The sequence below is a fragment of the Cellulosimicrobium sp. BMG9.22 genome, from assembly GCF_059159975.1.
Genome location: NZ_JBZGBY010000013.1, coordinates 55,657 through 105,587, shown reverse-complemented (window position 1 = coordinate 105,587; position 49,931 = coordinate 55,657). Strand labels below are relative to the sequence as shown.

At 73.2% G+C, this 49,931-nt stretch carries 46 protein-coding genes, 1 tRNA gene and 1 other RNA gene (1 of these 48 running past the window's edge); 19 read left to right on the top strand and 29 right to left on the bottom strand.

The genetic code is table 11. The annotated features are described in order from the left end of the window. Positions 1-75 precede the first annotated feature (75 nt). The 3 genes from AC4H2H_RS11010 to AC4H2H_RS11000 form a co-directional block, all read right to left on the bottom strand. Positions 76-918, bottom strand: coding sequence for a DUF4097 family beta strand repeat-containing protein (locus AC4H2H_RS11010; RefSeq protein WP_494370847.1), 843 nt, complete (start codon positions 916-918; stop codon positions 76-78). Positions 919-1,004: 86 nt separating this feature from the next. Continuing rightward, on the bottom strand, positions 1,005-1,535 hold the full coding sequence (locus AC4H2H_RS11005) for a histidine kinase (protein ID WP_494370846.1): 531 nt from the start codon (positions 1,533-1,535) through the stop codon (positions 1,005-1,007). Between the two features lie 80 nt (positions 1,536-1,615). Then, positions 1,616-2,431, bottom strand: coding sequence for a TSUP family transporter (locus AC4H2H_RS11000; RefSeq protein WP_494370845.1), 816 nt, complete (start codon positions 2,429-2,431; stop codon positions 1,616-1,618). Between the two features lie 108 nt (positions 2,432-2,539). On the opposite strand from AC4H2H_RS11000, the gene AC4H2H_RS10995 reads away from it, so the two are divergent. Then, positions 2,540-2,905 carry an ArsR/SmtB family transcription factor gene (locus AC4H2H_RS10995; RefSeq protein WP_494370844.1) on the top strand — a complete coding sequence of 122 codons (366 nt, stop codon included), beginning with the start codon at positions 2,540-2,542 and terminating at the stop codon, positions 2,903-2,905. Beyond that, positions 2,902-3,480, top strand: coding sequence for an SRPBCC domain-containing protein (locus AC4H2H_RS10990; protein ID WP_494370843.1), 579 nt, complete (start codon positions 2,902-2,904; stop codon positions 3,478-3,480). The genes AC4H2H_RS10995 and AC4H2H_RS10990 overlap by 4 nt, the downstream gene beginning before the upstream one ends. A 3-nt stretch (positions 3,481-3,483) precedes the next feature. On the opposite strand, the gene AC4H2H_RS10985 is transcribed toward AC4H2H_RS10990, so the two are convergent. Both AC4H2H_RS10985 and recR read right to left on the bottom strand, forming a co-directional pair. Beyond that, positions 3,484-4,053, bottom strand: coding sequence for a DUF5063 domain-containing protein (locus tag AC4H2H_RS10985; protein WP_494370842.1), 570 nt, complete (start codon positions 4,051-4,053; stop codon positions 3,484-3,486). Positions 4,054-4,069: 16 nt separating this feature from the next. Then, on the bottom strand, positions 4,070-4,669 hold the full coding sequence (gene recR, locus AC4H2H_RS10980) for a recombination mediator RecR (protein ID WP_494370841.1): 600 nt from the start codon (positions 4,667-4,669) through the stop codon (positions 4,070-4,072). Positions 4,670-4,813: 144 nt separating this feature from the next. Between recR and AC4H2H_RS10975 the strand changes: the two genes are divergently transcribed. Genes AC4H2H_RS10975 through AC4H2H_RS10965 form a run of 3 tightly spaced genes read left to right on the top strand, consistent with a single transcriptional unit; the run spans position 4,814 to position 8,291 of the window. After that, the gene (locus tag AC4H2H_RS10975) at positions 4,814-5,491 is read left to right on the top strand and encodes a hypothetical protein (RefSeq protein ID WP_494370840.1); all 678 of its coding nucleotides are present in this window, start codon (positions 4,814-4,816) and stop codon (positions 5,489-5,491) included. Next, positions 5,488-7,596, top strand: a complete 2,109-nt coding sequence (locus AC4H2H_RS10970; protein ID WP_494370839.1) for a sensor histidine kinase — start codon at positions 5,488-5,490, stop codon at positions 7,594-7,596. The genes AC4H2H_RS10975 and AC4H2H_RS10970 overlap by 4 nt, the downstream gene beginning before the upstream one ends. Continuing rightward, positions 7,593-8,291, top strand: coding sequence for a response regulator (locus AC4H2H_RS10965; RefSeq protein WP_494370838.1), 699 nt, complete (start codon positions 7,593-7,595; stop codon positions 8,289-8,291). The genes AC4H2H_RS10970 and AC4H2H_RS10965 overlap by 4 nt, the downstream gene beginning before the upstream one ends. Here the strand turns inward: AC4H2H_RS10965 and AC4H2H_RS10960 are convergent. The 5 genes from AC4H2H_RS10960 to ffs form a co-directional block, all read right to left on the bottom strand. After that, on the bottom strand, positions 8,260-11,064 hold the full coding sequence (locus AC4H2H_RS10960) for a DNA polymerase III subunit gamma and tau (protein ID WP_494370837.1): 2,805 nt from the start codon (positions 11,062-11,064) through the stop codon (positions 8,260-8,262). The two genes, AC4H2H_RS10965 and AC4H2H_RS10960, sit on opposite strands and share 32 nt — an antisense overlap. Positions 11,065-11,133: 69 nt before the next feature. Continuing rightward, positions 11,134-11,796 carry a methionine ABC transporter permease gene (locus tag AC4H2H_RS10955; RefSeq protein WP_494370836.1) on the bottom strand — a complete coding sequence of 221 codons (663 nt, stop codon included), beginning with the start codon at positions 11,794-11,796 and terminating at the stop codon, positions 11,134-11,136. Further along, complete coding sequence (locus tag AC4H2H_RS10950) at positions 11,796-13,004, bottom strand: methionine ABC transporter ATP-binding protein (protein WP_494370835.1); 1,209 nt, start codon at positions 13,002-13,004, stop codon at positions 11,796-11,798. The genes AC4H2H_RS10955 and AC4H2H_RS10950 overlap by 1 nt, the downstream gene beginning before the upstream one ends. A gap of 197 nt (positions 13,005-13,201) precedes the next feature. Then, a complete protein-coding gene (locus tag AC4H2H_RS10945; protein ID WP_494370834.1) occupies positions 13,202-14,101 on the bottom strand; it encodes a MetQ/NlpA family ABC transporter substrate-binding protein in 900 nt (299 codons plus the stop codon). A 492-nt stretch (positions 14,102-14,593) separates the two neighbouring features. After that, positions 14,594-14,690: signal recognition particle sRNA small type (gene ffs, locus AC4H2H_RS10940), an RNA gene on the bottom strand. A gap of 139 nt (positions 14,691-14,829) precedes the next feature. Here ffs and AC4H2H_RS10935 point away from each other — a divergent pair. Further along, positions 14,830-14,915 (top strand) — tRNA-Ser (locus tag AC4H2H_RS10935). Positions 14,916-15,695: 780 nt separating this feature from the next. Here the strand turns inward: AC4H2H_RS10935 and AC4H2H_RS10930 are convergent. The 4 genes from AC4H2H_RS10930 to AC4H2H_RS10915 all read right to left on the bottom strand — a co-directional run bounded on the left by AC4H2H_RS10930 (position 15,696) and on the right by AC4H2H_RS10915 (position 18,585). Then, positions 15,696-16,022, bottom strand: coding sequence for a DUF2283 domain-containing protein (locus tag AC4H2H_RS10930; protein WP_494370833.1), 327 nt, complete (start codon positions 16,020-16,022; stop codon positions 15,696-15,698). Positions 16,023-16,097: 75 nt separating this feature from the next. Next, positions 16,098-16,232 (bottom strand): hypothetical protein, encoded by a 135-nt coding sequence (locus AC4H2H_RS10925; protein ID WP_494370855.1) that lies wholly within the window; start codon positions 16,230-16,232, stop codon positions 16,098-16,100. A gap of 25 nt (positions 16,233-16,257) precedes the next feature. Next, a complete protein-coding gene (locus AC4H2H_RS10920; RefSeq protein ID WP_494370832.1) occupies positions 16,258-16,644 on the bottom strand; it encodes a DUF6941 family protein in 387 nt (128 codons plus the stop codon). Between the two features lie 345 nt (positions 16,645-16,989). Then, positions 16,990-18,585, bottom strand: coding sequence for a glycoside hydrolase family 6 protein (locus tag AC4H2H_RS10915; protein WP_494370831.1), 1,596 nt, complete (start codon positions 18,583-18,585; stop codon positions 16,990-16,992). 186 nt (positions 18,586-18,771) lie between these two features. On the opposite strand from AC4H2H_RS10915, the gene AC4H2H_RS10910 reads away from it, so the two are divergent. The 6 genes from AC4H2H_RS10910 to AC4H2H_RS10885 all read left to right on the top strand — a co-directional run bounded on the left by AC4H2H_RS10910 (position 18,772) and on the right by AC4H2H_RS10885 (position 24,427). Next, positions 18,772-19,479 (top strand): TetR/AcrR family transcriptional regulator, encoded by a 708-nt coding sequence (locus AC4H2H_RS10910; protein WP_494370830.1) that lies wholly within the window; start codon positions 18,772-18,774, stop codon positions 19,477-19,479. 47 nt (positions 19,480-19,526) lie between these two features. Continuing rightward, positions 19,527-20,477, top strand: coding sequence for an ABC transporter ATP-binding protein (locus AC4H2H_RS10905; RefSeq protein ID WP_494370829.1), 951 nt, complete (start codon positions 19,527-19,529; stop codon positions 20,475-20,477). After that, a complete protein-coding gene (locus tag AC4H2H_RS10900; protein ID WP_494370828.1) occupies positions 20,474-22,138 on the top strand; it encodes an ABC transporter permease in 1,665 nt (554 codons plus the stop codon). The genes AC4H2H_RS10905 and AC4H2H_RS10900 overlap by 4 nt, the downstream gene beginning before the upstream one ends. A 93-nt stretch (positions 22,139-22,231) precedes the next feature. Further along, on the top strand, positions 22,232-22,930 hold the full coding sequence (locus AC4H2H_RS10895) for a TetR/AcrR family transcriptional regulator (protein WP_494370827.1): 699 nt from the start codon (positions 22,232-22,234) through the stop codon (positions 22,928-22,930). Then, positions 22,923-23,669 (top strand): ABC transporter ATP-binding protein, encoded by a 747-nt coding sequence (locus AC4H2H_RS10890; RefSeq protein WP_494370826.1) that lies wholly within the window; start codon positions 22,923-22,925, stop codon positions 23,667-23,669. Before AC4H2H_RS10895 ends, AC4H2H_RS10890 begins: the two co-directional genes overlap by 8 nt. After that, on the top strand, positions 23,666-24,427 hold the full coding sequence (locus AC4H2H_RS10885) for an ABC transporter permease (RefSeq protein ID WP_494370825.1): 762 nt from the start codon (positions 23,666-23,668) through the stop codon (positions 24,425-24,427). The genes AC4H2H_RS10890 and AC4H2H_RS10885 overlap by 4 nt, the downstream gene beginning before the upstream one ends. Positions 24,428-24,436: 9 nt before the next feature. On the opposite strand, the gene AC4H2H_RS10880 is transcribed toward AC4H2H_RS10885, so the two are convergent. From AC4H2H_RS10880 to AC4H2H_RS10855, 6 genes are read right to left on the bottom strand one after another with little or no spacing between them, the layout of a single operon-like run. Further along, positions 24,437-25,141 (bottom strand): response regulator, encoded by a 705-nt coding sequence (locus AC4H2H_RS10880; protein ID WP_494370824.1) that lies wholly within the window; start codon positions 25,139-25,141, stop codon positions 24,437-24,439. Next, the gene (locus AC4H2H_RS10875; protein WP_494370823.1) at positions 25,138-27,708 is read right to left on the bottom strand and encodes a sensor histidine kinase; all 2,571 of its coding nucleotides are present in this window, start codon (positions 27,706-27,708) and stop codon (positions 25,138-25,140) included. The genes AC4H2H_RS10880 and AC4H2H_RS10875 overlap by 4 nt, the downstream gene beginning before the upstream one ends. 24 nt (positions 27,709-27,732) lie before the next feature. Next, entirely contained in the window at positions 27,733-28,440 is a 708-nt protein-coding gene (gene kdpC / locus AC4H2H_RS10870; RefSeq protein WP_494370822.1) for a potassium-transporting ATPase subunit KdpC, read from the bottom strand. Between the two features lie 23 nt (positions 28,441-28,463). Then, positions 28,464-30,893, bottom strand: a complete 2,430-nt coding sequence (gene kdpB, locus AC4H2H_RS10865) for a potassium-transporting ATPase subunit KdpB (protein WP_494370821.1) — start codon at positions 30,891-30,893, stop codon at positions 28,464-28,466. Further along, entirely contained in the window at positions 30,890-32,548 is a 1,659-nt protein-coding gene (gene kdpA, locus AC4H2H_RS10860) for a potassium-transporting ATPase subunit KdpA (protein ID WP_494370854.1), read from the bottom strand. The genes kdpB and kdpA overlap by 4 nt, the downstream gene beginning before the upstream one ends. Before the next feature lie 28 nt (positions 32,549-32,576). After that, positions 32,577-32,669 carry a potassium-transporting ATPase subunit F gene (locus AC4H2H_RS10855; protein ID WP_494370820.1) on the bottom strand — a complete coding sequence of 31 codons (93 nt, stop codon included), beginning with the start codon at positions 32,667-32,669 and terminating at the stop codon, positions 32,577-32,579. Positions 32,670-33,047: 378 nt separating this feature from the next. Here AC4H2H_RS10855 and AC4H2H_RS10850 point away from each other — a divergent pair, with 378 nt between their 5' ends. The 4 genes from AC4H2H_RS10850 (at position 33,048) to AC4H2H_RS10835 (ending at position 35,941) form a co-directional block, all read left to right on the top strand. Further along, positions 33,048-33,344, top strand: a complete 297-nt coding sequence (locus tag AC4H2H_RS10850; protein WP_494370819.1) for a type II toxin-antitoxin system VapB family antitoxin — start codon at positions 33,048-33,050, stop codon at positions 33,342-33,344. Positions 33,345-33,369: 25 nt separating this feature from the next. After that, positions 33,370-34,020 carry a LytR C-terminal domain-containing protein gene (locus AC4H2H_RS10845; RefSeq protein ID WP_494370818.1) on the top strand — a complete coding sequence of 217 codons (651 nt, stop codon included), beginning with the start codon at positions 33,370-33,372 and terminating at the stop codon, positions 34,018-34,020. Between the two features lie 52 nt (positions 34,021-34,072). Then, positions 34,073-34,699, top strand: coding sequence for a GNAT family N-acetyltransferase (locus AC4H2H_RS10840; protein ID WP_494370817.1), 627 nt, complete (start codon positions 34,073-34,075; stop codon positions 34,697-34,699). A 375-nt stretch (positions 34,700-35,074) separates the two neighbouring features. Beyond that, entirely contained in the window at positions 35,075-35,941 is an 867-nt protein-coding gene (locus tag AC4H2H_RS10835; RefSeq protein ID WP_494370816.1) for a type IV toxin-antitoxin system AbiEi family antitoxin domain-containing protein, read from the top strand. A gap of 88 nt (positions 35,942-36,029) precedes the next feature. Here AC4H2H_RS10835 and AC4H2H_RS10830 read toward each other — a convergent pair whose 3' ends face one another. From AC4H2H_RS10830 to AC4H2H_RS10805, 6 genes are all read right to left on the bottom strand, one after another. Continuing rightward, positions 36,030-37,403: a uracil-xanthine permease family protein gene (locus AC4H2H_RS10830; protein ID WP_494370815.1), complete on the bottom strand. Its 1,374-nt coding sequence runs from the start codon at positions 37,401-37,403 to the stop codon at positions 36,030-36,032. 121 nt (positions 37,404-37,524) lie between these two features. Then, the gene (locus AC4H2H_RS10825) at positions 37,525-39,669 is read right to left on the bottom strand and encodes a glycosyl hydrolase (protein ID WP_494370814.1); all 2,145 of its coding nucleotides are present in this window, start codon (positions 39,667-39,669) and stop codon (positions 37,525-37,527) included. 20 nt (positions 39,670-39,689) lie between these two features. Then, the gene (locus tag AC4H2H_RS10820; RefSeq protein ID WP_494370813.1) at positions 39,690-40,421 is read right to left on the bottom strand and encodes an efflux RND transporter periplasmic adaptor subunit; all 732 of its coding nucleotides are present in this window, start codon (positions 40,419-40,421) and stop codon (positions 39,690-39,692) included. Next, positions 40,418-42,427 carry a glycosyltransferase family 2 protein gene (locus AC4H2H_RS10815; RefSeq protein ID WP_494370812.1) on the bottom strand — a complete coding sequence of 670 codons (2,010 nt, stop codon included), beginning with the start codon at positions 42,425-42,427 and terminating at the stop codon, positions 40,418-40,420. Before AC4H2H_RS10815 ends, AC4H2H_RS10820 begins: the two co-directional genes overlap by 4 nt. A 590-nt stretch (positions 42,428-43,017) precedes the next feature. Next, positions 43,018-43,941 (bottom strand): LLM class F420-dependent oxidoreductase, encoded by a 924-nt coding sequence (locus AC4H2H_RS10810; protein WP_494370853.1) that lies wholly within the window; start codon positions 43,939-43,941, stop codon positions 43,018-43,020. A gap of 163 nt (positions 43,942-44,104) precedes the next feature. Beyond that, entirely contained in the window at positions 44,105-44,404 is a 300-nt protein-coding gene (locus tag AC4H2H_RS10805; protein WP_253054032.1) for a Dabb family protein, read from the bottom strand. Positions 44,405-44,467: 63 nt separating this feature from the next. On the opposite strand from AC4H2H_RS10805, the gene AC4H2H_RS10800 reads away from it, so the two are divergent. After that, complete coding sequence (locus tag AC4H2H_RS10800; protein ID WP_494370811.1) at positions 44,468-45,355, top strand: LLM class flavin-dependent oxidoreductase; 888 nt, start codon at positions 44,468-44,470, stop codon at positions 45,353-45,355. Positions 45,356-45,457: 102 nt separating this feature from the next. On the opposite strand, the gene AC4H2H_RS10795 is transcribed toward AC4H2H_RS10800, so the two are convergent. Together AC4H2H_RS10795 and AC4H2H_RS10790 are read right to left on the bottom strand one after the other, a co-directional pair. Further along, positions 45,458-46,177: a DUF1963 domain-containing protein gene (locus AC4H2H_RS10795; RefSeq protein WP_494370810.1), complete on the bottom strand. Its 720-nt coding sequence runs from the start codon at positions 46,175-46,177 to the stop codon at positions 45,458-45,460. A 158-nt stretch (positions 46,178-46,335) separates the two neighbouring features. Then, complete coding sequence (locus AC4H2H_RS10790; RefSeq protein WP_494370852.1) at positions 46,336-46,938, bottom strand: dihydrofolate reductase family protein; 603 nt, start codon at positions 46,936-46,938, stop codon at positions 46,336-46,338. A gap of 174 nt (positions 46,939-47,112) precedes the next feature. Between AC4H2H_RS10790 and AC4H2H_RS10785 the strand changes: the two genes are divergently transcribed. Continuing rightward, positions 47,113-47,730, top strand: coding sequence for a hypothetical protein (locus AC4H2H_RS10785; RefSeq protein WP_494370809.1), 618 nt, complete (start codon positions 47,113-47,115; stop codon positions 47,728-47,730). A 49-nt stretch (positions 47,731-47,779) separates the two neighbouring features. Here the strand turns inward: AC4H2H_RS10785 and AC4H2H_RS10780 are convergent, their stop codons facing one another. Beyond that, positions 47,780-49,633, bottom strand: coding sequence for an ABC transporter ATP-binding protein (locus AC4H2H_RS10780; protein ID WP_494370808.1), 1,854 nt, complete (start codon positions 49,631-49,633; stop codon positions 47,780-47,782). 154 nt (positions 49,634-49,787) lie between these two features. On the opposite strand from AC4H2H_RS10780, the gene AC4H2H_RS10775 reads away from it, so the two are divergent. After that, positions 49,788-49,931, top strand: partial view of a TetR/AcrR family transcriptional regulator gene (locus tag AC4H2H_RS10775; RefSeq protein ID WP_494370807.1) — the beginning only. The gene runs 507 nt beyond the window's last position; 144 of the gene's 651 nt are visible here — the first part of the coding sequence; its start codon is at positions 49,788-49,790; the stop codon falls past the right edge of the window.

Genomic DNA, 49,931 nt, shown 5'->3' with positions numbered 1-49,931 from the left:
CGACTGTTCCATGCTCATGTGCGTCTCCTTCTCGTGACTGGCCCGCCGTGACGACGGCGGACCGAAGCTGATCGGTCAGGGGCGACGGACGACGACGCTGCCGTAGCCCGTGCTGGCGTGGATCTCCGCCGTGGCCTCGTCGTCGACGGGTGCCTCGGTCGGGGTGAGCTGGTTGCGGACGCTGCCGTGCTGCGAGGCGACGTCGAGCCACGCGGCGGTGCCCTCGGGCACGCCGACCTCGATCGAGCCGTAGGAGGTGGTGAGCGTGACCGAGCCGGACTCGACCCGGTCCACCCGGATACCGCCCGATGCCGCCTTGGCGGTGAGGGTTCCGCGGACCTGGCCCACGACGATGTCGCCGTGCGCGCCGGCAACCTCCAGGGACCCGTTGACCGCGCCGACCGTCGTCGTGGCGTTGGTGCACCGCACGCTCGCGTCGCCGACGACCTCGCCGATGCGCACGGCCCCGGCCGTCGCCTTGATGTTCGTCGGGCCGGTGGCACGGTCGACGACGACGGATCCCGCCGAGACCTTGAGGTCGACGCGGGCGGCCTCGTCGAGCCGGGCCTCGCCGCCGTTGAGGGTGAGGTCGACGGTGCCGAGCCGGCCCTCCGCGTACAGCGACCCGGCCTTGCCGCTCAGCGACGATCCGGTGGGCAGCTCGATGGTGACCTTCGCGCCGCCGGCGGCGAAGGGGAGGACGTACTGCTTCCAGGACGCCGGGTAGATGATCCTGACCGCGTCGCCGTCTCGCTCGACGCGGGTCTCCTCGGCGGCGCGGACCGAGCCCGACTTGGACGGGTCGGCGGGAAGGACGGTGACGACGACGTCGTCCCGCTCCCCGGCGACGACGTGCAGGTCGCCGAAGGGCACGTCCACGACGACCGGGACGGGGGCAGGCGCGGGGAAGGTAGGCATGAGGGCTCCAGGTGAGGTCGGGTGGTGTCAGTGGTGTCAGCGGTGTCTGGGGTGTCTGGGGTGTCGCTGTGGGGACGGGTGTGCGCTCAGCGCACCCAGCCGGTGAGGCGCGTCTGGCCGCCGCGCTGCTGCGGGCGGGCCTGCGCGGCGGGCCGTCCCGTCGTCTGCTCGAGCGCTGCGGCCACCGCACGCACGAGCCACGTGTTGACCGAGACACCGTCGCGCGCGGCCCCGACCTCGACCTGCGACTTGAGGTGGTCGGGCAGGCGCAGGGTGGTGCGGGTGGTGGTGCCCTCCTCCGCGTCGACGCTCGGCAGGGGCGCAGGTCCGGCGGCCTGCGCGGGGACGGCGCCGGACGCCGCCTCGGCGACGGGACCGGGTGCTGCGACCACGAACTCCGGGTCCCCGCCGCGCAGGCGGACGTCGACGGAGCCGGGTGCGAGCTCGGCGGAGATCTCTCCGGCCGCCGCGGAGAGCGCGTCCAGCAGGACGAGTCGCACGGCGGCGTCGAGCGGGGCGGTCAGGCGCTCGGCGAGCTGCCGCGCGTCGGAACCGGCGGCGTCGGCCGCGGTGCCCAGCCGGTGCTGGAGGTCGTTGACGTAGGGCGTGAGATCCATGACGCCATTATGACACCATAGGTGGTGTCATGGCAACTCCCAGTGATGTCATCGCGACACCGCGTGGCGTCACCCGGGCGTCAGGCGGTCAGATCATTGATGACGTCGTAGCCCAGCTTGAGGATCAGCGCGCCGACGACCACGACGAAGACGACGCGCACGAACGAGCTCCCCTTGGCGACGGCCATGCGCGCGCCGATGTAGGCACCGAGCAGGTTCGCCGCGCCCATCACGAGGCCGAGACCCCACAGGACCGCGCCGTACGGGACGAAGAAGATCAGCGCTCCCGCGTTCGTCGCGAAGTTCGCGATCTTCGCGAGGGCCGACGCCGGCAGGAACGCGTACCCCAAGATGCTCACGAGGGAGATGACGAAGAACGTCCCCGTCCCGGGGCCGAGCAGGCCGTCGTAGGTGCCGATGACGAGGCCGATGCCCGCGGCTGCCCAGCGGTGGCCGTTGCCCTCCCAGCGCAGGTTCGTCGCGTGCCCGAGCCGCGGCTTCGCGATCGTGTACGCAGCGACCCCGAGGAGGACGACGAGGATGATCGGCTCGAACAGCTCCGCCGGGATGCGCGACGCGAGGGCCGCTCCCCCGACCGCGCCGACGAGCGCGGCCAGAGCCATCGGCCCGGCCGTGCGCAGGTCAGGGCCGACGCGTCGGTAGAAGGTCGCCGCGCTCACCGACGTCCCCATGATGCTCGAGAGCTTGTTCGTCGCGAGCGCCTGGACCGGGCTGATGCCCGGCACGAGCAGGAGCGCCGGGAGCTGGATCAGCCCACCTCCCCCGACGACGGCGTCGATCCAGCCCGCCGTGAGCGCGGCGAGGATCAGCAGGGCGACGGTCAGGCCGTCGATCTCGAGCCCACCGGAGGCGGGAAGGACGAAGGTCGGCAGCACCCCCCAGTGGTACCACGGTCCGCCGCCCCTCCCCCGCGCGGTGGCCGGCGTGCATGCCGCGCTCGCCGTCACGGCGACAACGGGTAACCGATCAGTTACGCTTTCTGGATGGACGCGTTCGAGGCCCTGTCCGATCCGGTCCGCCGGGAGCTGCTCCTCGCGCTGCGCCGCACGGATCTCACCGCGGGCGAGCTCGCAGGCACGCGGGACGACGTCTCACGGCCAGGTGTGAGCCGGCACCTGCGGGTGCTGCGCGAGGCCGGGCTCGTGGCCGTCGTCGCGGACGGCAGGCGCCGGGTGTACTCGCTGCGACCCGACGGTCTCGACCAGGTCCGCGGCCTCGTTGCCGCCCTGGGCCGTCCTGCACCGCCCGTGCCCGCACGGGTCCTCGACGGCCTCGACCTCGAGGTGCGTCGCACGGCACGAGAGCGCCGCGCCCAGCCCGGCGCGGACCGACACGAGGAGAGCGCATGAGCGACCGGACGCCCACGAGCGACACCGCCGACACCGCCACCGGCGCCGTCCCGGCGCGAGGGGCCACGGCCCGTCCCGTGCCGCACGGGACCGTCGAGCACGGGGCCCGTGGCACCGAGCTCGTCGTCACCCGCACGTTCCGAGCGCCCGCCCGCGACGTCTGGGCGAGCCTCACGGAGCCCGACCGCCTGGCACGGTGGATCGGCCGGTGGGAGGGCGACCCCTCGACGGGGAAGGTGACGTTCTTCATGACCGCCGAGGGGGACGACGTCGAACCCGAGGAGTACACGATCACGCGGTGCGAGGCCCCGCACCGGTTCGCCGCGGACACCGCGATCGGCGACGACACGTGGCACCTCGCGTTCGACCTCGACGAGGCCGACGGTCTCACGACCCTCACGTTCCGCCAGCTGCTCGGCCTCGCCGACGACGCGACCTCCGTCGGGCCGGGCTGGGAGTACTACCTGGACCGCCTCGTCGCGACGCGGGAGGGCCGGGACCCCGACGAGCTCGACTGGGAGCACTACGTCTCGAGCCTCGCCGAGCACTACCGGCGGGCGGCCGACGGGTCCTGACGGTCAGGACTGCAGGGCGTCGTACTCCGCCTCGGCGGCGACGTCGTCGTCCACGTCGAGCCGCAGGTGCGCGAGGGCGCCCTGCAGGACGCGCAGGGCGCTCGCCGCGCGCTCGCCCCAGAGCGAGACGTAGGAGAACTGCCACCACCACAGACCCTCGAGCTCGCGCCCGCCCTCGTAGTGCTGCAGGCCCTTCGCGAGGCACTCCGCGACGCAGGCCAGGTCGCCCGACAGCGAGGCGGCACCCACCTCCGCGCCCACGAGCGGGTCGGTGATCTCGGCGTAGTCGTCGAACCCGTCGAAGAGCCGCGAGAGCGCCGTGCGCAACGGGTCGACGTCGGTGTCCGGCCCGGCGTCGGGCTCGAAGCGCTCGACCGGGACGACGTCGCCCATCGCCCCCAGGCGGGCGCCCGCGGCGAGGACGTCGGAGAGTGCGAGGAGCAGCAGCGGGAGCACGGCCCCGGGCGCGGCACCGCTCGCGACCTGTGCCGTCGTCGTGAGGTAGGCGCGGGCCTGCCCGGCCATCCCCTCCGCGATCTCGCGCAGGTCGGGGTCGTTCTCGATCTCGCCCATGTGCCGGTCCCTTCCGTCAGCCGCCGACGAGGCGGCGGCCCTCGAACGCCCGGCCGAGGGTCACCTCGTCCGCGTACTCCAAGTCTCCCCCGACCGGCAGCCCGGACGCGAGGCGGGTCACGCGCAGGCCCATCGGGCCCAGCATGCGCGCGAGGTACGTCGCGGTGGCCTCGCCCTCGACGTTGGGGTCGGTCGCGAGGATGACCTCCGTGACCTGGCCGTCGGCGAGGCGGGTCATGAGCTCCGCGACGCGCAGGTCCCCGGGGCCGACGTTCTCGATCGGGTTGATCGCCCCGCCGAGCACGTGGTACCGGCCGCGGAACTCGCGCGTGCGCTCGATCGCGACGACGTCCTTGGGCTCCTCGACGACGCAGATCACCTCGACGCAGCGCCGCGGGTCGGCGCAGATGCGGCACTGCTCGGCCTCCGCGACGTTCCCGCACGTGTCGCAGAAGCGGACGCGCGCCTTCACCTCGGTGAGCGCGTCGGCCAGACGGCGCACGTCCGCGGCGTCCGCGGCGAGCAGGTGGAACGCGATCCGCTGCGCGCTCTTGGGCCCGACGCCGGGAAGGCGGCCGAGCTCGTCGATCAGGTCCTGGACCGCGCCTTCGTACACGCCCCCAGCCTACGGGTCGCGGCCCACACCTCCGCCGCGCCGTGAGAGGCGACGACGCCCCGTCTCGGAGGGACGTCACGACCCTGGTGCCCGGGACGACGGGACACCCAGGCTGCGAGAACCATCCCGCGATCGGAGAGTGCCATGACCACGACGACCCTCACGACCACCACCACGGCCCGACACCGGCGCCCCGCCTGGTTCCTCGCCCTCTCGCCGGTCCTCTTCTTCGCCCTGATCGTCCCGCCCTGGGCGCTGGTGTGGACGATGACCGGGATCGAGGACCTGGCAGAACTCGACCCGACGGACCTTGACGCGGTCAGCGCCCCGTGGATCGTCTACCACCTGGCGTGGCCGACGATCTTTGCCGCCGGCGCGATCGCGCTCGCACTCCTCGTCCGTGACGTGCCTGGCGTCACGGCACGGCGGTTCGCGCGAGCGAGCACGTCCGCCGGCGTGCTGTCCGTCGCCGCGGGGATCAGCGTCGCTCTCGTCCGCATCCCCATGGTTCGCCTCGACGCAGCGACGCTGGGCGATCACCCGTTCTACGACCTCCCCTACCTGCTCAGTGCACTCACGGTCTGGTTCGCGATCGCCGCCGTGGGTCTCGCGGGGGTGGCGGTCCGGCTCAGCGGGCTCTTGCGACGCACCGGGTTCGTCGTCGCCGTGCTCGGCGTCCCGTACCTGCTGCTCGATATCGTGACGTTCGGTGCGCTCCCGCCGTTCCTGGTCGCGTTCCTGTGGTCTCTGATGGGCATCGCCTGGCTCCGACGCGGCACACCGGCGCCGGACAGCACCCCGCGCGTAGCATGGACGACGTGACCGCGGAGCTCCCGCTCGGCACATCGGCGCACGCGCCGCCGCGTGAGTGGTATCCGGCCGCCCGCGCCGCAGCGCATGTCCTGATCTGGACCTGCGTCACGGCGACCGTGGCCATCCACGTCGTCACGCTCGCGGCAGGTGACGCCGCTCCGTACCTCGACGGCTGGAGCCGCGCCGAGCTGCAGAGTGCGGCAGCAGGGCTGGGAGTCCCGGCCGAGTGGTGGCTCCGGTACGCGCTCGTCATCGAGCTCGCCGTCATGGCGGTGTACGCCGCCGCGGCCGTCCTGGTGCTGCGCGCGCCGGTCTCCACCCGCCGCGAGGACGCCTTCCGCCTCTACCTGGCGGTCGCCCTCGTCCTGCACGGCTGCTTCCAGGGTGGGGCAGGTGGTGCTCTTGCCGCCGCGCTCCCGCAGGGGGAGGCGGCCCTTGCGCTCCAAGCGGTGGCATGGGTCCTCATCCTCCCCGTCGCCTACCTGTTCCCCGACGGACGTTTCGTCCCGCACTGGACCCGCCCGCTGCCGCTGGCCTGGGTGGCCCTGGCCGTTCTCGCGCCGGTGCTCGGCGCGTCCAGCGGGGTCGTGACGATCGGAGGCATCGTCCTCCTCGGGACGTGCGTCGCGGCACAGCTGCACCGGTACCGCACCTCGGGCCGGGTCGTCCGGCAGCAGATCACCTGGATCGCGGTCGCCGTGACCGTGAGGTTCGCGTACATCCTCGCGGTCGTGGCGACGCCCCTCGGTCGGCGCATGGAAGAACCGACCTCCCGCGGTCTTGTCGTGAACGGTGCGGCGTACCTCCTCAGCTACTCCATCAGCGCCTTCCTGGCGATCGCGATCACGGTCGCCATTCGCAAGCACCGGCTCTACGGCGTCACGACGATCCTGACCAGGGCCTTCGTGTACGGCGTCCTGACCGTGTTCGTCGTCGGTACGTACGCCGCCGTCCTGGTCGCCGCCGGGTTCGCGACCCGCACGGTCGATCCCCTCTGGGTACCGCTCCTCGCGACAGCGGTCGTCGCCGTGGGATTCGATCCCATCCGCCGGCGCCTGCAGCGTGCGGCAGGTCGCTGGGTGTACGGGCTCCGTCGCGAACCCTACGAGCTGGTCGCATCGCTCGGGGACGAGCTGGCGCACGATCCGCTCCCGTCGCGGATCGTGACGAGCCTCGCGGGGTCGCTCAAGCTGGCGTACGTGGCGCTCAGCGCCGACCCGGGTGCGATCCACCGGGACCCGGGGTTCTCCGCCCCCGACCCGGACACGCTCGTCCGGTTCCCTCTCGGCGGCGTCCGCGACGATCCCCGACTCGGGACGCTGGACGTCGCGCTGCGTGGCGGCGAGCGCCTCTCGGAGTCGGATCGCCGACTCCTCGGTGAGGTCGCACGTCAGACGGGACTGCTCCTGAGCGTGGCACAGCTGCTCGACGACCTGCGCACGTCTCGACGTGACCTCGTGCTGGCCCGCGAGGACGAACGCAGCCGCCTCCACCGGGACCTGCACGACGGGTTGGGACCCACCTTGTCGAGTCTCTACCAACGGCTCGACGTCGCCGCGGGACTGATCCGTCGCGATCCGGACGCCGCTGCCCGCCTCGTCGGCGAGGCACGCGACCACCTGCGGGCGACCGTCGACGAGATCCGCAGGATTGTCTACGACCTGCGCCCTCCCGCGCTCGACAGGTCGGGCCTCCTGGGCGCCGTCGAGGAACTCGTGAGGAGCTGCTCGACACCCGGTAGCGCACCCGTCGTGGAGCTGCGTGCGGCCGGACCGCCCGCCCACGTCGCCCCGGGTGTCGACGTGGCGGCCTACCGCGTGGTGTCCGAGGCGCTGGCCAACGCGCTCCGGCATGCGCGTGCGTCGCGCATCGTCGTCACGCTCGCGTCGCGGACCGAGAAAGACCGCCCGATGCTGGTCGTCGGCGTGAGTGACGACGGCGGAGGGTTCGACCCGTCGGTGCGACGCACGGGCACGGGGCTGCGGTCGATGGTCGAGCGCGTCGACGAAGTGGGCGGCTCGATCGACGTCCGTTCCCGCCCCGGCCACGGGACGACCGTCGACGTGCTACTGCCTCTCGCCGACGATCGGGGACGTCCACGAGGCGCACCGTGATCCGCGTGCTGATCGCCGACGACCACGTCTTCTATCGCGAGGGCCTGCGGTCGCTGCTCGTCGCGCACGACGTCGAGATCGTCGGCGAGGCCGGCGACGGGCAGGACGCCGTGAGACTGGCGGACCGGTTGCGACCCGACGTGATCCTGATGGATCTCAAGATGCCGCTCGTCAACGGCATCGACGCGACGGAGCGGATCGTGCGGACCGTCCCGAGCTGCCGCGTCCTGATGCTCACGATGTTCCAGGACGACTCCGTCGTCGCGGCGATCCGTGCCGGCGCACGGGGCTACCTCGTGAAGGACGCCACGCCCGATGACGTGCTCCACGCGATCCGCGCGGTCCACCGGGGTGAGCTCGTCGTCGGCCGGGGAGTCGCCGACCGGATCCTGCAGGTCGTCGCGGATGCGCCACGGCACCGCGAGGACGGGATCCCCGGGTTGACGTCTCGCGAGAACGACATCGCGCACCTCGTGGCCGGCGGCCGCGGCAACGCCGAGATCGCCCGCGAGCTGCGGCTCTCGGCGAAGACCGTGAGGAACTACACGTCGACGATCCTCGCCAAGCTCGGAGTGCGTGACCGCACCGAGCTCCGGGAGGTCCTCCACGCTTCGGGATTCGTCCGGCCGGACGCCGCGCCGTCGGCGCGCCCGTCAGCGGACGCTACGCGCCCGGGTCCTGGATCTCCTCGATGATCTTGCCGCCCAGGAGGCTCACGACGAGGGCGGTGCCGACGAGCCCGGTCGACACGATCTCGGGGTCGTCGTCGGACGAGACGTCGTCCATCGGGTCGATCGCCGCCGGTGCTGCGCGGCGCGCCGGCTCCGGCGCGGGTCGCGCGGTGGCTCGCGCGGAGGTCGCCGCCGCGATCGCCGCCCGCGCTGCCGACGCACCGCGCAGCGACGGCGAGCCGGCCTGGCGGGTCGGAGCGGCCGGAGCCGCGGCCGCCGCGCCGGCCGGCGTCGGCGTCGGCGTCGGCCGGGACGGCGCGGAGGTCGGGGACGGCGCCGGCTCGAGCACAGGCTCCGGCTCGGGTCCGTCGTCGAGGTCGGCCGGGGGCTCAGGCGCCTGCGTGCCGGCGAGCCAGGCGTCGTCCGCGGTGCCCGGGCCTGGGGCCGGGGCGGGAGTACCGGCGAGCCAGGCCTCGTCCGCGGCGTCGATGACCGCGACGGGCGGGGCGTCGACCGCGACGAACGGGGCGTCGACCGCGACGGGGCGCTCCTGGAGCGCGACGGCGCCACGCATCGGTGCACCGGCTTCGGCCGCGCCCGAGCGAGCCGTGGGGGCGAGTGGCCCACCGGGAGCGTCGCCACCGGCCGGCGAGGTCGGCACGGCGACCGGCACCGGGGCCACCACCGCGCCGGCGACGCCCCCGCTCCCGCGCGGACTCGCGGCGCCCTCAGGCGCGGCGCTGCTCGCGGCGGCGCCTGCGGCCGCCCCCGTCCCGTCCCCGTTCCCGGGTGCGGTGGCCGGTCGCGGCGAGCCCGCGGACCCGGCCGGACCGACGGGGCCAGTGGGGCCGTCCTCCGCGAGACGCGGCTCGATCCGCACCTGCAGTCCGAGCGTCTGGTAGACGACGTCCTGGACCGCACCGGTGTGCCGCGACGAGGAGAAGGTGCGGGCAAGCCCGGGCGACGGGAACGCGAGGTAGAGCACGTCGGCGCCCAGCTCCGCGACCTGCGCGTTCGCGCTGACGAGCGACCACGTCACCGGGCTTGCCCGGAGGTTCTCGAGGACCTCGGGCCAACGCCGCCGCAGCTCCTCCGTCGTGAGCGCCGACGACGGTCCGGACGCCGCCGTGGGCGCGGGCGACCCGCCGCCCACCGGCGCCTCCTCCCGGGCGGGTACCGCGGCCGATGTCTGGGGTGCGGCGGCGGGCGACGCATCGTCGTCCGCCGGGGAGTCGACGGGGTGCACGCGCTCGGTGACCGCAGCCGTCGCGGCGCTCGCGTCCGGCACCTCGGGGGCACCCTGGCCCGGCGACGGCTGCCCTGCCTCGACCGACGCGGCGTCGGTCTCGGCCACCGGCGCGTCGACGGCTGACGACGGCGCCTCGACGACCGGCGGTGGCGCGGCGGGCTCGGCCGGCGCCTCGACGGGCAACGCTGTCGGGACGGGTGCGGAGGCCGACGGCGCGGGCTGTGCTGGACGCGGGGGACGGAGCGCCGCACGGACGGCGGCGGGTCCGGTGAGCCCGGACGAAGCGGACGTCGCACCGGACGACGGGGCGGGAGCGCCGCCGTCGGACACCGCCGGCGCGGGCCGGCCGGGGGCCGCGGGCGCCACGGCGACCGTCCCGAGGCCGCCGCGCTCGAGCCGGTCGAGGCGCGCCGCGAAGCCCGCCGCGCCGTCGTCCGACCCCGGCAGGAGCAGGCGCGCCATGAGCAGCTCGAGGTGCAGGCGCGGCGACGTCGCGCCCGTCATCTCCGTGAGCGCGGCGTTGACGAGGTCGGCCGCGCGCGAGAGCTCCGCGACGCCGAGGTTCTGGGCCTGCGTGCGCATGCGCTCGAGCTGGTCGGCGGGCTGGTCCCGCAGCACCGCCTGCGCCTCGTCGCCGGACACCGCGATGACGATGAGGTCGCGCAGGCGCTCGAGCACGTCCTCCACGAACCGGCGAGGCTCGTGACCGGTCGCGATGACGTGGTCCACGACGCGGAAGATGCTCGCGCCGTCGCGCGCCGCGAGGGCGTCCACCACGTCGTCGAGCAGCGTCGCGTGCGTGAAGCCGAGCAGCGCGACGGCGCGCTCGTACTCCACCGCCCCGCCCTCGGCACCCGCGATGAGCTGGTCCAGGACGGAGAGGGAGTCGCGCACCGAGCCGCCGCCGGCGCGGGTGACGAGCGGGACGACGCCGCTGCCGATCGTCACGCCCTCGGCGGCGCACAGCTCCTCGAGGTACGGGCCGAGCACGTCCGGCGGGACGAGACGGAACGGGTAGTGGTGCGTGCGCGAGCGGATGGTGCCGATGACCTTGTCGGGCTCCGTCGTCGCGAAGACGAACTTGATGTGCTCGGGCGGCTCCTCGACGATTTTGAGGAGCGCGTTGAACCCCGCGGGCGAGACCATGTGGGCCTCGTCGATGACGAAGATCTTGTACCGGTCGCGCGTGGGTGCGAACGTCGCACGCTCGCGCAGGTCGCGGGCGTCGTCCACGCCGCCGTGCGACGCGGCGTCGATCTCGACGACGTCGAGGCTGCCCGGGCCCCCGCGCGCGAGGTCCGTGCACGACGGGCAGACCCCGCACGGCGTGTCGATCGGGTTCTCCGGCGTGTTCCGCGCGCAGTTCAGCGTGCGCGCGAGGATGCGCGCGCTCGTCGTCTTGCCGCAGCCGCGGGGGCCGGAGAACAGGTAGGCGTGGTTCACCCGACCGGTGCGCAGCGCCTGCATGAGCGGCGCGGTCACGTGGTCCTGACCGATCACCTCGGCGAAGGTCTCGGGCCGGTAGCGGCGGTACAGGGCGGTGCTCACCCCCCGCACTCTAGACGTCGCGACCGACACGCACGAGGCCGCCACCACGGCGGTGGACGGGGGCCGAGGTCAGCGGTGCAGGGCCTTGCGCGCGAGCCAGTTGCCGAGCAGCTGGGCCACCTGGACGATCGCGATCATGATGAGCACCGTGACGATCACGACACCCCAGTTGTAGCGCTGGTACCCGAACCGGAGCGCGAAGTCTCCCAGGCCGCCGCCGCCGATCAGCCCGGCGATCGCGGACATGTCGAGCACGGCGATGAACAGGAACGTGTACCCGAGGATGAGCGGCGCGAGGGCCTCGGGGACGAGCACGGTCGTGATGATCCGCCACGACGACGCCCCCATCGCCCGCGCCGCCTCGATGACGCCCTGGTCGATGCCCACGAGGTTCTGCTCGACGATGCGGCTCGTGCCGAACGCCGTCATGACCGACAGCGGGAAGATGAACGCCTCGGTGCCGAGCGTCGTCCCGACGACCTGGAGCGTCACGGGCCCGAGGAGCGTGACGAAGATGATGAACGGGATGGGCCGCACGACGTTGACGAGCACGTTGAGGACGCCGAAGACCCAGCGGTTCTCCATCAGGTTGCCCCGACGGGTCACGTAGAGCGCGATGCCGAGCGCGAGCCCGGCGAGCCCGCCCGTCAGCAGCGCGACGGACACCATCTGCAGCGTCTGGCCGAACGACTCGACCAGCGTGGGCCAGAGGAGCTCCCAGTCGCCGTTCATCAGCTGCCTCCGAGGTTGCCGTGGCGGAAGAGGGTCTCGCGAGCGGTGCCGTACGGGTCGCCGAGGTCGTCGCCCACGGCGGGGCCGTCGTCGTCCACGGCCTGGCCGGCGCCGAGGCGCGCGACGCGCGGGTCCTCCAGCGGGTGCTCCGCCGTGCCGAGGTCCACGACGTCGGCGCGCTCGGCCAGCGCCGCCAGGAACGACGCGACGCGATCCTCCGGGGCGCCGAGCTCGACGGTGAGCGACCCGAACGGCCGCTCCCCCACCTCGGAGATACCGCCGTAGACGACGGACCCGTCGACGTCGTGCTCGCGCAGCAGGCGGAACAGGTCGGTGCCCGTGCTCGCGCCCTCACGCACACCGACCGTGACGAGGCGGCCCGGGTGCCGCTCGCGCAGGCGCGCGAGCGTCTCGCGCGACGGGCGGTCGTGCAGCGCGGTACCGACGAACCGTTGCGCGGCGTCGGCGCTCGGGGCGGAGAAGACGTCGTACACGTCGCCCGTCTCGACGACCCGCCCGTGCTCCATCACCGCGACGCGGTGGCACGTCGAGCGCACAACCTCCATCTCGTGCGTGATGACGACGATCGTCAGGCCGAGCTCGGCGTTGACGCGGCGCAGGAGCGCGAGCACCTCGCGCGTCGTCTCGGGGTCGAGCGCAGAGGTCGCCTCGTCGGCCAGGAGGATCGTGGGCTGCGCCGCGAGCGCGCGGGCGATGCCCACGCGCTGCTTCTGGCCCCCCGAGAGCTGGCGCGGGTACGCCTTCGCCTTGTCCGAGAGCCCGACGAAGTCCAGCAGCTCGGCGACGCGGGCCGCGCGCTTCTCGCGCGGCCAGCCGGCGACCTTGAGCGGGTAGGCGACGTTCCCCGCCACGCTCCGCGACGACAGCAGGTTGAACTGCTGGAACACCATGCCGATGCGCGAGCGCACCTCGCGCACGCGCCGTTCCGGCAGGCCGGTGATCACCTGGCCGTCGACGACGACCTCGCCGCTCGTCACCGTCTCGAGCGCGTTGACGAGGCGCACGAGGGTCGACTTTCCGGCTCCCGAGTAGCCGATGACCCCGAAGATCTCGCCGCGGCGGATGCTCAGGGACACGTCGTCGACGGCGCGCACGGCGCCGTCGCCCTCGCCGAACGTCTTGCTCACGTGGCGCAGCTCGATCGCGGGCTGCTCGTCACCGCCCGGGGTTCGGGGGCCGTCGGTCACGGTCTGTTCCTCTCGTCGGAGGGAGCGTCCTCCGTGGTGCGGTGATCGTGGTGCTGCGTTCGTGGCGCTGCTGCCCGAGTCCTCGTTCATGCCCTCCGCCATCGTCCCCTCAGGGACAGGCAGGCGCGCGCGGGCGGGCACGACGGCGCGTGCCCGCCCACGTGCGGAGCGTCGGGAGGACGAGCTCCGGGGGCCGGTCAGGAACCGGCGCGGATGTCGTCCTCGAGCCCGGCGAGGATCTCCTGGAGCTCGGCGGGAGTGTTCTCCTTGATGACGGCGGTGCCGCCGGACGCCTTGTCCTCAGCTGCGACGACCTCGTCCGAGTGGGAGATCTCCGCGAGCTTGAGGAGGTCCGGGTCGTCGGCGTCCTCGGCGCGCGCGACCCACACGTTGATGTAGGGCTTCGCCGCGTCGGAGTCCGGGTCGTCCTCGAAGAGGGCGTCCTCGGGCTTCAGGCCGGCGTCCTCCACGTAGTCGTTGTTGATGATCGACGCGTCGACCGACTGGAGCTGGATCGGCGTCTGCTCCGCCGAGACGGGCGTGACGGTGACCTTCGAGCTCGGCAGCACGTCGAGCTCGGTCGAGAGCGCGCTCCCGCCGTCCTTCAGCTCGACCAGGCCCGCCTCCTGGAGCACGAGGAGCGCACGGGCCAGGTTCGTCGGGTCGTTCGGGACGGCAACCTGCCCGCCGTCGGGGATGTCCTCGAGCGAGGTGTGCTTGCTCGAGTAGAGGCCCAGCGGGTAGACGGCGGTCGCGCCGATCGGGGTGAGGTCCTCGCCCGCGTCGACGTTGTAGCCCGCGAGGAACTGCAGGTGCTGGAACTGGTTCACGTCGAGCTCGCCCTGGGTCACCGCCGGGTTGGCCTGCGTGTAGTCCTGGAGGTCGACGATCTCGATGTCGAGGCCCTCGGCCTCGGCCTGCTCCTGGAAGACGGCCCACTTGTCGTCGGACGCGCCGACGACGCCGATGCGGATCGGGCCCTCGTCGTCGCCGCCTGCGGCGCCGTCGGAGCTGCCACCGCCGCACGCGGTGAGGGTAAGTGCCGCCGTCGCGGCGATCGCGGTCCAGGTCAGTCGCTGGCGGGTGGTGGACGACATGGGGGTTCCTTCCGGGTGGCGGAGGTCGCCGCGCACGGGTGGCGCGAGCGGCGGAGCCGGGTGCAGGGGAGGCCCTGCGGGGGTGGGTGATCGGGGTGCTTCCGGCGGGCCATCAGCCACGCGGCGAGCGGGGGGCCGGTCGTCGGGACGACGCGGCGGGTGCGGCGCAGGTCTCCCTGCGGGTCACGACGGCGTCAGCGGCCGCACATTCGACCGGTGCGCTCGCCGCGACAGCACGGCATGCCGGCGCAGCGTGCTGCGCAGGGAGCCGTGGAGGCGACGTGGTGCCGGGTCATGCCGCCATCATGGGCACGCCGAGCGCGTCGGCGCCAATCCCGACGCCGAATCGTCCACGATGCGGACGCAGATCTGCTCGCATCGCAGGATTCGCCGTGAACAAGCCGGGCACAACGGGCGGCGGACGGCCCCCGACGTGCCCTCGACGGGTTCCGCCGGGAGATCTGCGCCACACCGCCGACGGCGCGCGCGGACGCAAAGGACCCCTCGCGCACCCACCAGAGCTCACCTACCCTTGCTGCCTTCCGGCCCTGGGGGAGTTCGGCGAGATGATGCCGCACGAGGGGTCTGGTCCAACCCTAGCCCAGGACCGGGCCGTCCCCGAAACCCGGGCCGGGTGGACGCCGTCGGGGGCACGATTCGGTCAGGGCACCGTGGTCCGGTATCCTCGTTGCGCTACCCCGGTCCATGATCACGACCGGAGTACACCAGGAGGATTCGCCTAGTGGCCTATGGCGCACGCTTGGAAAGCGTGTTGGGTTAAAAGCCCTCGGGGGTTCGAATCCCCCATCCTCCGCAGTACCGAGACGGCCCCTGACCTGCACAAACACCGGTCAGGGGCCGTTGTCGTACCCGGCCGCCGACGACATGCCCACAACCGCCAGCGACCGCGCGCGATCCATGGCGACCGCAACGCCGTCAGATCGTCGTCGAAGAGGCTCCCTCAGACGTCGAGCATCCTGGCCGGGGACGCGTGCGCTGGCCTGCTCGACCGCGGCCGCACGCCGCGTTCTCCCCGCACTCGCCCACCCGTCACGTGACATCAGACCTTGGGCGGTCGCGCGACTACACCGGGCGCCGATAGCCGATGCTTCGCGACGGACCGTCGGACACTTGAGCGGCGCGAGGCTTCGGTGGGACGGGTAGCGAGACCGGCCCGCTGAGCTGGTCCGCAGTCAACGTGACCTCGTGCGGGACGGGGGATCCCTCCGTGGCGAACGCATGATGAACTTGTGCCCGCTCAGCGGACCCAGCGAGATGCCGTCCGGCACTTGACGATTGACGGTAGGTGCTTCTCGATGTGAACGCCCGTGGCTTCGTTCGTACCGACGCTCCGAAGGACCCGTGCGTCGCCGTCGTAGTAGTCGAGTTCGAACGCGACATCGGGTGTCCCGGCCGGCAGAGCGCCCGTCGCTTCATCGAATCGAGCCGCTCCTCAGAAAGCGCCTGGGCCCATTCTCACTAAGAGATGCAGCAGGGCCGAACGCGGCGGCGATGTCCGCACGGACTCTCGAGACGTCTCGAGTGCGCCACGTCGGCCTTGGAACTGCCTCACATCGGCCCGGGTCCGCGAGGATCACACCTCCTGGAGCGCTCCCGACCTGACGTCACTCACACCGTCGGGCGAAGCCGTGAAGCTGAGGAAGCCCTTGACGCTCGGACGGATCTGGCGCAGCAGCTCGACGACGTCGGAGTGGATGTGAAACTCAGTGCACAGGCGCGTGTACGGGATATCCGCGTCAAGGCGAAGCACCTCGATACCGACCGCGACACGATTCTCGTCCATGTCGATCGCCACCGAGTCGGTGACATCGACGGTCTCGACGACCACCTCGTCCGACAGCGAGATGTAGGCAGCGTCGGCGGCGGTATCAACTTCGACCGTGATGCTGGGCCTGGTCATCGGCCCCTCCCTTCCATGCGGTCGACTTGATGATCCAATCGTCAGCCTTCGACGGTGGCCAGACCACCCAGACCTTCAAGGTGCCGTGCTCAGATCGCTTGTGGAAACCCTGCTTCCCTGAGGGACGTCGTCGTACGTCAGGTCCGGGTCGAGAAAAGTAGCACGCACCTGATCCTCGCTGACCCTGCGCTGAGCCATTCGCTGCCGCACGTGGCGCGTGAACCGAAACTGCACGTCACAGCACCGAGACGTCAAACTTGAGAGTTCGGGCGCGCTGTCCGTCCACGGTCAGCTCGACCACGTGGAGGCCCTCGCTGGTGAACGTCAGCATCGCCTGCGCAGCGAACAGAACACCCTTCTTCCCGTCGTACGGTTCAGCATCAGGTGCGTCCACCGGTCCCTCGAACTGTATTGTCCACTGCGCATCCGGCGCCGAGATCGCGATCTCCAGATCGAAGCTGCTCTCACTCGCAGGAATACGCACTCGACCCGCGATCGCTACCGCGCGACTGTTGGGCAGCCCAGGAACTCGGAGGTGCGTAAAGCTCGCGCCTACGGCGGTGAGCCGTCCGCCCTCCACCGCGGCGTAGTCCGCCAGATACGCGTAGTCGAGTGTCGCCATGGGCGGAGCGTACTGTCGCCGACCCAGACGAGAGCGTTGGCTCGCCATGGCGGCACGGACGGTGAGCCCACGCCTCCTGTCACTTGGCCGAGGCGACGTCCCCGCGCTCTCAGCCTCCGGCCGTCGAGGTCGGCGACTGACCAATCGGCACCGAAAAGGCCCGTCGCACGGGTGCGACGGGCCTCTCGGACGTCCCGACGGTCCGACGCGCCGGGACGTGGCGCCGGCGGTGCCGCCGACGGCTACCCCCAGCCTACGGGTCCCAGAGCCGCAGCGGCAGGGGTCGACCACCGCGAGACGCACCGCCCGGCGCGATCCGGATCACACCCGGTGCGGCGCGCGCGGTCACACGACCCGGCACGGGGCGCCGTCGAGCGTCACGAGCTGCGGCGCGCCACCCGGTGCGCCGGAACCGACGAACCCGAACGTCACCGCGCCGCCGGCCGGCACGCGCGCGTTCCACGACAGGTTGCCGGCCGTGACGGTCGCCCCGTCGAGGCTCGCGTCGGCGCCCCACACGTTCGTGAACCGCTGGTCGCCGTCGAAGGTCCAGCGCAGCGACCAGCCGTCGATCGGCTCCGGGCCGTCGTTGCGCAGCCACACCTGGGTGATGAAGCCGCTGCCCTTCTTGCCCTGCCACGTCCCGTGGACGGTGTACCCGACCTCGCACGTCGGGCGGGTGACGGGCGGCTCCGCGAGCGCGAGGAGCTCGGCCGCCTGCTCGACGAACCACTCGCCCGCGGCCGGGTCCTCGATGCCGCGCGCGGGGTCGAGCGGGCCGCCGGTCCCGCGGTAGCACTTGCCGTCGGACTCGCCGGGGACCTTGATCCACAGGTAGGCGTCGACGAACGGGTCCCCGGTGTCGGTCGTGGGCCGCTCCCCCAGGCCGCGGTCGGGCGGGTTGCACCACACCTCGGGGTCGGGGAACGCGCCGGGGGGCGCGGTCCACGGACCCTGACCGTTGCGGCTCGTGTCGATGACGACGTGCTTCTGCGCCGCGGGGTCGCGCACGACGCCCGTGTCGGCGTACGCCTGCGCGTACGCGGCGTCGGTCAGACCCCACGTGGAAAAGTCGTCGGGGCTCGCCGGGTAGTACTGGCTCGCGCAGTACGACGGCTCCCACCAGCTGTTCACGGAGAGGTTCAGGCAGTCGCTGATCCACGTCCCGTACTTCACGAGACGCTCGGTCTCGACGTAGTTCGACGCGTTGACGAACACGCCGTCGGCGCGCTCGACGCCCGCCTTGATGAGGCGGTCCGTGATGTCTCCGACGCCCAGCCAGCCGCTGTGCGTGCCGTCGAGGTAGACGGACGTCCCGGGTAGGGCCGTGAGCGCGTCGACGGCGTGGTTGAGCTGCTCGAACCGGTCCGCGGCGGCGGTCGCCGGGTCGAGCTCCGCCGGCTGGCACCACTCCGGGTTGCCGTTGATGTCGGTGTACCAGGGGATGATCCCGAGGGCGTCCGGCTCGAGGATGACGATCGCCGGGTCGTCGCCGATGCCCTCGGCCACGGCGTCCACCCACGCGGTGTACGCGGCGGTGTCGGCCGCGCCGCCCGCGGAGTACTGGGCGCAGTCGCGGAAGGGCAGGTTGTACACGACGACGGTCGGCACCGACCCGTCCGCGGCGGCGGCCTGCACGACGCGCGCGACGTCGTCGCGCACCTCGTCGGGGGTGCCCTCGGTGAACCACGACGCGGACGGGAACGACCCGAGGAGCTGCGCGTCGGCGCGCGCCTGGTCGGTGAGCGAGGCCGCAGCCTCGAGCGTCGTGGAGAACGGATCGACGAACAGTCGCGTCCCGGGCTCGACGACGTCGCTCGCCGCCTCGGGCGGAGCGGTGGACGGGGAGGCGGCCGCGCCGGCGAGGGCCGGGGCGGCGAACAGGGTGGCGGCCAGCAGGGCGTGCCCGGCTGCGGCGGACAGAGCGGTACGACGTCTCACGTGGATCTCCTTCGATCGGCACGGCGAGCGGCGATGTGGGAGCGCTTCCACATCTCGCTTCCTCCTACTCAACCGCTCGCGGGGTCGCCGGTCAAGGGCGCGCGAGCGGGAGAGCGCTCACCCTTCGCACGGGCACCGACCAGCGAGGGGTAGACACCGATTGAACGCATGTTTAGCATGTTGAACATGCGTTCAGAGCACGCTGCACCAGCTCGCCCCGGCCGCCCCGCGGCGTCGGGCAGCGACGACCTCACGACCCGAGCCCGCATCCGCGACGCGGCGATCGACCGCTTCGCGCGCGACGGCTTCGGGGCGTCGCTGCGCACGATCGCGGGGGACGCCGGGGTGAGCGCGGGGCTCGTCCTGCACCACTTCGGCTCCAAGGACGGGTTGCGCGAGGCGTGCGACGAGCACGTGCTCGAGACCGTGCGCTCGACGAAGCGGGACGTGATGACCGACGTCGAGGGTGCGACGCCGATGGCCGCGTGGTTCGCGCAGGTCGAGGAGTACGCGCCCACCGTCGGCTACGCCCTGCGCAGCCTGCAGGCCGGCGGGCCGCTCGCGCGCGCGTTCGTCGACCACATGACGGCCGACGCCGCGGCCTACCTCCGTGAGGCCGTCGCCGCCGGGACGCTGCGCCCGAGCCGCGACGAGGAGGCACGCGCCCGCTATCTCGTGCGCGCCTCGATGGGCGCCCTGCTGCTCTCGCTCACGCTCGACCCGCCGAGCGGCCCCGACGACCTCGCAGCGGCGACGCGCCGCTACGTGGACTCGGTCGCGCTGCCGTCCCTCGAGCTGTACACCGAGGGGCTCCTGACCAGCCGTCGGATGCTCGACGAGTACCTCCTCTACGTGGGCGACCCGCCGGGAGAGGCCGGCGCGGCGACCTCCTGACGCCGCCGGACCCCTCCCCCGCCCCCACGACCAGAGAAGAGAGCACGATGACCACCAGCTCCGCCCGGACCGACGCGCCCGCCGTCGAGATCCGCGACCTCCACAAGTCCTTCGGCGCCGTCCACGCGCTCGACGGCCTCGACCTCACCGTCCGCACCGGCGAGGTCGCGGGCTTCCTCGGGCCCAACGGCGCGGGCAAGTCCACGACCATCCGCGTCCTGCTCGGGCTGCTGCGCGCCGACTCCGGGACCGTCCGGCTGCTCGGCGGCGACCCGTGGCGCGACGCCGTCGCGCTGCACCGCCGGCTCGCCTACGTGCCCGGGGACGTCAACCTCTGGCCCAACCTCACGGGCGGCGAGGCGATCGACCTGCTCACGCGGCTGCGCGGGAGCGTCGACCCCGCGCGCCGGAGGCTGCTGCTCGAGCGGTTCGAGCTCGACCCGACGAAGAAGGCGCGCACCTACTCCAAGGGCAACCGGCAGAAGGTCGCGCTCGTCGCCGCGCTCGCGTCCGACGTCGAGCTGCTCGTCCTCGACGAGCCCACCTCCGGGCTCGACCCGCTCATGGAGGCCGTCTTCACCGAGTGCGTCCGCGAGGTCGTGGCCGAGGGGCGGTCCGTGCTGCTGTCGAGCCACATCCTCGCCGAGGTCGAGAAGCTCTGCGACACCGTGACGATCATCCGCGCGGGCAAGGCCGTGCAGTCCGGCACCCTGCAGGAGATGCGGCACCTCACGCGCTCGTCGGTGACCGTGGTCACCGAGCAGGACCCGACCGCCCTCGGGGACCTTCCGGGCGTGCACGACGTCATGGTCGAGCGCACCGACGACGGCCCGCGGGCCCGGTTCGACGTCGACAACGACCAGATGTCGGGGCTCGTCACGGCGCTCGGCGGGTACGGCGTGCGGTCGCTGCAGGTCGCACCCCCCTCCCTCGAGGAGCTGTTCATGCGCCACTATGGCGACGAGCTCGCCCGGCTCGACACGGCAGGTGCGCTGTGAGCACCACGACCCTCGCCCCCCGCACCGCCCCGGCGCACCGCGACGACGAGCGCGGCTCCACGCTCGTCGGCACCGGCACGCTCCTGCGGTTCGCGCTGCGCCGCGACCGCGTGCGGACGGCAGTCTGGGCGCTCTCCATCGCGCTCCTGTTCCTCTACGCGGCGACGGCGCTCGACGCGATCTACCCGACCGCGGCCGACCGGCAGGTGCGAGCCCAGCTCGTGTCGAGCCCGGCGGCGATCATGATGTCGGGGCCCGGCTACGGGATAGAGGACTACACGCTCGGGGCGATGGTCGCGAACGAGTTCACGCTGTGGGCGATGCTCGCCGTGGCGATCATGAACATCATGCTCGTCGTGCGGCACACGCGCGCCGAGGAGGAGACCGGACGGTCCGAGCTCGTGCGCGCGGGCGTCGTCGGGCGGCACGCGCCCGCGACCGCGGCGTTCCTGCTCGCGGTCGTGACGAACGCGCTCGTGGCCGTGCTCAGCGGGCTCGTGCTCGTGGCCGCCGGGCTGGACGCCATGGACTCGTTCGCGCTCGGCATCGCCGTCGCGGTGACGGGCCTGGTCTTCGCCGCCGTCGCCGTCGTCACGAGCCAGCTCACCGAGCACGGGCGCACGGCGTCCGGCCTCGGACTCGCCGTCCTCGGCGCCGCGTTCCTGCTCCGCGCGGTCGGGGACGTCCAGGAGCCGCACGGGAGCTGGGTCTCGTGGCTGTCGCCGATCGGCTGGGCGCAGCAGATCCGCGCGTTCGTCGACCTGCGCTGGTGGCCGCTCGGGCTCTCGCTCGTGCTCGTGGTGCTCCTGCTCCTCGCCGGCTCGGCGCTGGCCGCCCGGCGCGACGTCGGCGCCGGGCTGTTCCCGCCGCGCGCCGGGCGCCCCGAGGCCCTGCCGTCGCTGCGCAGCCCGTTCGCGCTCGCGTGGCGCCAGCAGCGCGGCTCGGTCGTCGCGTGGGGCGCGGGCATCGCCGTCATGGCCTACGCGTCGGGGACGTTCGTCGACTCGGTGAGCGAGACGATGGACGAGCTCGCCGCGACCAACCCCGCGATGCTCGAGCTGTTCGGCGAGGACGACATGGTCAACGGATTCGTCGCCGTGATGAGCGTCTTCATGGCGCTCGCGGTCGGCGGGTTCGCCGTCGCGTCGGCGCTGCGGGCGCGCGCCGAGGAGACCGCGGGCCGCGCGGAGCCCCTGCTCGCGACGGCGACGAGCCGGACCCGCTGGTTCGGTGCACAGCTGGCCGTGACCGCGCTCGGGTCGCTCGCGCTCCTCGTCGTCTCGGGCGTCGCGCTCGGGCTGGGCGCGCTGAGCGTCGGGGCGACCGAGCCGTCGGTCGGCGAGTTCGTGCTCGCCTCGGTGGTCTACCTGCCGGCCGTGCTCGCGCTCGTCGGCCTCGTGTGGCTCCTGCTCGGCTGGCGCCCGGGGCTCGCGGGGCTCGGGTGGGTGCTGCTCGTGTGGGCGTTCGTGGTGGGCATCTTCGGGGGACTGCTCGACGACGTCCCCGACGCCGTCAAGGGCGTCTCGCCCTTCTGGCACGTGCCGCAGCTTCCTGCCGCGGAGGTCGACGGCGCGGCGCTCGGCCTGCTCGCGCTCGTCGCCGTCGTGCTGCTCGCCCTGGGGTTCCTGGGCTTCCGACGGCGGGACGTGTCCTCGACCTGACCGGCCACCTGACCGTCGTGCGGCCCGTCCTCGTGAAGGTGGGCCGCACGACGTAGGTGGACCCAGCCCGATGTTAGTGACTAACATTGGGCTATGGAGATCTCGACGACCACCGCAGGCACGGCCCGGCGGGAGCGGACCCGTGCCGCGCTCGTCGCGTGCGCGCTCGACCTCTTCGAGCGCCAGGGCTACGACGCGACGTCCGCCGCGGAGGTCGCGCGCGCCGCGGGCGTCACGGAGATGACGTTCTTCCGGCACTTTCCCGCCAAGGAGCGCGTGCTCCTCGACGACCCGTACGACCCGGTGCTGGTGGAGGCGGTCGCCGCGCAACCCCGCGCGGCCACCCCGCTCGTCCGCGCGGTCCGCGGCCTGCGGGCCGCGTGGCAGGACATCCCCGCCGAGGCCGTCGACGTCGTCCGGCGACGCACGCGGGTGGTCGCCCGGACACCGTCGCTGCGCGGCGCCGTCTGGCACAACAACCTGCGCACGGAGGACGCCGTCGTCGCCGCGCTCGCCGCGGACGGCGCCGACCCGCTCGAGGCCCGCGCCGCCGTCGGGGCGACGCTCGCGGCGCTCACCGCCGCACTGCTGCACTGGGCGGACACCGACGCGAGCGTCCCGCCGGGCGTCGGTCCCGACGCGGGCGACCGCGACCTCGCGACCGTCCTCGGCCGGGCGCTCGACGTGCTCGACCCGCCCGGCCCGCGGTCCGACGAACCGCCGGCCGGGACGTCGTCGGTGGACGAGCTCCGGTCCGTTCACCCCGTAGAGCGGGACCGGCGCCGTGGGTGACCCGACGCGCTCGCCCGCGCCGGCCGTCCGCGCGGTGGCCCTCGCCCGGTCCTTCGGCGACGTCGCGGCCGTCCGGGGCGTGGACCTCGAGGTCCGCGCGGGCGAGGTGCACGCCCTCGTCGGGCTCAACGGCGCGGGCAAGTCCACGCTCATGCGGCTGCTCGTCGGGCTGCTCCGGCCGGACGCGGGCGCCGTCGAGCTGTGGGGGACTCCGGCCTGGGGTGCGCCGGCGCCGGTCCGTGCCCGGGTCGGCTTCGCGAGCGGCGCCCACGCGTACGGCGATCTCACCGTCCGCGAGAACCTGCGCACCGCGGCCCGCCTCCACGGGTGCCGACCGGCCGAGGCGCGCCGGCGCGCCGACGATCTCCTCGCCGCCCTCGCGCTGGACCGGTGGGCGGGCCGCCGTGCCCGCACCCTGTCCGACGGCAACCGGCAGCGCCTCGCGCTCGCGTCCGCTCTCGTGCACGACGCCGACCTGCTCGTGCTGGACGAGCCCACCACCGCGCTCGACCCCGCCGGCGTCATCGAGGTGCGCGAGAACGTCCGGCGCCGCGCCGCCGAGGGAGCCGCGGTGCTCGTCTCCAGCCACCACCTCGACGAGGTCGCGCGCGTCGCCACGACGATCACCGTCGTCCACGACGGCCGTGTCGTCGGCACGCTGCCGCCCGACGGCGCCGACCTGGAGCGCCAGTTCTTCCGCATCGTGCACGAGGCGGCGACGGCGGGGGTCACCCGATGAGCGCGGTCGTCGAGGCCGAGCTGCTGAAGCTCGCGCGGTCGACCGTCGCACGGGTCGCCACGGCGGTCCTCGTGCTCGTGGTCCCGCTCCTCTCCGTCGGCTTCGCCGCGGCGGCGGCGCAGGGCGGGGACAGCACCCTCGCGCAGAAGGTGCGGCCGATGGTCCAGGGATCGGGCTGGGACGCCGTGACGTCGACGACCGGTCAGGTCCTCACCGTCGCCGTGCTCCTCGCCGCGGGCTTCGTCGTGAGCTGGACGTTCGGGCGCGAGATCACCGAGGGCACCGTCGAGCCGCTGCTCGTGAGCCGCCCGTCCCGGGCACAGGTCGTCTCGGCCAAGTTGCTCGTCGTCACGGCGTGGGCCGTCACCGCGAGCGCCGCGAGCGTCGTCGTCGCGCTGGTGCTGGGGCTGGTCCTCGCTCCCGGTGGCGGGTCCCCGTGGCCGGGAGCGGCGCGGGCGCTCGTCGGCGGGGTGCTCGCAGCGCTGCTGGCTGTGCCCTTCGGCCTCGTGGCGACCTGGGGCCGGGACGCCCTCGCGGGCGTCGGCGGGGTGCTGGGGATCGTCGTCGTGACCCAGGTCGTCACCGTCGTCGGCGTCGGCGCCTGGTTCCCGTGGGCGGCGCCCGGGCTGTGGCTCGGGATGGGCGGCGCCGACGTCGTCGTGACCGGGTGGCAGCTCGCGACGGCGCCGGCCGTCGCGGCCGTCGCCTGGGCCGCCACGGTCGGGTGGTGGCGGCGCGCCGAGATCACCGGGCGGTGACGGGCGAGGTCACGTCTCGAAGCGGTAGCCCATGCCGGGGGTCGTGAGGAGGTGGCGCGGCGTCGCCGGGTCGTCCTCGAGCTTGCGCCGCAGTTGCGCGACGTACACGCGCAGGTAGTGGGTGTCCCGCGTCGCCGTGGGACCCCACACCTCGCGCAGCATCTGCTCGCGGCTCACGACCCGGCCGCGGTACCGGACGAGCAGCTCGAGCAGCGCCCACTCCGTCGGGGTGAGGCGCACGACCTCGCCGTCCCGGCTCACCTCGCGGCGCGCGAGGTCGACCCGCAGGTCACCCGCCTCGACGACGGGCTCGTCGGCGCCGGGCTCGTGCGCGGCGCGGCGCACGGCGGCGCGCAGGCGGGCCATGAGCTCGGGCATCGCGAACGGCTTCGTCACGTAGTCGTCCGCGCCCGCGTCGAGGGCGTCGACCTTGTCGTCGCCGAGCTGGCGCGCCGACAGGACGATGACCGGGACGCGGCTCCACCCCCGGATCGCGGTGAGCACCTCCAGCCCGCCGACGTCGGGCAGCCCGAGGTCGAGCAGCACGACGTCGGGGTGCGCGGACGCGGCGGCGTCGATCCCCTCCCGGCCGGTGGCCGCCGTCGTGACGTCCCACCCGTGCACGCGGAGCGTGATCGCCATGGCGCGCAGGAGCCCCGGGTCGTCGTCGACGACGAGCACGCGGTTGCCCTCCACCTCGCGGTCCGGGCTCATCGCGACTCCTCCTCCGCCGGTGCGCGCCCGGGCTCCTCTCGATCCGACGTCGTGCTCGCCGCCGGGACCGTGACCACCATCGTCAGCCCTCCGCCCGGGGTGTCCTCGGGGACGAGGGTCGCGCCGACGGCGCGCGCGAACCCCTGCGCGACCGCGAGCCCCAGCCCGACCCCGCCGCCGCTCTCGTCGCCGAGCCGCTGGAACGGCTCGAACATCAGCGCCTTCGCGTCGTCGTCGAGGCCGGGCCCGCGGTCGACGACGCGCAGCTCGACGCCGTCGCGCGTCGCCGCGGCTGCGACGCGCACGTCGTGCGGCGAGAAGCGCACGGCGTTCGCCACGACGTTCGCCACGACGCGCTCGAGCAGGCCCGGGTCGGTCCGGACGAGCGGGAGGTCGTCGGCGACCGCGAGGTCGACGTGGTCGAGCACCGGCTCGACGGCGAACGGCACGACCTCGTCGAGCGAGACCACGCGCAGGTTCGGCACGACCGCGCCCGTCTGGAGTCGCGAGAGGTCGAGCAGGTTGTCGATGAGCTGCTCGAGCCGGCCGGTCGACGCCGCGACCGTCTCGACGAGCGCCGCCTCGTCCTCGGCGTCGAGCGCGACGTCGGGTGAGCGCAGCCCGTCGACGGCCGTTCGGATGGCGGCGAGCGGCGTCCGCAGGTCGTGCGAGACGGCCGCGAGCAGCGCCGTCCGCGTCGCGTCCGCCTCGGCGAGCACGGCGGCGCGCGCCGCCTGCTCGCGCAGGCGCCGGTACTCGAGCACGATGCCTGCCTGGGCGCCGAACGCGTCGAGCACCTGGCGGTCCCCCGCCGCGAGCGGGCGCCCGTCGAGCACGAGGCGGCGGTCGTCGTCGACCCGGACGAGGGTGCACGCCTCCGGGGGCTCGTCGCTCTCGCCCGGTCGCCCGGTCTCGGCGACGACCGACCAGCCGCCGGCCGCTGCGCCGCTCCCCGTGCGGCGCCGCTCCTCGAGCGCGACGTGGCGCAGCGAGAACGTCTCGGCCAGGCGCGACACGACGGCGGCCGCGGTGTCCTCGCCCGAGAGCACGGAGCGTGACAGCGCGGCGAGCGTCGAGGCCTCGGCGCGCGCCCGTGCGGCCTGGACGGAACGGCGCGCGGAGAGGTCCACGACGGACGCGACCGCCGCTGCGACCAGGACGAACAGCAGCAGCGCGAGCAGGTTCTCCGGGTCGGCCACGGTGAGCCTGCCGGTGGGCGGGGTGAAGAACCAGTTGATGCAGACGAACGACACGACGGCGCACGCGAGCGCGGGCCACATGCCGCCCACGAGGGCGACGCCCACCGTCAGCGCGAGGAACAGGAGCATCTGCGTCGGCAGCCCGACGAGCTCGCCCGAGACGGCGAACAACGCGGTGAGCAGCGCCGGCGCGACGACCGCGACCACCCAGCCCGCGATGCGCCGTCGGGCCGACAGCGGGCTGATCGCGCGGCGCGAGACGCGCCCGGCACGGGCCCGCTCGTGCGTCACGAGGTGGACGTCGAGCGTCCCGGCGAGGCGGGCGATCTCGGCGCTCGTGGACCCGAGCAGCGCCTCGCGCCAGCGCGAGTGCCGGGACACGCCGACGACGACCATCGTCGCGTTGACGCCGTGCGCGAAGTCGACGACGGCGGTCGGGACGTCCTCGCCGACGACCGTGTGGAACGTCCCGCCGAGCGACTCGGCGAGCGCGCGGTCGGCCGCGAGCGCCGCCGGCGACGCCGTGGGCAGGCCGTCGGTCGCGAGGACGTGGACCGCGAGGAGCTCCGACCCGGCGGCCCGCTCGGCGATGCGCGCGCCCCGTCGCAGCAGGGTCGCCGCCTCCGGCCCGCCGGTGACCGCGACGACGACGCGCTCGCGCACCGGCCACGTGCCGGAGATCGCGTGCTCCGAGCGGTAGCGCGTGAGGGCGTCGTCGACGCGGTCGGCGAGCCACAGGAGCGCGAGCTCGCGCAGCGCGGTGAGGTTGCCCTCGCGGAAGTACGACGAGAGGGACGCGTCGACCTGCTCGGCCCGGTACACGTTGCCGTGCGCGAGGCGGCGCCGCAGCGCCTGGGGCGACAGGTCGACGAGCTGGATCTGGTCGGCCTCGCGCACGACGTGGTCGGGCACGGTCTCGCGCTGCCGCACGCCCGTGACCGCCTCGACGTCCTCGGTGAGCGACTCGAGATGCTGGACGTTGACCGTCGTGACGACGTCGATCCCGGCGTCGAGCAGGTCGTGGACGTCCTGCCAGCGCTTGGGGTGGCGCGAGCCAGGCGCGTTCGTGTGCGCGAGCTCGTCGACGAGCGCGACGTCGGGGCGTCGTGCGAGGACCGCGACGACGTCCAGCTCGGTGAGCTCGACCCCGCGGTGCCCGACGACGCGGCGCGGCACCACCTCGAGGTCCCCGATCTTGGCGGCCGTCGCGGCGCGGCCGTGCGTCTCGACGAGGCCCACGACGACGTCCGTCCCGCGGGACCGGCGCCTCTGGGCCTCGTCGAGCATCGCGTAGGTCTTGCCGACGCCCGGCGCGGCGCCGAGGTAGACCGTGAGCCTCCCCCGGCGCCGCGCCTCGTCCGCACTCATGTGCGCAGTCCATCACGCCGCACGTCAGGACGCGTCCGTCGGCGCCAGCCGCTCGAGCGCGAGGTTGAGCGCGAGGACGTTCACGCGCTCGTCGCCGAGCACCCCGAGCACCCGCCCGGCCGCCTGCTCGTCGACCAGGGCACGCACGGCGTCCGGGTCGAGACCGCGCGCGGCCGCGACCCGCTCGACCTGCTGGTCGGCGTAGGCGGGCGAGACGTGCGGGTCGAGACCGGAGGCCGACGCCGTGAGCGCGTCGGCCGGGACGTCGGCCGGGTCCACGCCGTCCTCGGCGGCCACCGCCGCGCGGCGCTCCTCGATCGCGGCGACGAGGTCGGGGTTGTTCGGGCCGAGGTTCGAGCCGGCCGACGCGAGCGTGTCGTACCCCTCGCCCGCGGCCGACGGCCGACCGTGGAACCACTCCGGCGCCGTCCCCGGCTCGCCGAACGCCTGGCCGACGATCGACGACCCGACCACGGGTGCGCCGTCGGCCCCCGCGTCCGTGACGGACTGCGCGTGCGTGCCGTCGGCGCGGACGAGCGAGCCGTTCGCCTGCCACGCGAACGCCGCCTGGCCCACGCCCGCGACCGCGAGGGGGTACAGGCCCCCGAGCAGGACCGTCATCAGGAGCAGGACGCGAAGCCCCGCCCAGGACTGCCGGACGAAGGAGACGGTGCCGCCGGCGGCCGACGGGCGCGGCCCGCGCGCTGAGGAGGTGGAGGTGGTGTCGTGCACTGGAGTTCCTTTCGGCACCCGGCTCACAGGCCCGGGACGAGCGAGACGACGAGGTCGATGAGCTTGATGCCGACGAACGGCGCGACCAGCCCACCGATCCCGTAGATCAGGAGGTTGCGCTGCAGGAGCGCGGAGGCGGAGGACGGGCGGTACCGCACGCCGCGCAGCGCGAGCGGGACGAGCGCGACGATGACCAGCGCGTTGAAGATCACCGCGGAGAGGATCGCGGACTCGGGGCTCGACAGCCGCATGACGTTGAGCACGTCCAGGGCCGGGAAGACCCCGACGAACATGGCCGGCAGGATCGCAAAGTACTTCGCGACGTCGTTCGCCACCGAGAACGTCGTGAGGGCGCCGCGCGTGATGAGGAGCTGCTTGCCGATCTCGACGATCTCGAGGAGCTTCGTCGGGTTCGAGTCGAGGTCCACCATGTTCCCCGCCTCCTTCGCGGCGGTGGTCCCGGTGTTCATCGCGACCCCGACGTCCGCCTGCGCGAGCGCGGGCGCGTCGTTCGTGCCGTCACCGGCCATCGCGACGAGACGGCCGCCCTCCTGCTCGCGCCGGATGAGCGCGAGCTTGTCCTCGGGCGTCGCCTCCGCGAGGACGTCGTCGACGCCCGCCTCGGCGGCGATCGCGCGCGCGGTGATCGCGTTGTCGCCCGTCACCATGACGCTGCGGATGCCCATCGCGCGCAGCTGGTCGAACCGCTCGCGCAGGCCCTCCTTGACGACGTCCTTGAGCCGGACGACACCGAGGACCCGCGCCGGTCCGTCGCCCACCTGCTCGGCGACGACGAGCGGCGTGCCGCCCTGACCGCTCACGGTCTCCACGTGCGCCGCGAGCTCGTCGGCCTCGGGGCCGGTCGCGGCCCCGCCCGTCGAGTGCACCCACCGCTGCACGGCCGAGCCGGCGCCCTTGCGCAGGCGCCGCGTCGCACCGTCCTCGAGCGGGAGGTCGACGCCCGACATGCGCGTCTGCGCGGTGAACGGGATGGGCAGCCCCCCGGCCGGGTCCCGCTCCAGGCCGGACCCGCCGGCACGGGACTGCGCGCGCATCGAGTCGACGAGGTCGACGATGCTGCGGCCCTCCGGCGTCTCGTCCGCGAGCGAGGCGAGGCGCGCGGCGTCCGCGAGCTCGGCGCCGCTCACGTGGCCGACCGGCAGCACCTCGGTGGCGAACCGGTTGCCGTGCGTGATCGTGCCCGTCTTGTCGAGCAGCAGCACGTCCACGTCGCCTGCCGCCTCGACGGCCCGGCCCGACATCGCGAGCACGTTGCGCCGCACGAGCCGGTCCATGCCCGCGATGCCGATCGCGGACAGGAGCGCCCCGATCGTCGTCGGGATGAGGCACACCAGCAGCGCGACGAGCACGACGAGCGACTGCTTCGCGCCCGAGTACGCGGCGAACGGCTGGAGCGTCGCGACGGCCAGGACGAACACGATCGTCAGCGACGTGAGGAGGATGTTCAGCGCGATCTCGTTCGGCGTGCGCTGGCGCTCGCTGCCCTCGACGAGCGCGATCATCCGGTCGACGAACGTGTGCCCCGCAGGCGCCGTGATGCGCACGACGATCCGGTCGGACAGCACGGTCGTCCCGCCCGTCACGGCGGAGCGGTCGCCGCCGGACTCGCGGATCACCGGGGCGGACTCGCCCGTGATCGCGGACTCGTCCACCGACGCGACGCCCTCGATGACGTCGCCGTCACCGGGGATCGTCTCCCCGGCCTCGACCACGACGACGTCCCCGACCGCGAGCCGCGACGACGGCACGTCCACCGTGGGCAGCAGGTGCAGCCCGGTGCCGTGCTCCAGCGTGGCGACGGGCGCGTCGACCTTGCGGGCGGTCGTGCTCTTCTGCGTCGCGCGCAGGCTCGACGCCTGCGCCTTGCCACGCGCCTCCGCGACCGACTCGGCGAGCGTCGCGAACAGCACCGTCGCCCACAGCCAGGCGGTGATCCACCACGCGAAGGCGGACGGCTCGACGACCGCGAGGACCGTCGTCGCGACGGCACCGAGCTCGACCACGAACAGCACCGGCGACCGGTACAGCTCCCGCGGGTCCAGCTTGCGCAGCGCGGACGGCAGCGCCGCCCGCACCTGCGCCCCGGTGAGCGCCCGCGCAGGCCGACCACCGCCGTCGGGCACGGCACCGCCCGGCCGACCACCGCCGTCGGGCAGCGAACCGCCAACCTGCCCACCGCCGTCGGCAACCTGCGCACCGGACTGCTCGGTGCCGCGGGGCACGCCGATGCGGCCGGCGACGGCGACGGACGAGCGGCCGCCGGACCGGGAGGGGTGGCGGGTCGTGGCGGGTCTGGCGGGCGGCCGAGGAACGAGGTCGCCGGGCAGACCCGCCGCCCCTCCCGGGGAGGCGGCCGCGGAGGTGAGCGCCTCTCCGGACGCGACCCGCGTCTCGGGCGACGAGGAACCGGACTGAGAACGGGAACTGCTCATGACAAGGACTCCACGACGGGACCGAGTGACAGGACGGGGATGAAGGTGAGGCCGACGACGACCAGCGCGACCGTGCCCAGCAGGCCGACGAACAGCGGCTGGTGGGTGGGGAGCGTGCCGGCGGACGCCGGGACGGCCTTCTGCGACGCGAGCCGGCCCGCGAGCGCGAGCACGAGCGCGATGGGCACGAACCGGCCGACGAGCATCGCGAGGCCGAGCAGGGTGTTGTAGTACGGCGTGCCGGTCGTCAGGCCGCCGAACGCGGAGCCGTTGTTGTTTCCGGCGGACGCGAAGGCGTACAGGACCTCGGACAGGCCGTGCGGGCCGCTCTCCTGCTGGCCGGCGAGGCCGGCGGGCAGGACCACGGACAGCGCGGTGCCGACGAGCACGACGGCGGGCGTCGTGAGGATGTACAGGGCGACGAGCGTGATCTCCTGGCGGCCGATCTTCTTGCCGAGGTACTCGGGAGTGCGCCCGACCATGAGGCCGGCGATGAACACGGCGACGATCGCGAGGACGAGCATCCCGTAGAGCCCGGCTCCCACGCCGCCCGGTGCGATCTCGCCCAGGAGCATGTTGAAAAGGACCACTCCCCCGCCCGGTGCGGTGAGCGAGTCGTGCATCGCGTTCACGGCACCGGTCGACGTGCCGGTCGTGGCGGTCGCGAAGAGCGCGCTGGCCGCGAGGCCGAAGCGCGTCTCCTTGCCCTCCATGGCCGCGCCCGCGGCCTGGGGTGCGGCGCCGGGTCCGGCGAGCTCGGCCCACGTCACGAGCGTGAGCGCGACGGCGAAGAGGCCGCCCATCGCGCCGAGGATCGCCCAGCCCTGGCGGCGGTCGCCGACCATGAGGCCGAACGTGCGCGGCAACGTGAACGGGATGACGAGCAGCAGGAAGATCTCGAACAGGTTGGTGAACGGGTTCGGGTTCTCGAACGGGTGCGCGGAGTTCGCGTTGAAGAACCCGCCGCCGTTGGTGCCGAGCTCCTTGATCGCCTCCTGGGAGGCGACCGGGCCGCCGAGCACGTGCTGCGTGCCGCCGGCGAGCGTCTCGACGGCGGTGTGGGGGTTCAGGTTCTGGATCACGCCGTTCGCCACGAGGACCACGGCGGCGACGAACGCCATCGGCAGCAGGACCCGGACGACGGACCGCGTGAGGTCGGACCAGAAGTTGCCGATCCGCGCGTCGGTGCCCGAGCGGGAGAACCCGCGCACGAGCGCGATCGCGACGGACATGCCGACGGCCGCGGAGACGAAGTTCTGGACGGCAAAGCCCGCCATCTGGAGCAGGTGGCCGGCGGCGGCCTCGCCCGAGTACCACTGCCAGTTCGTGTTCGTCACGAAGGAGACGGCGGAGTTCCACGCGCCGGCGGGGTCGAGGCCGGTGAACCCGAGGTCGAGGGGCAGGTGCGCCTGCAGGCGGCCGAGGCCGTACAGCAGCAGGAGCGACGCGAGCGAGAAGCCGAGGAGCGAGAGCAGGTACGTGCTCCAGGTCTGCTCGGCGTCGGGGTCGACGCGCGCGACCCGGTACCCGGCGCGCTCGACCCGCAGGTGCTTCGGCGACGTGTAGACGCGAGCCATGTACGCGCCGAGGGGCAGGTGGACGGCCGCGAGGACGGCCACGAGCAGCGCGACCTGCCCGACGGCGGTCCACACCACGACGGGATCTGTTCCGTTCACGAGGCGATCACCGGATCCGGTCGCCGCGCAGGAGCGCGACGAAGAGGTAGCCGAGCACGCCGACGACCGCGACGAGCGCGATCCAGTCCAGGGCCATCATCGGGTGCCTCCCGACGAGCCGTGGCGACGCGCGACGAGCGCGACCGCGGCGAAGAACGCCACGGTGAGGATGAGGTAGGCCAGGTCGGCCATGGTGAGGGCGCCTTCTCGACGACGGGCGGCCGCCGGGTCCGGTCTCCCGGGCCGTCGGCCGACGTGCGGGCTCTGCACGTACTTGCCGTTCTACGTCCGCCGCGACCGCGCGCGGCGGTGTCCTGACGGAACCCTGACGCCCTCCGGGCCGACCTTGACGGGATCCTGACGGCGGCCGCCGTCGCGGAGGGGTGGAGGAGCGCTCGTGGGGAAGGCGTGACGACCTCGTGACCGCCACCCGGGCTCGGGCGGCGAGGCGCGCCGTCGGGCACCTAGGATGTGCCGCATGATCTTCAAGGCCGTCGGTGACGGGCGCCCCTACCCGGACCACGGCAAGGTGAGCGCCAAGGACTGGGCCGAGGTGCCGCCGCGACAGGTGCGTCTCGACGAGCTCGTGACGACGAAGCGGACGCTCAGCCTGGACGCCCTCCTCGCGGAGGACTCGACCTTCTACGGGGACCTGTTCGCGCACGTCGTCGAGTACGAGGGGGTGCTCTACCTCGAGGACGGGCTGCACCGCGCGGTCCGGGCGGCGCTGCAGCAGCGCGCGATCCTGCACGCCCGCGTCCTGACCGTGCGATGAGCGGCCTGTCGGGTAGGTTTCTGGCGTGACCACCCGACCGGACGCCGCGCGCTCCGTGCGCCGCCGGCGCATGCACGAGCGTCAGGCCGTCGTGTTCGGGCTGCTCATCGCCGCGCTGGCCGTCGTCGGACTGGGGGCCCTGGCCATCTTCACCGGCGCTGTGGACGCTCCCTTCGAACGGGCGCTCTCCTCGCCCGAGGTCACGGACGACCTCGCGGACGTCGATGTCCCCTGCCTGCCCGAGGGGACGCTCCCGGTCCCCGCCGTGGACGTCCAGGTCAACGTCCTCAACGCGTCCGGTACGGGCGAGCCGCTGGGCCGGCTGAACCAGGACGTCCTCGCGACGCGGGGGTTCACGGTCCTCTCGACCGGCAACGCTCCCGACCTGGACGGTGACGACGAGCCCGACCCCGCGCCCCGGACCCAGATCCACTTCGGGGCGGCAGGCCTCGCCCACGCCTATACCCTCGCCGCGCACTACCCCGATCCCGGGCTCGTACTCGACGCGCGCCAGGACGCGACGGTCGACCTCTACGTGGGCGCGGACTTCGAGGACGTCGTCGACCCGGAGCTCGTCGGCCTCTCGGGCGAGGTTCCGCTCGAGAGCCGCGCAGGGTGCGTGCCGATCGAGCAGATCACGCCTCGCGCCCTGCCCGTACCGCCCGCCGAGGGCTGATCGAGCGACCGACCTCGGCGCCGCCGAGCCCTGCGACACCTGAACGGTAGCCATGACGCCCCTGCCCATCCGGCCTGCGCGGACCACCGACCCCACCGAGGTCGACCGTCTCTACGAGATCTGCCTGCGGACCGGCGCCTCGGGCGCCGACGCGACCACGCTCTACGCCGACCCGCGACTCCTGGGCGAGGTGTATCTCGGCGCCTACCTCGCGCTGGAGCCGGACCTGGCGTTCGTCGTGGAGGACGGGGGCGGTGCGGGTGCTGCGGGCACGGCGCTGGGCTACGTGCTGGGGGCGCACGACACGGCGTCGTTCGAGGCGCGCTGCGAGCGGGAGTGGTGGCCCTCGCTGCGCGCCCGCTACCCGCTCGGGAGCTTCCCCGAGAGCTCGCGCGACGAGGCGCTCGTCCGGCAGATCCACGAGCCGCGCCTCACCGACCCGTCCGTGCTGGGCGCGTACCCCGCCCACCTGCACGTCGACCTGCTGCCTGCAGCGCAGGGCGGGGGGAACGGCCGTCGCCTGCTGGGCACGCTGTTCGACGCGCTGCGCGCCGACGGCGTCCCGGGCGTCCACCTCGGCGTCGCGCCGGACAACGTCTCCGCGATCGGCTTCTACGAGCACCTCGGGTTCCGCCGGCTCGACGTGGCCGAGGGCCTCGTCCTGGGCCTGCGCCTCTAGCCGGCCGACCGCCCCGGTAGGTGCCGAACCCGTGGTCGCTCCTCATGCGCGGCGATTTCTGGGGAGAGCCCCCGGGTTGGCGCCGAACCCTGGGGCGTTCCCCACCGTCGCGCGAACCTGAGGATCGACCACGGGTTGGGCGACGTCGCGCGCGGCGGCAACGTCCGTGAGCGAGGGAAGTCCGACGTCGTCGCCATCCACAGGCCCACGACACGAGAGTCCCTTCCACAGACACCCCCCGAGCGCTCATCAGCGAGGGCGAAGTTCGCTGGGATGCGGACCATGCCCCCACGTTCCCCCGTACCTGGAGCGCTGCGTGCTCGCGCGGCCCAGCAGGAGTCCCTCGTCTGCACGAGGCAGTGCCGAGAATCAGGGGTGGGTCCCAACGTTCTGACACGCCTGGTGCGCTCAGGGTCCTGGTCGCGGATCACCGCCGGCGTCTACGACCTCGACCCCACGCCCCTGCACGCGCGGCCACCTGACCACCGGCGCCGACGAGCGGCCTGGGCGGCGCTGCTCGCCTTCGGTCCCGAGGCGATCGCGGTGGGGCCCTGCGCGCTCGCGCTGCTCGGCGTCACAGGGCTGCCGTCGCGCGTCGTACCGCAGGCAACGCTGCCCGGAGCCCGCGCACTCGAGTCGCGGGACGGCGTCCGGCTACGCATGTTCGACGACGGCATGACGGTCGTGCGCGTGGGCGACCGGTACGTCGCGAGCCCGGAGTGGGCGCTGGCGCAGGCCGTCCCGGAGCTCGATCGACCGCACGCCGTGTCGGTGATGGACTCAGCGCTCCACCTCGGGCTGCTCACCGCGGAGGGGCTGGCGCTGGCTCACGACCATGCGCGGGGTCGACGAGGCGTCGCGCGGACCCACGCCTGGTGGGAGCTGGCGGACGGTCGCGCCGAGTCACCCCTCGAGACGTGGGTCCGGCTCGACTGCGCCGACGGCGGCGTCCCGCCCGACAGCCTGCAGGTCCCGCTGGTCGGAGCGAGCGGCCGGCACCGACGTGGTGACCTCGGCTGGCGGATCGACGACGGGCGCTGGGTGATCGGCGAGGCTGACGGCGCGGAGTTCCACGGGACGCCGGTCGCGGCGTTCGCCGACCGGGAGCGGCACAACGACCTCGTGACTGCCGACGTCGCGGCAGTGCTCCGGTTCACCTTCGCCGACGCGCGTGTGCCCGGCCGCGCCGCGACCACGGTGCGTCGGGCGCTGCGGTCGGCCGATCGTCGTCGGGCCGTGTGACCACTCGGTGGCATCCCCCGACCCCCGGAACTCTCCCCACAGCGAGCGTCGGGTGGGGAGAGATCCCGGGTTCAGCATCGGGGCGTCGTCAGTGGGCGTCGTGGACCGCGTGCTCGTCTCCGCCCGGGGCCGACGCCGGGCTGGCGGGCTCCTGGCTCGTGCCGCGCCACCGCGCGATGTTGCGCATGAGGTGGTAGATCACGAGCGCCGCGGCGGTGCCGAGCGCGATGCCCTCGAAGGTCAGGTCGCCGGTGGCCCACGTGAAGTTCGCGATGCCGATGACCAGCGGCACGGCGGCCGTCGTGAGGTTCACCGGGTCGGAGAAGTCGACCTTGTTCTGCACCCAGATGCGGGCGCCGAGGATGCCGATCATGCCGTAGAGCAGCGTCGTCGCGCCGCCGAGGACGCCGGCGGGGATCGTTGCGATGAGTGCGCCGAACTTCGGGGAGAGCGAGAGCACGAGCGCGGTCGCCGCGGCGACCCAGTAGGCGGCCGTGGAGTAGACGCGCGTCGCCGCCATGACACCGATGTTCTCGGCGTACGTCGTCGTGCCGGACCCACCGCCGACGCCGGCGAACGTGGTCGCGAGACCGTCGGCGAACAGGGCGCGGCCGGTGAGGTCGTCGAGGTTCTTGCCCGTCATCGCGGCGACCGACTTCACGTGGCCGACGTTCTCCGCGATGAGTACGAGCACGACGGGGACGAACAGGCCGAGCACCGCGATGTCGAACGTCGGGGTGACGAACTCGGGCAGCCCGAACCACGCGGCGTCGCGCACGGCAGCGAAGTCCACCTCGCCCTGGACCATCGCGGCCACGTAGCCGATGATCACGCCGACGAGGATCGACAGCCGTCCGAGGATGCCCTTGAACAGCACGGTGACGAGGATGATCGACACGAGCGTGATGGTCGCCGTCACGGGCGCGGCCCGGAAGCCGCTCGAGCACGTCTGGACGATCTCTCCGTCCACCACGGACGACGAGCACGTCCCCCAGGCCGCCGGCGCGAGGTTGAAGCCGATGAGGGCGACGATGGTGCCGGTGACGACGGGCGGCATGACGACGTCGATCCAGCGCGGACCGGCGAAGTGCACGATCGCGCCGACGGCGGCGAGCACGAGGCCCGTGACGAGGATCCCGCCGACCGCGACGGACTGCCCCTGCGACGCCGTCGCCGCGCCGATCGGCGCGATGAACGCGAAGCTCGACCCGAGGTAGCTGGGCAGCCGGTTGCGCGTGATGAGCAGGAAGCCCACCGTGCCGATCGCGGAGAAGAACAGCGTCGTCGCGGGCGAGAACCCGGTGATGAGCGGCACGAGGAACGTCGCGCCGAACATCGCGACGACGTGCTGCATGCCGATCCCGATGGTCCGCGGCCAGCTCAGCCGCTCGTCGGGATCGACGACGTCCCCCGGAGCGACCGTCTTGCCGTTCCCGTGCACCCGCCAGCCGATGGCGCTCATGGCTCTCCCGTCCGTGAATTTCGTGTGAAGACCCCCGGAGCAGGGTAGTGCCCCGCCGAACCCGGGGTTGTGCGCCACCAGGCGGCTCGGCTGGCGCACAACCCCGGGTTCGGCAGGAGAGTCAGCCCGACGCGTGCGTCAGGAGCCAGGCGAGGAGGTAGCTGCGCGTGCTGCCGTCGTCGATCCGCTCGTCGGGGAGCGACCGTGCGACGTCGAGCGCGGCCGCGGCGTCGTCCGGCCCGGCGAGCGCCGCGTACATGAGCAGGTAGTCGCCGAACATCACGTCCCACGACGCCGAGACGTCCCGCGGTCCCGCGAGCGCCTCGTCGAGGTTGGCACGGATGCGCTCGGGGTCTCCCGCGAGGTACTCGGCGACGGGGTGCATCGGGAGCACGAGGATCCCGAGCATCGCGCTCGGCTCGGGGCTGAACCACGTGGCCCAGTCGCGCTTGCCGCCCCACACGAGCGACGTCACGGTGTGGTCGAACCCCTCGTACGCCGGGTCGTCGCGGTCGAAGTCCGTCCAGTACGCCTTCGCCGACGCCGCCTCGGCGGACAGCAGCCAGCGTGCCTGCCCCTCGAGCCCGTCGTTCCCCGACGCCGCCGCCCACAGCGCGAGCCCGTTCCACGCGGACACCGCCTCGGACGCCGACTCCTGGTTGTTCCCGTCCGCGAACGGCGAGTAGCCGGACGCCCACGAGTGGCCTGCATAGGCGTCGAACGCGCGCAGCTCGGGAAAGTCCGCGCTGCCGGCGCCCGCCGCGACGTCCGCCGCGAGCAGGTCCAGGACGGGAGCGAGGTCGTCGGCCAGCGCCGGGTCGTCTGCGGCGAGCACGCCCGCGGCGTACAGGAAGTAGCCGTAGTGGAAGTGGTGGTCGTTGAACTCGTCCGAGCCGAACGACGGCGTCCTGCCGACGACGCCGCGCACCGCCGGGTCGTAGACGAAGCACCGCGCGTCGCGCGCCTCGCAGCCGTCGGGCTCGGCCCACTCGCGCAGCGCGGCGGCGAGGTCCTCGCGCAGCGGCGCCGCGACGTCGTCGAGCCCGAGCTGCTCGGCGAGCCAGAGCAGGTTGGCGTCGCGGGCGAGGGCCTTGCCGCCGAAGTAGGTGTCGGACGGCAGCGGTTCACGAGCCGCGACGTCGGCCCGCACCTGGTCCGTGAGCTCGGCCTTCTCCTGCTCCCCCAGCCCGGTCACGTCGAGCGTCCCGGCCGGAGCGACGGCGGGGCTCGCCCACGCGAGCGTGCTCGCCGTGCACACGTCGACGGTCCCGCGCACGGTCGCGTACGTGCCAAGGTCGCACGTGGCTCGGCTCTCGCGCTGGTGCGGCAGGCGCACGACGACGGTCGCCGCGGCGCCGTCCCCGGTCTCGTAGGTGATCGCCGTGGTGACGGCGTCGTCCGCCACGCCGTAGGCGAGGGACGTGCCCGTGACCGGGGTGGCCGCCGCCTCGGCGAGCGTCGCGACCGCGCCGTCCGGGGCGTCGTCGGGCACGGGGAACCACGCGACGGACTCGTCGGCCGCGAGCGCGACCCCCCGCCCGCCGTCGGCGAGCACCGGCTCCCCGCGGGCTGGGCCGCCCGGCCCGACGAGCACGTACTCGCGCCCGCCCGCCTCGGCGACGGCGACGCCGTCGGCCGCCACGAACGCCTGGGTGAGCGTCGCGGTCTGGTCCGTGGCCGCCGTGTAGCGCAGCACGGGCGACCCCTCGACGAGGGTGACGCTGCCGAGGAGCTCGCCCCCGTCGTCGAGCAGGTCGAGCGTGACCGACGCCGTGTCGTACGCCGAGACGACGACCGACGCCGCCCCCACGTCCACGCCGACCTGCGGCACGAACGGGCCGAGGATCGACTGCTCGGTGACCTCGACGTCCGGCAGCCCGAACGCGAAGCCGCCGTCCATGACGCCGAACGCGAGCGGCACGGGGAACACCGGGAGCGGCTCGTCGCCGAAGACCAGCCCCGAGAACCAGCGGTTCGTCGGCGGTACGAGCCCGTCGGCGAGGCGGGTGGGCGGCATCGCCTTGACGGAATCCTGCGGCAGGATCGACGGGTCCACGTCGGGCGCGGTGCCCGTCCGGTCGGCGTCGGGGTGCACGACGGCGGCGCCCGCCCCGGGCGAGCCCGTCGCCCCGGGTGACGCCTCCGAGGCGAACAGCCCGCACCCGGCGACCAGGGCCGCCGACGCCAGGACCGTCACGAGCACCCACCCGCGAGATTGACCCGAGCGCTCGAGATCGACCTTCGGTGGGTCGACGTCGCGACGCACGGGTCGACCTCGCGAGGCGGTCACAGCCCGACCTTCCGCAGGAACTGCCCGAACGTCTCGTTGACGCCCGTGAGCACGCCGTCGTCGTGGAGCTCGATGCTCGCCGTGACGGGGGTGCCCGACGCGACGAGGCCGTGCTCCGACCCTCGCTCCAACCCGTCGCTCGTGATCTCCACGGTGGCCTCCGCCTGGTTGTCGGTGTTCTGCACGGAGATCGACGCGACCTCGCCCGCGACCTCCGCCTGGTTCGGCAGCACGACCGTGACCTCGGCACCCTGCCGGACCCGCGCGAAGTCGCTCGGGTCGAGCGTGAGCCGCGCGTCGACGAACAGCGAGTCCGCGCGCTCCAACGACGCGAGCACCTCGCCCGCCTGCACGAAGCCGCCCTCTCGCGCCGTGACCTCGGTGACGACGCCGTCGTACGGGGCGACGAGCGTGATCGTCCCGTCAGGCGTCACCTCGTAGGCCGACGTGTCCGCCGTGACGAGGCCGAGCGCGATGTCGTGCTGCAGCGTCATGCTGCTCACCGTGACCAGCGGGTCCCCCGCGGACACCTCGTCGCCCTCGGCGATCTCCGCCGCGGTGACGGTCCCCGCGTAGTCGCTGCCGACGTCGAGCACCTCGGCCCGGATCGTCGCGGTGGAGCTCGTCGCCTGGCTCAGGCGCCGGTTCATGACGAGCGTCAGCGCGGCGCACACGAGCAGCACCACGAGCAGCCCGGCGACGAGTCGGAATCGGTTCGACCAGGTCATGCGACACCTCCGGCTGGCTCGATCGTGGGTGCGGGTACGGTGCGGGTCCGCGAGGTCGGGGAGAGGGTCGTGCGGCCCGTCTCCATCCGGCCTCGTTCCTCGGCCTCCCGCCAGGCCCGACCACGACGGGCCGCACGACCCTCTCCCCGCCCTCGCTCAGCGGCGACCTCACCCTTGCCGGTGGCGACCGAGGCCGACGCCTCGCCAGGGTGACCCGACATCGAGGCGGCGGGGAGGGGCGGCTGCGCCGGGTCGTGGCGGGTCTGGCGGGAGGCGCCGAGGGACGAGGCGCCGGATGGTAGACCCGGCGCGGCCGCCCCTCCCCGGCGCCGAAGGCGACCCGCCCGCGACGCAGCCCGCGACTCCCGGAACGCCGTCACGACGAAGGCCCCGAGGATCAGCGTGTTCGTGACGTTCCACGCGAGCGCGAGGCTCGGCATCGGGTCGCCCCAGCCCTTCCAGATGCCGACGGCCGACGTGATGAGCAGGAAGGCGAAGAACAACACCTGCGGCATCATGTAGTTGAACGGCGACGTGACCTTGCCCTTGCTCCCCGTCACGTGCCACGCCTGCTCCTTGCCGGTCAGGGCGTTCCACAGGGCTCTCGTGTAGATGGGGAACGAGACGGACGCGAGCATGAGCACCTCCCAGCGGAACGAGCCGAGCGTGAAGAACGCGATGGCGATCTGCAGGACGTAGAACCCGGCGTAGTAGAGGAGCCACGTCCCCCACGAGATGGTGAGGTTCATGGGCGTGAGGTCCAGATAGATCTGCAGCGGGGGTACGAGCAGCAGGACGAGCGGCGCGATGCCCGCGAGGTAGTGCGTCGCGGTGACGGTGTACTGCAGGCGCTGGTCGAGCGTGAGGTTGCGGCGCGGGCTGAGCGGGTTGTGCTGGAAGAGGATCTCGAACCCGCCGGTCGCCCAGCGCAGCTGCTGCTTCGTGTAGGCCTCGACGGTCTCTGGGGTGTCGCCGACGGCGAGCGTCGTGGGGATGTAGACCGTCTTCCACCCGCGCTCGTGGAGCATGAGCGACGTCCAGACGTCCTCGGACTTGGAGTCGGTGTGCATGCCGCCGATGTCGTCGATCGCGGCCCGGCGGAAGATCACGTTGGTGCCGACGCAGAACGCGGCGTTGAAGCGGTTGCGGCCCGGCTGGACGAACCGGTAGAACACGGCCTGCATGTACCCGGCGCCGCGCGAGATGAGGTTGTCGAGGTTGCCGTACGTCTGCGGCGTCTGGACGAACGCGACGTCGTCCTTGACGAAGAACGGGACCGTCTCGACGAGGAACTCGGGCCGGGCCACGAAGTCGGCATCGAGGATGACGAAGTAGTCGCCCTTCGCGATGGCGAGCGCGTGGTTGACGTTGCCGGCCTTCGCGCCGTTGCCCGACAGGCGGCGCACGTAGCGCGCGCCGAGCTGGGCGGCGAGGTCGCGGACGTCGTCGGACCGGCCGTCGTCGAGCACCCACGTTCGGTGGGTGCCGCGCATCGCGACGGCGGCCCGCACGGTGGGCGCGACGGTGTCGACGTCCTCGCCGTAGGTGGTGACGAGGACGTCGATCGTGACGGGCTGGTCGTGCAGGTAGAGGTTCCAGCGGGTCGGGTCGTCCTCGGCGCCGTCGCGGATGATCTCGGGGACGTCGAACAGGCGGTCCTTCGCGTGGTGGAACGAGAAGCCGCGCGGGTCGTGCCCGCTGGACAGCACGGTCCACATCGCGAGGAGCGCCTGCGCGACGAGCACGGACTCCGCCGTGATGACCATGACGTACGGGAGCGCGTCGCCGCGGTTGGCGGGGTCGAGCAGGAACACCGCGTACGCGACCACGCCGAGCGTCGCGAGCAGCATGATCATGACGAGCGACGGCGAACGTGCCGCGGAGTTCTCGTCGCGCGGCGGGCCGGTCGGGCGGTCGGGCTCGGCACGCGGGCCGAACGGTGCGGGGCGCACGTACTGCGTGCGGCGGGGCGTGACGACCAGGCGGTCGAACTCGGAGACGGCCATCGCAGTCCTCGCTTCTCGTCGGGTTCGCGTCGCTGGACGCGGGAGATCGAGAGACGGGTCGAGGTCACGGCGGACTGCTGCCCGTCCGGACCTGGGTGCCCGGGTGCGGCGACATCGTCGGCGTCGTGAGAGGTGCGCGTGTGCTGTGTCGTGCGTGCTGGGCCCCGCGGTGCGGGGAGATCGGTGTTCCCGAGGGCCGGCGACCCTGGAGACAGGTCGAGGTGACCCGCTCGGGAGCGGGCCACCTCGTCGTCTGCGCCGAACGTAACCGCGCCGGGCCGTGGTGTCACGGGTGAACCGCCGGCCCGTGTCGCGGGCCGCCGGACGGCACCTCGCACGTGAACGAGCGGTCACGGGCGCGGCTCGCCGCCGCGGGTTCCGGCCGGATCGTTGGCGCTACGCGGGTCCCGGACGCGTCCGACGACGGCGCACCGGCCAGCGGGAACGCTCACCCGGGGAGTCCTGCGCACGAGCCGGAAACGACCCGTTCACGCGCGGAAACCGAGAATTCACGACGACGGCGCGCCGCGTGTCCGCCTGCTGGACACGCCGCGCGCCGTCGGGGTGCTGCCCGGGATCGGGCGGTGCGCTCAGGGAAGCTGCGGCACGACCTCGCTCGCGATGAGCTCGAGGTGGTCGAGGTCGTGGAGGTCGAGCACCTGGAGGTAGAAGCGGGTGGCGCCCTGCTCCGCCGCGGCGGCGATCTTGTCGGCGACCTCGCCGACGGTCCCGGCGAGACCGTTGCGGCGCACCTCGTCGGGCTCACGCCCGATCGCGTCGGCCCGACGGCGGAACTCGGCCTCGTCCTTGCCGACCGCCACGACGAACGCGGCCGAGTAGACGAGCGAGTCGGGGTCGCGGTCGGCGTCGAGGCACGCGGCACGGACGTTCTCGAAGCGGTCGGGCAGCACACCCGGGTCGGGGAACGCGGCGTTGAACTCGCTCGCGTAGCGGGCCGCGAGCGCCGGGGTGCGGCGCGGGCCATGACCGCCGACGATCACGGGGACACGGCCCTGGGCAGGCTTGGGCAGCGCCGGGGAGTCCTTGAGCGTGTAGTGCTCGCCGCTGAAGGTGAAGGTCTCGCCGGCAGGCGTCTCCCACAGCCCCGTGATCACCGCGAGCTGCTCCTCGAGGATGCCGAACCGCTTCTGGGGGAACGGGATGCCGTACGCCTCGTGCTCGCGCGCGAACCAGCCGGCGCCCAGGCCGAGCTCCACGCGCCCGCCGGACATCTGGTCGACCTGCGCGACCTGGATCGCGAGCACGCCCGGGTGGCGGAACGTCGCCGACGACACGAGCGTGCCGAGGCGGATCCGGCTCGTCTCGCGGGCCAGGCCGGCGAGGGTCGTCCAGGCGTCGGTCGGGCCGGGAAGCCCGTCGCCGTCGCCCATCACGAGGTAGTGGTCGGAGCGGAAGAAGGCGTCGAACCCGAGGTCCTCGGTCGCCTTCGCGACGGCCAGGAGGTCGTCGTAGGAGGCGCCCTGCTGGGGCTCGGTGAAGATGCGCAGGTCGATCTGGGTCATGCCGTCACCCTGCCACACCGCACACCCGCTCCCGGTGCCGAGGCAGAACCGTGGTCCGCCGAGAGAGAACCCTGGTCCGCCGAGGTAGAGGCCTGGTCCACCGAGGTAGAGGCCTGGTCGTGACCACGCCTCTACCTCGGCGTCGAAGGCGCAGTCAGTCCGCGAGCGGCACGAGGTCGAGCTCCTGGAACTCGGCGACCTCGGGAACCCAGCGGTCGGCGACGAAGCCGCGGTGGTCGGGGTGGGCGTCGTACGCGGCGTACGCGGCGTCGTCGTCAAACACCATGGAGAACTGGAACGTCAGCGGGCTCTTCGCGCTCACCTGGCGCGACACGGTGAAGTCCCTGACGCCCGGGATCGCGGTGAGCGTGCGGCGCGCGGTGCCGAGGAACTCGGCCTCCTCGGCGCTGCCGGCGGGGTGGACGAGGCGGAAGGCGACGGTGTGCTGGATCACACCGACACCCTAGGTGCACGCGCTGGATCGCCCGGCGCGGCGCGCGGCCATAGGGTCGCTGCCATGCGCGTGAGCACAGTGATCCTGCCGATCTACCCGTGGCGCGAGGGCCGGGACGTGTGGCGGCGCGCCGACGACCTCGGGTTCCACGCCGCGTACACCTACGACCACCTGTCGTGGCGGTCGTTCCGCGACGGTCCGTGGTTCGGTGCCGTGCCGACGCTCGCAGCCGCGGCGAGCGTGACCGAGCGTGTGCGGCTGGGGACGCTCGTGTCGTCGCCGAACTTCCGCGAGCCGGTGACGTTCGCGAAGGACGTCATGACGCTCGACGACCTGTCGGGCGGACGGATCACCGTCGGCCTCGGCGCCGGGACGACGGGCTTCGACGCCACGGTGCTCGGCGGCGAGCCGTGGTCGGCGGGTGAGCGGGCGGACCGGCTGGCCGACTTCACCGTGCTGCTCGACCGGCTCCTCACCGAGCCCGCGGTCACGCACGACGACGGCCACTACCGCGCGCACGAGGCCCGGACCATACCCGGGCCGGTCCAGTCACCCCGCGTGCCGTTCGCGATCGCCGCGACGGGTCCGCGCGGCCTGCGGCTCGCCGCCCGCTACGGGCAGTCGTGGGTCACGACCGGCGACGGTCACCTCGGCGAGGACGCGACCCCCAGCCAGTCCCGCGCGGCCGTCCGCGGCCAGGTCGAGCGGCTCGAGGCGGCGTGCGACGACGCCGGGCGCGACCCGTCGACCGTAGAGCGGATCCTGCTCACCGGGTTCACACCCGACCCCGCGCTGGAGTCGGTCGACGCGTTCGTCGAGACCGCGCTCGCGTACGCGGAGGTCGGCATCACGGAGATCGTCGTGCACTGGCCGATCCCCGGCACGCAGTTCGCCACCGACGAGCGCGTGTTCGAGCGCATCGCGACCGAGGGCGCCCGCCAGGTCGCCTAGGTGTCGCACCGATGTGCTGGACCTGGGGACGGGTTCCGGTCAGGCCTCTGCGACGTCGGCGGCCGGAATGTGGCCGAAAGGCACGACTCCATGTGGCGGACGTCAGCTGATGTCGAAGTAGACCCGTGCCTCGGTGAACCGGCCAGCGGCCAGGTCGTCGCGGCGGATCACCCAGTGGACCTTGCCGAGAAGATCATCCTCGTCCGGCGAGAACTCCGCGAGCAGCACCCAGTCACCGGGGCCATGGATGTGGTCACGGTCCGTGGTGGGATCGTTGTTCCAGACCCAGGGGTAGCCACCGATCTGCACCGATCCGGACGTCTGCATCTCGTCGCCAAAGTCCCACCACACCGTGCGCAGCTCTTCAAGGTGCGGGAACTCCTCGGAGTCGGCGACCTGGTTGGGCAGCGAGGGGTTGATCGCCAGATGGAGATCGCGTCCCGAGGGCGGTCGATCGTCGGTGCCGTGCGCGCGACCGGTGCTGCCGGCCGGGACGTGGACGAGCCGGGCCCAATCACGGGAGATCATCGGCGCCATGTCGGAGGTGTCCGCGAAGAAGTAGAGCCTGCCGTCCGCCGGCAGCGGGAGGTCCGTCGCGTCGTGGGGGATCGCCGCGAGGTCGATCGAGGCGACGAACGGCAGGTCCGGCACGAGCTCACCGTCGGGTATCGACGGCTGCCCGCCGAGCTGTCCGACCACGGCGGCACCAGCCTGCGGGTGGGTGCCCAGAATCGCGCACGGGCGGACGGTCGCTTCCAGGTATCGCTCGACCTCGTCGTGCGGGATGCCCATGTCGCGGGCCTGGTCACGGAAAAGATCCATCGTCGCAGACTAGCCCCGAGGGCCCACAACCCCGACATGACGGGACACTTGACAAGGACGTTCGTTCACGGGCCCCCGTCCCACCGACGACGAGGGGGCCACGGGCGGCGCCGGGCCGGCGGTGGCGAGCACCGCCGTCGCGCTGCTGGCACGGCTCCTCACGCGCTGAGCGGCCCGAGGACCCCGTACGTGACGTGCGTGACGAGCGAGGCCGCGCGCGCGGCGACGGTCTCGAGCGCGAGGGGCGGGACGCCGTCGAGCACGCGGTCCCCGTGGCCGAGGACCTGCGGCACGACGTGCAGCCGCAGCTCGTCGAGCAGGCCGGCAGCGAGCGCCTGGTTGATCGTCGCGGCACCGCCGGCGATCGAGACGTCCTTCTCCCCCGCCGCCTCGCGCGCCTGGGCGACGGCGGACTCGATGCCGTCCGTGACGAAGTGGAACGTCGTCCCGCCCTCCATGACGAGCGGCTCGCGCGGGTGGTGGGTGATGACGAACACGGGCCCGTGGTACGGCGGCTCCGGTCCCCACCATCCGCGCCAGTCGAGGTCCCACTCGCCCCGGCCCGGCGTGAACATGTTGCGCCCCATGACGTACGCGCCCGCAGCGAGGATCGCTTCGAGCTCCGCGGCGTTCTCGTCGGCCGTCTCGAACATCCACCGGTGGAGGTCCACACCCTCCCCGAACGGGTGCTCCTGCGTCTGGTCCGGCCTGGACGAGAACCCGTCCACCGACACCGTCACGTCGCACGTCACGTTCCCCATGCCGCCCTCACCCTCCGCAGTCCCGCGCACGGGACCGCCGTCGTCCACCACTGCCGACACGTCCGACCGCGCGCGCACCGCGAACTCATCGGCGCCGCGGGTCTGCGGCAAGGACCGCGGCGGCCGCGACACAGGCTCTACGAGAGGACGACCCACGGCCGGCGAGGAGGCACCATGGCACGGACGCGTTCGATGCGCGCAGTGTTCGTCGCGGCGACGCTCCTGTGCGCAGCGGCGTGCGCCCAGGACGAGGTCCCGGACGGGATGGAGCCGCTCCTGGCACCCGCCGACCCGGGGTCGCCTGCGACGCTCGTCCCCGACCCGGGCGTCGACGACGCGTTCGAGCAAGAGCTGCTCGACCAGCTCGACCACGCTCCACGCTCGAACGGCTCGGCGAACGCTTCAGACGCGATCCACGACACGTACGGGGCCGACCCGCGGTTCGGGAACCTCGCGCTCCCCGAGGGCGGCGACGGCCTGGTCCTGTACTGGCACGGCGACCCGCCCGAGGGCCTCGCCGAGCTCGCCGGGGACACGCCGGTCGAGGTCGTGCAGACGCCGTACCTCCCGGGGGACCTGCAGGCGGCGGTGCTCGCCCTGTTCGAGTCGGGGACGGCGCACGGCCCCCTCACCATGGGCGGCGCGAGCGTCGACGGGAGCGGCGTCGAGATCGGCATCGAGAAGGAGCTCACGCCAGCGCAGGAGGACCGGCTCGGCGAGCAGCTGACCGACGACGTCGGCTTCCCCGTGGTCGTCGAGAGCGGGGTGAGCGTGTCGCCGGCGATCGGCTGACCACGGTTCTACCTCGCGCTACCACGGTTCTACGTCGGCGACCAGGGTTCTACCTCGGCAGCGGGGCCTCGTGCGTCGCGATGCGCAGCGCGGCGACGAGCTCGCGGTAGAGCTCGTCCGTGGCGAGCAGCTCGGCGTGCGTGCCGCGGGCGCGGATGCGGCCGTCCTCCATGACGAGGATGAGATCGGCGTCGATCACGGTGGACAGGCGGTGCGCGATCGTCACGACCGCGCGCTCGCGGGCGAGGTCCTCGATGACCGCGTGCACGGCGGCCTCGGTGAGGCCGTCGACCTGGGCGGTCGCCTCGTCGAGCAGCAGCACGTCGGGCGTGTGCAGGACGGCGCGCGCGAGGGCCACGCGCTGGCGCTCGCCGCCGGAGACGGTCGTCCCGACGAGCGACGTGTCGAGGCCGTCCTCGAGCGAGCGGACCTTCGCGTCGAGCCGGACCTTCGCGAGCGCCGCCCACATGTCCTCCTCGCTCGCGCCGGGCTCGGCGAGCTGCAGGTTCTCCCGGATCGTGCCCGGCACGACCGGCGTCTCCTGCTCGACGTACGCGATGCGGCGCCGGACGTCGTCGAACGTCAGGTCGTCGTACGGGACGCCGTCGAGCAGGATGCGCCCGGACTCCGGCTGGAGGAACCGCAGGAGCAGCGAGAACGTCGTCGTCTTGCCCGCGCCCGACGGCCCGACGATCGCCACCTGCCCGCGCCGGGGCACCTCGAGGTCGAGGCCGCGCACGACGGGCTCGCCGCCCGGTCGGTAGCGCGCCGTGACGCCGTCGAACGTCAGCCGCGGCGCAGCGCCCGGGCCCGACGACGTCGCTCGCCCGGGTGCGGCGGCCTCGACCGCGCGGGGGTCGTCGCCGACCAGGTCCTCCTCCGGCTCGATGGCCTGGATCTCGCTGATGCGCCCGGCCGCGGCGATGCCGGCCTGGAGCTGCGTGACGTTCATGGTGAGACCGGTGACGGGCTCGACGATCTGGAACGCGTAGAGCAGGAACGCGACGAGGCTCGACACGGCGAGCAGCCCCTCGTCCACGCGCCACGCGCCGAGCGCGAGGATGACGATGATCGCGAGCTGGATGCCGCCGCCCGCGATGGTCCACGCGACGGCCTCGGTGCGCACGGTCCGGACGCTGTGCGCCGCGGAGGCCTGCGCGTCGTCGAGCACGCGGTCGATCTGGCGGCCCTCGGCGCGGCTCGCCTTGATGGTGCGGATCGCTCGCAGCCCGCCCTCGAGCGTGCCGCCCAGGCTGCCGAGCGACTCCTGCGCCTTCTCCTGAGCCTTGGCGATGCGGGGCATGAGCCCGCCGACGAGGACCGCGATGACGACGATCGCGCCGAGCGTCGTGCCGAGCAGGACGATGTCGAGCACGCCCATGAGGACGATCGTCCCGACGAGGGAGACCGCGAAGTTGACGAGATTGACGAGGCTCGACGACGCCGCCTCGCGCAGCAGCACGGTGTCGGACGTGACGCGCGTGACGAGCTCGCCCGTCGGGCGGCCGGTGAGCGCGCCGATCCGCGCACGGAAGTAGCGCTTGACCATGGACGTCCGGGCATCGAGCACGACCCGCTCGGCGAGCGTGCCGAGCAGCACCCACTGCCACAGGCCGAGCACGAGCCCCACGACCAGCAGCCCGACGAGGGTCAGCACGGCCGGGGTGAGCGACTCGCCCGTGCCGAGGGTGTCGAGCACCCACTTGGTGACCATCGGCGTCGCGAGGGTCGCGGCGGTCGTGCCGAGCCCGAGGACCAGGCCGAGCAGGAGCGTGCGGCGGTGCGGCCGGACGAACGCCCACAGGACCTTGAGGCGCGGGAGGAACAGGCCCTTCGGCGCGGCGTCCTCGGTGGACGGTGGGGCGTCGGGGGCGGGAGTCGGGCTGGCGTCGGTGGTGACCATGCCGTCAACCATGGTTGACATCCTCTCTCGTGTCAACTGTTGTTGACGAGTTCGCAGTCGAGATCGCGTGGAACAGGCGATATCAGTAGTGGAACATACATGTTCCACTACTGGCAAGATGTGTTCCACGATCGACGGGGCTATCGTGGGCCGCGTGACGGCACGAACGAGCGAGCGAGACCTCACCGACCCCACGGCTCGGGTGAGCGGGGAAGCCACGACGCCGTCGCCTCCCGAGAGCGGCGCGCGCGCCCGGACGCGCCGCGCGATCCTCCACGCCGCCGTCACCGTGCTCAGC

What these genes read in the sequence shown, in the direction of transcription:
- AC4H2H_RS11010 (WP_494370847.1), bottom strand. Translation starts at nt 918, where the DNA reads ATGCCTACCTTCCCCGCGCCTGCCCCCGTCCCGGTCGTCGTGGACGTG.
- AC4H2H_RS11005 (WP_494370846.1), bottom strand. Translation starts at nt 1,535, where the DNA reads ATGGATCTCACGCCCTACGTCAACGACCTCCAGCACCGGCTGGGCACC.
- AC4H2H_RS10995 (WP_494370844.1), top strand. Translation starts at nt 2,540, where the DNA reads ATGGACGCGTTCGAGGCCCTGTCCGATCCGGTCCGCCGGGAGCTGCTC.
- AC4H2H_RS10990 (WP_494370843.1), top strand. Translation starts at nt 2,902, where the DNA reads ATGAGCGACCGGACGCCCACGAGCGACACCGCCGACACCGCCACCGGC.
- AC4H2H_RS10985 (WP_494370842.1), bottom strand. Translation starts at nt 4,053, where the DNA reads ATGGGCGAGATCGAGAACGACCCCGACCTGCGCGAGATCGCGGAGGGG.
- AC4H2H_RS10975 (WP_494370840.1), top strand. Translation starts at nt 4,814, where the DNA reads ATGACCACGACGACCCTCACGACCACCACCACGGCCCGACACCGGCGC.
- AC4H2H_RS10955 (WP_494370836.1), bottom strand. Translation starts at nt 11,796, where the DNA reads ATGAACGGCGACTGGGAGCTCCTCTGGCCCACGCTGGTCGAGTCGTTC.
- AC4H2H_RS10945 (WP_494370834.1), bottom strand. Translation starts at nt 14,101, where the DNA reads ATGTCGTCCACCACCCGCCAGCGACTGACCTGGACCGCGATCGCCGCG.
- AC4H2H_RS10930 (WP_494370833.1), bottom strand. Translation starts at nt 16,022, where the DNA reads ATGACCAGGCCCAGCATCACGGTCGAAGTTGATACCGCCGCCGACGCT.
- AC4H2H_RS10920 (WP_494370832.1), bottom strand. Translation starts at nt 16,644, where the DNA reads ATGGCGACACTCGACTACGCGTATCTGGCGGACTACGCCGCGGTGGAG.
- AC4H2H_RS10910 (WP_494370830.1), top strand. Translation starts at nt 18,772, where the DNA reads ATGCGTTCAGAGCACGCTGCACCAGCTCGCCCCGGCCGCCCCGCGGCG.
- AC4H2H_RS10905 (WP_494370829.1), top strand. Translation starts at nt 19,527, where the DNA reads ATGACCACCAGCTCCGCCCGGACCGACGCGCCCGCCGTCGAGATCCGC.
- AC4H2H_RS10895 (WP_494370827.1), top strand. Translation starts at nt 22,232, where the DNA reads ATGGAGATCTCGACGACCACCGCAGGCACGGCCCGGCGGGAGCGGACC.
- AC4H2H_RS10885 (WP_494370825.1), top strand. Translation starts at nt 23,666, where the DNA reads ATGAGCGCGGTCGTCGAGGCCGAGCTGCTGAAGCTCGCGCGGTCGACC.
- AC4H2H_RS10880 (WP_494370824.1), bottom strand. Translation starts at nt 25,141, where the DNA reads ATGAGCCCGGACCGCGAGGTGGAGGGCAACCGCGTGCTCGTCGTCGAC.
- AC4H2H_RS10875 (WP_494370823.1), bottom strand. Translation starts at nt 27,708, where the DNA reads ATGAGTGCGGACGAGGCGCGGCGCCGGGGGAGGCTCACGGTCTACCTC.
- kdpB (WP_494370821.1), bottom strand. Translation starts at nt 30,893, where the DNA reads ATGAGCAGTTCCCGTTCTCAGTCCGGTTCCTCGTCGCCCGAGACGCGG.
- AC4H2H_RS10855 (WP_494370820.1), bottom strand. Translation starts at nt 32,669, where the DNA reads ATGATGGCCCTGGACTGGATCGCGCTCGTCGCGGTCGTCGGCGTGCTC.
- AC4H2H_RS10850 (WP_494370819.1), top strand. Translation starts at nt 33,048, where the DNA reads ATGATCTTCAAGGCCGTCGGTGACGGGCGCCCCTACCCGGACCACGGC.
- AC4H2H_RS10840 (WP_494370817.1), top strand. Translation starts at nt 34,073, where the DNA reads ATGACGCCCCTGCCCATCCGGCCTGCGCGGACCACCGACCCCACCGAG.
- AC4H2H_RS10830 (WP_494370815.1), bottom strand. Translation starts at nt 37,403, where the DNA reads ATGAGCGCCATCGGCTGGCGGGTGCACGGGAACGGCAAGACGGTCGCT.
- AC4H2H_RS10820 (WP_494370813.1), bottom strand. Translation starts at nt 40,421, where the DNA reads ATGACCTGGTCGAACCGATTCCGACTCGTCGCCGGGCTGCTCGTGGTG.
- AC4H2H_RS10815 (WP_494370812.1), bottom strand. Translation starts at nt 42,427, where the DNA reads ATGGCCGTCTCCGAGTTCGACCGCCTGGTCGTCACGCCCCGCCGCACG.
- AC4H2H_RS10800 (WP_494370811.1), top strand. Translation starts at nt 44,468, where the DNA reads ATGCGCGTGAGCACAGTGATCCTGCCGATCTACCCGTGGCGCGAGGGC.
- AC4H2H_RS10795 (WP_494370810.1), bottom strand. Translation starts at nt 46,177, where the DNA reads ATGGATCTTTTCCGTGACCAGGCCCGCGACATGGGCATCCCGCACGAC.
- AC4H2H_RS10790 (WP_494370852.1), bottom strand. Translation starts at nt 46,938, where the DNA reads ATGGGGAACGTGACGTGCGACGTGACGGTGTCGGTGGACGGGTTCTCG.
- AC4H2H_RS10785 (WP_494370809.1), top strand. Translation starts at nt 47,113, where the DNA reads ATGGCACGGACGCGTTCGATGCGCGCAGTGTTCGTCGCGGCGACGCTC.
- AC4H2H_RS10780 (WP_494370808.1), bottom strand. Translation starts at nt 49,633, where the DNA reads ATGGTCACCACCGACGCCAGCCCGACTCCCGCCCCCGACGCCCCACCG.